This is a genomic window from Kocuria sp. HSID17590 (assembly GCF_003989485.1).
GTDB classification, from domain to species: domain Bacteria; phylum Actinomycetota; class Actinomycetes; order Actinomycetales; family Micrococcaceae; genus Kocuria; species Kocuria salsicia.
Window position 1 is genome coordinate 55,383 of record NZ_RBMB01000008.1, and the last position, 49,236, is coordinate 104,618.

The 49,236-nt window shown below is 71.1% G+C and carries 46 protein-coding genes (1 of these 46 cut by a window edge); 34 read left to right on the forward strand and 12 right to left on the reverse strand.

Annotated elements, in window-relative coordinates:
• The 3 genes from mobF to D8M39_RS04290 all read left to right on the forward strand — a co-directional run.
• Nucleotides 1-1,443 carry the 3' end of a MobF family relaxase gene (mobF, locus tag D8M39_RS04280; RefSeq protein ID WP_126874488.1) on the forward strand. It extends 2,037 nt beyond the left edge of the window, so only the last 1,443 of its 3,480 coding nucleotides appear in the window; its start codon lies beyond the left edge, outside the window; its stop codon occupies nucleotides 1,441-1,443.
• Nucleotides 1,444-1,551: 108 nt separating this feature from the next.
• Nucleotides 1,552-2,343 carry a chromosome condensation regulator gene (locus D8M39_RS04285; RefSeq protein WP_083482317.1) on the forward strand — a complete coding sequence of 264 codons (792 nt, stop codon included), beginning with the start codon at nucleotides 1,552-1,554 and terminating at the stop codon, nucleotides 2,341-2,343.
• Between the two features lie 88 nt (nucleotides 2,344-2,431).
• Nucleotides 2,432-3,355, forward strand: a complete 924-nt coding sequence (locus D8M39_RS04290) for an ABC transporter permease (protein WP_126874489.1) — start codon at nucleotides 2,432-2,434, stop codon at nucleotides 3,353-3,355.
• A gap of 138 nt (nucleotides 3,356-3,493) precedes the next feature.
• Here D8M39_RS04290 and D8M39_RS04295 read toward each other — a convergent pair whose 3' ends face one another.
• From D8M39_RS04295 to D8M39_RS04305, 3 genes are all read right to left on the reverse strand, one after another.
• Nucleotides 3,494-4,756 carry a hypothetical protein gene (locus D8M39_RS04295; protein WP_094395083.1) on the reverse strand — a complete coding sequence of 421 codons (1,263 nt, stop codon included), beginning with the start codon at nucleotides 4,754-4,756 and terminating at the stop codon, nucleotides 3,494-3,496.
• Nucleotides 4,757-4,820: 64 nt separating this feature from the next.
• Entirely contained in the window at nucleotides 4,821-6,677 is a 1,857-nt protein-coding gene (locus D8M39_RS04300) for a bifunctional 3'-5' exonuclease/DNA polymerase (RefSeq protein ID WP_126874490.1), read from the reverse strand.
• 45 nt (nucleotides 6,678-6,722) lie between these two features.
• Nucleotides 6,723-7,169, reverse strand: coding sequence for an HD domain-containing protein (locus D8M39_RS04305; protein WP_126874491.1), 447 nt, complete (start codon nucleotides 7,167-7,169; stop codon nucleotides 6,723-6,725).
• Nucleotides 7,170-7,439: 270 nt separating this feature from the next.
• On the opposite strand from D8M39_RS04305, the gene D8M39_RS04310 reads away from it, so the two are divergent.
• Nucleotides 7,440-8,114, forward strand: a complete 675-nt coding sequence (locus tag D8M39_RS04310) for a hypothetical protein (RefSeq protein WP_055084376.1) — start codon at nucleotides 7,440-7,442, stop codon at nucleotides 8,112-8,114.
• A 55-nt stretch (nucleotides 8,115-8,169) separates the two neighbouring features.
• Here the strand turns inward: D8M39_RS04310 and D8M39_RS04315 are convergent, their stop codons facing one another.
• Nucleotides 8,170-8,616: a hypothetical protein gene (locus tag D8M39_RS04315; protein WP_126874492.1), complete on the reverse strand. Its 447-nt coding sequence runs from the start codon at nucleotides 8,614-8,616 to the stop codon at nucleotides 8,170-8,172.
• Nucleotides 8,617-8,983: 367 nt separating this feature from the next.
• Between D8M39_RS04315 and ssd the strand changes: the two genes are divergently transcribed.
• The 7 genes from ssd to D8M39_RS04350 all read left to right on the forward strand — a co-directional run bounded on the left by ssd (nucleotide 8,984) and on the right by D8M39_RS04350 (nucleotide 14,715).
• Nucleotides 8,984-10,237 (forward strand): septum site-determining protein Ssd, encoded by a 1,254-nt coding sequence (ssd, locus tag D8M39_RS04320; RefSeq protein WP_126874493.1) that lies wholly within the window; start codon nucleotides 8,984-8,986, stop codon nucleotides 10,235-10,237.
• Nucleotides 10,234-11,418 carry a TadA family conjugal transfer-associated ATPase gene (locus D8M39_RS04325; RefSeq protein ID WP_126874494.1) on the forward strand — a complete coding sequence of 395 codons (1,185 nt, stop codon included), beginning with the start codon at nucleotides 10,234-10,236 and terminating at the stop codon, nucleotides 11,416-11,418. Before ssd ends, D8M39_RS04325 begins: the two co-directional genes overlap by 4 nt.
• Nucleotides 11,415-12,185 carry a type II secretion system F family protein gene (locus tag D8M39_RS04330; protein ID WP_055084382.1) on the forward strand — a complete coding sequence of 257 codons (771 nt, stop codon included), beginning with the start codon at nucleotides 11,415-11,417 and terminating at the stop codon, nucleotides 12,183-12,185. Before D8M39_RS04325 ends, D8M39_RS04330 begins: the two co-directional genes overlap by 4 nt.
• 320 nt (nucleotides 12,186-12,505) lie before the next feature.
• Entirely contained in the window at nucleotides 12,506-13,000 is a 495-nt protein-coding gene (locus D8M39_RS04335) for a type II secretion system F family protein (protein WP_083482431.1), read from the forward strand.
• A gap of 137 nt (nucleotides 13,001-13,137) precedes the next feature.
• Complete coding sequence (locus D8M39_RS12935) at nucleotides 13,138-13,536, forward strand: DUF4244 domain-containing protein (RefSeq protein WP_062628000.1); 399 nt, start codon at nucleotides 13,138-13,140, stop codon at nucleotides 13,534-13,536.
• A 197-nt stretch (nucleotides 13,537-13,733) separates the two neighbouring features.
• Nucleotides 13,734-14,237, forward strand: a complete 504-nt coding sequence (locus D8M39_RS04345; RefSeq protein ID WP_232300286.1) for a TadE family type IV pilus minor pilin — start codon at nucleotides 13,734-13,736, stop codon at nucleotides 14,235-14,237.
• Nucleotides 14,224-14,715, forward strand: a complete 492-nt coding sequence (locus tag D8M39_RS04350; RefSeq protein ID WP_256386110.1) for an Rv3654c family TadE-like protein — start codon at nucleotides 14,224-14,226, stop codon at nucleotides 14,713-14,715. Before D8M39_RS04345 ends, D8M39_RS04350 begins: the two co-directional genes overlap by 14 nt.
• 8 nt (nucleotides 14,716-14,723) lie before the next feature.
• Here D8M39_RS04350 and D8M39_RS04355 read toward each other — a convergent pair whose 3' ends face one another.
• Nucleotides 14,724-17,087 carry a DEAD/DEAH box helicase gene (locus tag D8M39_RS04355; RefSeq protein WP_055084387.1) on the reverse strand — a complete coding sequence of 788 codons (2,364 nt, stop codon included), beginning with the start codon at nucleotides 17,085-17,087 and terminating at the stop codon, nucleotides 14,724-14,726.
• 142 nt (nucleotides 17,088-17,229) lie between these two features.
• Here D8M39_RS04355 and D8M39_RS04360 point away from each other — a divergent pair, with 142 nt between their 5' ends.
• The 9 genes from D8M39_RS04360 to D8M39_RS04400 all read left to right on the forward strand — a co-directional run bounded on the left by D8M39_RS04360 (nucleotide 17,230) and on the right by D8M39_RS04400 (nucleotide 27,536).
• Nucleotides 17,230-17,682, forward strand: coding sequence for a pyridoxamine 5'-phosphate oxidase family protein (locus D8M39_RS04360; protein ID WP_238693950.1), 453 nt, complete (start codon nucleotides 17,230-17,232; stop codon nucleotides 17,680-17,682).
• A 2-nt stretch (nucleotides 17,683-17,684) separates the two neighbouring features.
• Nucleotides 17,685-19,580 carry a methyltransferase gene (locus tag D8M39_RS04365; protein WP_126874495.1) on the forward strand — a complete coding sequence of 632 codons (1,896 nt, stop codon included), beginning with the start codon at nucleotides 17,685-17,687 and terminating at the stop codon, nucleotides 19,578-19,580.
• A gap of 10 nt (nucleotides 19,581-19,590) precedes the next feature.
• Nucleotides 19,591-20,007, forward strand: coding sequence for a pyridoxamine 5'-phosphate oxidase family protein (locus D8M39_RS04370; protein WP_055084392.1), 417 nt, complete (start codon nucleotides 19,591-19,593; stop codon nucleotides 20,005-20,007).
• A gap of 139 nt (nucleotides 20,008-20,146) precedes the next feature.
• Nucleotides 20,147-23,017, forward strand: a complete 2,871-nt coding sequence (topA, locus tag D8M39_RS04375; RefSeq protein ID WP_126874496.1) for a type I DNA topoisomerase — start codon at nucleotides 20,147-20,149, stop codon at nucleotides 23,015-23,017.
• 93 nt (nucleotides 23,018-23,110) lie between these two features.
• Nucleotides 23,111-24,091, forward strand: coding sequence for a Ppx/GppA family phosphatase (locus D8M39_RS04380; protein WP_126874497.1), 981 nt, complete (start codon nucleotides 23,111-23,113; stop codon nucleotides 24,089-24,091).
• Nucleotides 24,088-24,903, forward strand: coding sequence for a sugar phosphate isomerase/epimerase (locus tag D8M39_RS04385; RefSeq protein ID WP_126874498.1), 816 nt, complete (start codon nucleotides 24,088-24,090; stop codon nucleotides 24,901-24,903). The genes D8M39_RS04380 and D8M39_RS04385 overlap by 4 nt, the downstream gene beginning before the upstream one ends.
• Nucleotides 24,900-25,424: a GNAT family N-acetyltransferase gene (locus tag D8M39_RS04390; protein ID WP_083482433.1), complete on the forward strand. Its 525-nt coding sequence runs from the start codon at nucleotides 24,900-24,902 to the stop codon at nucleotides 25,422-25,424. Before D8M39_RS04385 ends, D8M39_RS04390 begins: the two co-directional genes overlap by 4 nt.
• Nucleotides 25,425-25,567: 143 nt before the next feature.
• Nucleotides 25,568-26,407: a pyrroline-5-carboxylate reductase gene (proC, locus tag D8M39_RS04395; RefSeq protein WP_126874499.1), complete on the forward strand. Its 840-nt coding sequence runs from the start codon at nucleotides 25,568-25,570 to the stop codon at nucleotides 26,405-26,407.
• 43 nt (nucleotides 26,408-26,450) lie between these two features.
• On the forward strand, nucleotides 26,451-27,536 hold the full coding sequence (locus D8M39_RS04400) for a YbdK family carboxylate-amine ligase (RefSeq protein ID WP_164497799.1): 1,086 nt from the start codon (nucleotides 26,451-26,453) through the stop codon (nucleotides 27,534-27,536).
• Nucleotides 27,537-27,743: 207 nt separating this feature from the next.
• On the opposite strand, the gene D8M39_RS04405 is transcribed toward D8M39_RS04400, so the two are convergent.
• Both D8M39_RS04405 and D8M39_RS04410 read right to left on the reverse strand, forming a co-directional pair.
• Nucleotides 27,744-28,412 (reverse strand): TrkA family potassium uptake protein, encoded by a 669-nt coding sequence (locus tag D8M39_RS04405; RefSeq protein WP_055084405.1) that lies wholly within the window; start codon nucleotides 28,410-28,412, stop codon nucleotides 27,744-27,746.
• Nucleotides 28,405-29,850, reverse strand: coding sequence for a TrkH family potassium uptake protein (locus tag D8M39_RS04410; protein ID WP_055084407.1), 1,446 nt, complete (start codon nucleotides 29,848-29,850; stop codon nucleotides 28,405-28,407). The genes D8M39_RS04405 and D8M39_RS04410 overlap by 8 nt, the downstream gene beginning before the upstream one ends.
• A 145-nt stretch (nucleotides 29,851-29,995) precedes the next feature.
• On the opposite strand from D8M39_RS04410, the gene D8M39_RS04415 reads away from it, so the two are divergent.
• The 11 genes from D8M39_RS04415 (at nucleotide 29,996) to ccsB (ending at nucleotide 40,479) form a co-directional block, all read left to right on the forward strand.
• Nucleotides 29,996-31,207, forward strand: coding sequence for an acetoin utilization protein AcuC (locus D8M39_RS04415; RefSeq protein WP_055084408.1), 1,212 nt, complete (start codon nucleotides 29,996-29,998; stop codon nucleotides 31,205-31,207).
• Nucleotides 31,208-31,316: 109 nt separating this feature from the next.
• Nucleotides 31,317-32,342: a metalloregulator ArsR/SmtB family transcription factor gene (locus D8M39_RS12810; RefSeq protein ID WP_202975500.1), complete on the forward strand. Its 1,026-nt coding sequence runs from the start codon at nucleotides 31,317-31,319 to the stop codon at nucleotides 32,340-32,342.
• A gap of 39 nt (nucleotides 32,343-32,381) precedes the next feature.
• Nucleotides 32,382-33,722: an NADP-specific glutamate dehydrogenase gene (gene gdhA, locus D8M39_RS04425; protein WP_055084412.1), complete on the forward strand. Its 1,341-nt coding sequence runs from the start codon at nucleotides 32,382-32,384 to the stop codon at nucleotides 33,720-33,722.
• A gap of 88 nt (nucleotides 33,723-33,810) precedes the next feature.
• Entirely contained in the window at nucleotides 33,811-34,653 is an 843-nt protein-coding gene (locus tag D8M39_RS04430; RefSeq protein ID WP_232300287.1) for a FadR/GntR family transcriptional regulator, read from the forward strand.
• Between the two features lie 151 nt (nucleotides 34,654-34,804).
• On the forward strand, nucleotides 34,805-34,903 hold the full coding sequence (locus D8M39_RS04435) for a 30S ribosomal protein bS22 (protein ID WP_005504750.1): 99 nt from the start codon (nucleotides 34,805-34,807) through the stop codon (nucleotides 34,901-34,903).
• A gap of 223 nt (nucleotides 34,904-35,126) precedes the next feature.
• On the forward strand, nucleotides 35,127-35,447 hold the full coding sequence (locus tag D8M39_RS04440) for a glutaredoxin family protein (RefSeq protein WP_238693951.1): 321 nt from the start codon (nucleotides 35,127-35,129) through the stop codon (nucleotides 35,445-35,447).
• A gap of 57 nt (nucleotides 35,448-35,504) precedes the next feature.
• Entirely contained in the window at nucleotides 35,505-36,176 is a 672-nt protein-coding gene (locus tag D8M39_RS04445; protein WP_126874502.1) for a histidine phosphatase family protein, read from the forward strand.
• A gap of 41 nt (nucleotides 36,177-36,217) precedes the next feature.
• Entirely contained in the window at nucleotides 36,218-36,850 is a 633-nt protein-coding gene (locus tag D8M39_RS04450; RefSeq protein WP_238693952.1) for a TlpA disulfide reductase family protein, read from the forward strand.
• Nucleotides 36,847-37,605 (forward strand): cytochrome c biogenesis CcdA family protein, encoded by a 759-nt coding sequence (locus tag D8M39_RS04455; RefSeq protein ID WP_126874503.1) that lies wholly within the window; start codon nucleotides 36,847-36,849, stop codon nucleotides 37,603-37,605. Before D8M39_RS04450 ends, D8M39_RS04455 begins: the two co-directional genes overlap by 4 nt.
• Nucleotides 37,602-39,281, forward strand: a complete 1,680-nt coding sequence (locus D8M39_RS04460) for a cytochrome c biogenesis protein ResB (protein WP_126874504.1) — start codon at nucleotides 37,602-37,604, stop codon at nucleotides 39,279-39,281. Before D8M39_RS04455 ends, D8M39_RS04460 begins: the two co-directional genes overlap by 4 nt.
• A 4-nt stretch (nucleotides 39,282-39,285) precedes the next feature.
• Entirely contained in the window at nucleotides 39,286-40,479 is a 1,194-nt protein-coding gene (gene ccsB, locus D8M39_RS04465) for a c-type cytochrome biogenesis protein CcsB (protein ID WP_238693953.1), read from the forward strand.
• 142 nt (nucleotides 40,480-40,621) lie between these two features.
• On the opposite strand, the gene D8M39_RS13135 is transcribed toward ccsB, so the two are convergent.
• Complete coding sequence (locus D8M39_RS13135) at nucleotides 40,622-41,077, reverse strand: PLD nuclease N-terminal domain-containing protein (RefSeq protein ID WP_126874505.1); 456 nt, start codon at nucleotides 41,075-41,077, stop codon at nucleotides 40,622-40,624.
• A 100-nt stretch (nucleotides 41,078-41,177) separates the two neighbouring features.
• Here D8M39_RS13135 and D8M39_RS04475 point away from each other — a divergent pair, with 100 nt between their 5' ends.
• Nucleotides 41,178-41,456 carry a DUF4229 domain-containing protein gene (locus tag D8M39_RS04475; RefSeq protein ID WP_055084831.1) on the forward strand — a complete coding sequence of 93 codons (279 nt, stop codon included), beginning with the start codon at nucleotides 41,178-41,180 and terminating at the stop codon, nucleotides 41,454-41,456.
• A 108-nt stretch (nucleotides 41,457-41,564) separates the two neighbouring features.
• Here D8M39_RS04475 and D8M39_RS04480 read toward each other — a convergent pair whose 3' ends face one another.
• The 3 genes from D8M39_RS04480 to D8M39_RS04490 form a co-directional block, all read right to left on the reverse strand.
• Nucleotides 41,565-42,449: a 1,4-dihydroxy-2-naphthoate polyprenyltransferase gene (locus D8M39_RS04480; RefSeq protein ID WP_055084830.1), complete on the reverse strand. Its 885-nt coding sequence runs from the start codon at nucleotides 42,447-42,449 to the stop codon at nucleotides 41,565-41,567.
• Nucleotides 42,450-42,561: 112 nt separating this feature from the next.
• The gene (locus D8M39_RS04485) at nucleotides 42,562-43,890 is read right to left on the reverse strand and encodes an AMP-binding protein (protein WP_126874506.1); all 1,329 of its coding nucleotides are present in this window, start codon (nucleotides 43,888-43,890) and stop codon (nucleotides 42,562-42,564) included.
• A gap of 10 nt (nucleotides 43,891-43,900) precedes the next feature.
• Nucleotides 43,901-44,857, reverse strand: coding sequence for a 1,4-dihydroxy-2-naphthoyl-CoA synthase (locus D8M39_RS04490; RefSeq protein WP_126874507.1), 957 nt, complete (start codon nucleotides 44,855-44,857; stop codon nucleotides 43,901-43,903).
• A 157-nt stretch (nucleotides 44,858-45,014) separates the two neighbouring features.
• Here D8M39_RS04490 and D8M39_RS04495 point away from each other — a divergent pair, with 157 nt between their 5' ends.
• Nucleotides 45,015-45,896 carry a sulfite exporter TauE/SafE family protein gene (locus D8M39_RS04495; RefSeq protein WP_126874508.1) on the forward strand — a complete coding sequence of 294 codons (882 nt, stop codon included), beginning with the start codon at nucleotides 45,015-45,017 and terminating at the stop codon, nucleotides 45,894-45,896.
• A gap of 45 nt (nucleotides 45,897-45,941) precedes the next feature.
• On the opposite strand, the gene D8M39_RS04500 is transcribed toward D8M39_RS04495, so the two are convergent.
• Nucleotides 45,942-47,399, reverse strand: coding sequence for a sugar porter family MFS transporter (locus tag D8M39_RS04500; protein WP_126874509.1), 1,458 nt, complete (start codon nucleotides 47,397-47,399; stop codon nucleotides 45,942-45,944).
• Nucleotides 47,400-47,561: 162 nt separating this feature from the next.
• On the opposite strand from D8M39_RS04500, the gene D8M39_RS04505 reads away from it, so the two are divergent.
• Entirely contained in the window at nucleotides 47,562-49,157 is a 1,596-nt protein-coding gene (locus D8M39_RS04505) for a helicase-related protein (protein ID WP_371413758.1), read from the forward strand.
• Nucleotides 49,158-49,236 lie beyond the last annotated feature (79 nt).

Genomic DNA, 49,236 nt, shown 5'->3' on the forward strand with positions numbered 1-49,236 from the left:
GAGAACGCCCACGATGGCGAGGCGATCACCGTGGCGACCAACGACGAAGCGGCGGTGCTGAACGAGCGCATCCGCGCCGGGCGAGTCGAGGCGGGCGAGGTCAACGACACCATCACGACCACCGGTAGCGACGGCCTGAGCATCGGGGCCGGTGACCTCATCCAAACCCGCCGCAACGACAGCGACCTCGGGGTCGCCAACCGGCAGCAGTGGATCGTCCAGCAGGTCACCGATAATGGCACCGTGTACGCCCGCGAGGTCGGCAGCGGGCGCAAGAACCCCCGCACCGTTGCCCTACCTGCCGAGTATGTGGGTGAGCACGCGCACCTGTCCTACGCCGCGACTGCCTACGGCGTCCAAGGCGCAACCGTAGGCAGTTCCCACACGGTGCTGTCGGAGGCCACCAGCGCGGCAGGCGTCTATGTCGGCATGACCCGAGGCCGCGAGACGAACCGGCTCCATGTCGTCGCCACGGACATGGCCGACGTCAGGGCGCAGTTCATCGACGCGATGGAACGCGATCCGGCAGACCGCGGCCTCGACCACGCCACTGCCCAGGCCGCCGAAGCCGTGCGCGGCCTCATCGCAGACGGCCCAGTGCGGCTGGTCACCGAAGAACTCGCCCGGCTCGACCACGAGACCGAGCGTGCAGAACGGGCGGCGGAACGGTGGGAGCAGATCACCGCCAGATTCGACGCCCAACACGCTACCCACCAGGCTGAGGACAAGGACAGCGCCGCTGTGCTCCGACGAGCCGAGGACGCCGCCGAACAGGTGCGTGCCGAGGTCACCGGGCCGCTGACGGTGCAGGCGAAGACTGATGGTGCCGCCTACCTCGATGCCGTCGCAGAAGAGGCCGCCGCCAGTGGTCGCCTCGCCACGGTGGGCAGGTTCGGCAAGCGCAAGGCCCGTGCCGAGCAGCGCACAGCGACAGTGCGCATCCGGACGTTGCGCGGGCAGGTCAGCCAGGAGTGGGGCTCTACACCGGCGAACCCTGATCGTCTCCCCGAGTGGGCGGGTCAGGTCGCCAATAAACGCGCCGGGAGTGACCCCCGCGTGACCGAGGCCGCCCAGACTGTCGAAGCCGCCACCGCCGACCGCGACACGATGCGGAAGCGGCACCAGCAGGAGCGCACGGCGTTGCTCGTCAGCGAGTACGGGGCCGAGCACGCCCAGGCAGCCCGGTACGGGATGCGCCGCACTACCAACCCCCGCCGTCAAGCGCACGACGCCAAGAACCGAGCCGCGCTGCTGCGCTCAGAGGCCGATGAACTCCGCGTCCTCCCGATCACCGACGCCGCCCAGCGCATCGAGGCCAAGCGTGCCGAGCAGGAACACGCCCGACAACGAGCAGCGGAACGGGCACGGCAACTGCATAACCCGTTTGAGCACGACACCCACCGCCACGACCCACACAGCGAGGGGCCAACGCGCGGGCTGTAGTCCTGCTTTGGCACCTATCCTGATTGTGTGGAGACAGCAGTTCGAGGGGGCGGATCAGTGCTAGCGGCAGGCCGACGGCACTCGGTCGCGCTGCGACAGGATGGCACCATGGTCGCGATTGGTGATGGTCGAGCCGGTGAATGCGATGTCGACGGCTGGGAAGACGTGATCGCTGTAGCAGCGGGCAACGTCCACACCGCCACGAACACAGGCAAATCGCACACCATTGGTCTTCGCTCAGACGGCATAGTGCTGGCGACGGGATGGAACCACGACCAGCAGTGCGAAGTCGGAGACTGGCGAGACATCGCAGCAGTAGCAGCGGGCTGGCGACGCACCCTCGGCGTCTCCTCGGATGGCACGGTGCTGGCAACCGGGCGCACCGCCGAGGGCACCTGTGACGTGCAAGCCTGGCGCGACATCGTGGCAGTCTCGTGCGGTGACTGGCACTCGGTCGGATTACGCGAGGACGGAACAGCCGTCGCGGTCGGCAACAACCGACGAGGACAATGCGAGGTTGGAGATTGGCGGCACCTCACCGCCATCGCTGCCGGTTACCTCCACACGGTCGGACTGTGCCGCGACGGGCGCGTACTCACCACCGGAACCCCGGCCACAGGGACAGGCACAGTCAGCCAGTGGGAAGAGATCGTCGCGGTCGCCGCAGGGAGTCACCACACCGTAGGGGTCAACGCCTCTGGCCGGGTTCTGGCCGTTGGCGACAACAGCCACGGGCAGTGCGATGTCGAGCGCTGGGAGAACATCATCGCAGTCGCCGCAGGCTCCGCCCACACACTCGGCTTGCGCACTGACGGCACCCTCGTCAGTGCAGGAGACAGCGCTGACGGCAGGCGAGATGTCGCGTCCTTGGCAGACCTGCGCCGTCCTGAAGCAGGCTAGAAACCGCAAGATCAAGACCGGAGCCTGGACGATGCGGCCTGAGCAAGCGGTAGACTGGAACCGCGCTCAGGCGCACGATCACAGGTGAGTGCCTTTGCAGTACCTCGGCTACTCCATCGCCCCCAGGGGCGGGGTGCCGGCCACAGTGCGTCAACAGTTTGAGCAGCACACCGGCCTCTCGGACCCGGTGGAACTGCGCACCGTCCTGGCCTCCTCTGATCCCGGAGACGGGACGGAACCAGCCATGGACGGGCTCCCCACAGCAGTGGCGTCACCGGCCGCTCTGGAACGCGTCCTGGGCCGGGCGCTGACAGCTGACGAGCAGCAGGGTTTCACGGCCGGGAAGATCCTCACCACCAAACCCGTGACCGTGGACCGGGTGGAACTCAGCTCGAGACAAGGCACATCAGCCTCCTACACACTCGAGTCCCTGAGCCAGGTACCGCCGGAATACCGGGACACCACCGCAGGCTTCGTTGCCTCCCAGGCCGTGGCCAAGCTGCCGATGGAAGCGAGGTACTACGTGTATACCGGGGTGACTCCCCAGCAGATCGAACTCGCTCGTGCCGCACCCCTGGAACTGGGCTTCGACCCGTCCTGGGTTCGCACCCAGGAACCACCGGTGATGTTCGAGACACCTCCCGCTTGGGTCATCACCTCCTGGGTCATGGTCGTCCTCGTGGTCCTGATCGCAGCACTCCTGGCCCGGGCCCAGGCCCGGGCATTGCACCCCTACCTCGGTGGTCTCTACGCCGTGGGAGTGAAACCGTCGACGCTGCGTCGGGTGGTGCTCACCCAGATGGTGATCCTTCTCGGGCTTCCCGTGGCCGGCGGCATCCTCGCCGGGGTGGCCGCCACAGCCGCAGTGTGGGCCCTGTTCCCCCAACCCGCGGTCGCCACCGTGCCCTGGGCGGTCGTGGGGGCCGCCACAGTGGGAGCCGTCATGGCCCTGGTGATCGGCACAGTGGCCGGCACAGCGCGCCTGAGTGTCCGTGCCCGCTTCACCGACTGACGCGGCGAATCCCCCGGGCCAATACGAGCTGTGACACGACATGCCTCCGGTAACCCCGGTTCCTTCCACTTGCCCGAGATGGCCATCAAAAGGTGGCGGTGACAGTCGCGGTGCACAGTCCCCTGCGTGACGACGCGCTCAGGGGCCCTCAAGACGCATGGTGCGAACGGCCCGCGACGTCACCAGCAGCAGGACACCCACGAGTCCCAGGAGACAGACGCCCACGCCCAGGGCGGTGCTCAGCCCGGCCGACACGGCGGCGCCGGACAGCATTGGGGCCACCACGGAGGCCAGCCCGCCGACCAGCCCGAAGGTTGCGAGCACACGCCCCTGCATGCCGGATGCGGTGCGGGCGAACACGTAGCCAAACAGTCCACCATTGAGCGCGGGAGAGGGCAGCATGCACACCACCGCGACTGCGAACATGGGCGCAGGGCGGTGCGGCACAGCGAAGAACGTACCGAAGGCCACCACCATGAAGCCCAGTCCCACGATGGCGGTCCACCCGGCGGGGACGTGATCTGTGATGGCCGGCGTGATGGCACTGCCGAGGATCCCGCCCACCGCGAACCCGGCCATGACCAGGCCGATCTGGAACGCGGGTATCCCCTCGGCACGCAGGGAGAATACGGCCCATGTGGTGGCGGAGAACACCATGAGGTTCACCAGTGGGGCGCTGATCAGGACGCGGAGCAGTGCGGCTTCACTGGCCAGGTAGCGCAGACTCTCGCGGTACCCGCTGAGGATCTGACGGGGCAGCATGCGCCCTCGGGCGTCAGCGCCTGAGAGAAGAGGGGGACCCAGGTCCACAGTGATGGCGCGCAGGCACAGCAGGAATCCCCCATCGCACACGCAGCGCAACAGGAAGGGCAGGGCGGGGAGAACGCCGTAGAGCGCTCCTGATGCGGGTGAACCGACGATGGACAGCGTGGCGCTACGTGCGTGCCCCGCACTCATGGCACGCGGGTACTCGACGGGCGTGATCAATATTTTCAGAGATCCGTCCAGTGCCGGATCGGACAGCCCCGATGCGGCCGAAGCCACTGCGATGAGCGCAACGAGCATTGTCGCAAAGCCCCATGAAGGGCCGAGGTCCGCCAGTGTGATGGCCACGAGCAGAGCGGCCAGGGCGACATCGGCGGCGCACAGCACCAGAACGGCCCGGTTCAGGAGGGTGCGACGCGACCGCAGGTCCGCGAGTCCTCCGCCCACGATCCCTGCGACGAGTTCGAGTGCCGTGAGACAACCCGCCACCACGCCGGCAACGGCCACGTTCCCGGTGGCGTCGATGACGGTCAGCGAGACCGCCAGGTTGGTGCTGGACGTGATCGTCAGGAAGGTGGTGGCGCCGAACCACTTCCGGTAGGACTGGTGACGGAACGGGTTCCTGGGATTGACCACGGGAAGGTCATGGCCTTTCGACGTGCCGGAACGGAAAACCTCAGCATAGAGGGGCGGTCCGCCGCTACTTCGCGTCCGCGTAGGACGTGACCACGTTCGTCGCCACCGGGACCTCCACGGGGACCGTGCCGAACACCGTGCGCACCGCCTGCTCGGCTGCGGCGACCACCAGTTCCCGCACCTGTTCCGCGTGCTCCGCGGTGCAGTCGACCATGACCTCGTCGTGCAGGAAGAAGACCAGCTGGGCGTCCAGACCCGCCCGGTGCAGGCCCTGGCGGATGTGGCCGAGCCACGCGAGCGCCCACTCGGCGGCCGAGCCCTGCACCACGAAGTTCCGGGAGAACCTGCCGTGGCTGCGGGCCTCACGGGTGGCGCGGCGCTCGCCGGCCTCGGTGTCGGTCGCGCGCTGGACCTCGAACCACTCCGGCCCCGGGGCGGGTGACCAGCGGCCCAGGTACGTGCAGACCTGCTGACCGCGTTCGCCCACCCGCGCGGCGTGCTCCACGTAGCCCACCGCCCGGGGGAACAGCCTGGTCAGCTGGGGCATGAAACGCCCCGCCGCGCCGGACGTCGCCCCGTACATCGCACCCAGCAGCGCGATCTTCGCGTCCGCGCGCTCCGTCAGTTCCGTGCCGCGGGCCCGGCCCTGTTCGGCGATGGACGCGTAGAGGTCGCGGCCGCGCGAGGCCTCGGCCAGGGCGTCGTCGCGCGCGAGGATGGCGAGCACGCGCGGTTCCAACTGGGCGGCGTCCGCGACGACGAGCGCTCGGCCCGGCTCGGCCCGCACCGCGTCCCGGATGTACTTGGGGATCTGCAGCGCGCCCCCACCGCGGGCGGCCCAGCGCCCGGTGACGACGCCGCCCACCACGTACTCGGGGTGGAACCGGCCGTCCTGCACCCACGTCTGCAGCCAGTGCCAGCCGGTCGCGGAGAAGACGCGCGAGAGCTTCTTGTACTCCAGCACGGGCGCCACCACGGCCACGCGCTGCTCCTGCGGCTGGCCGTTGACGAGCGTCCAGTCCTTGAGCTTCCACGCGCGGGTGGTGTCCACGTCCACCCCAGCGTTGCGCAGGGCCTTGAGCAGCTCCACGGGGGAGTCGGGGTTCAGCGTGGGCGCGGCGAGCACCGTGCGCACCTGCTCGGCGAGCTCCTGCATCCGGGCGGGACGCTCCTCGCCCCTGGGCTCCGGACCCAGCAGGTCCTCGAGGATCGCGCGGTGGACCTCCGCGTTCCACGGGATGCCGCGGTGGCGCATCTCCTCCGCAACCAGCGCGCCCTGCGACTCGAGACCGAGCAGGCGCTCCATCCGTGCAGGGTTGCGCGCGCTCGCACAGGCCCTCGTCTGGGCGGCGAGTTCCGCGGTCAGTTCGTCGACGCCCGGGCCGGTCTCGGAGGCGACGGCGAACAGCGAGCCCTGGTTCGCGGCCACCGGCGCGCGGGAGCCGGGGACGTGGCGGGGGTCCGGGGGGTCGACGACGGGCTGGTAGTCGAGCGGGTGCGGCGCGTTCGACTCGGGATCCGTGGCGGTTGTGGTGCCCTGGCGCCCGTCGCCCGCCCGTGGACTCCCGGTGTTCGAGGTCGCACCGGGGCCCGTGCTGCCGGACGGCGCGGGGGCGGCCGTGGCGCCCGAGCCGGGAGCCGTGGACGCGGTCGTCAGGATGGTGGAGCACAGCCCGAGGTCCCTGCAGCGCATGACCCACACACCCGCTGTGTTCAGCAGGGCGGCGGGGGCGGAGGTGTCCAGCCACGTCCACACCGGCGGCGCGACGCCGGCTCGGTGGGCGGCCTCCTCTCGCTTGGCGACGAGACGGGGAAACTCTGCATCCGTGACCGCGAGGTCATCCCCTGCGCGCTCGCCGTCCGCGGAGACCGCCCGCAGCACCCAGGTCCCGGGCTCGGCGGCGGCCACCACGATGTGCATGGCCTTCATTATGCGGTCGGTGTCCGACAGCGAGTCTCGCAGACGTCACCCCGCGGCGAGGACCTCCCGGGCATGGGTGTACTTGCGTGCCAGTCGCTCGCGGGTCTCCTCGTCCAGCAGAGCGGTTCGGGCGGGGGCGGTGTTGTCATCCAGATCCGCCTGCTTCACGGCACGCGCCAGGGGGTGAGCAGCCACCCGGCCGTAGTAGACGTCTCCCTCCTCACCCGGCCGCCTGGTCATGGCGTCCACCCCGGTCACGATCTCCTCGGGAAAATCTGCGCGGAGATCGTCGAGCGTGACGGTGGTGTCTTCCACGACGTCGTGCAGCCACCCCACCACCTCCGCGGCGTCCTCCTGCCCCGCGGGGGCGTAGTGGCGTGCCCGGTTCGCTACGCGCCGGGGATGGTCGATGTAGTCCGCACCCGACTTGTCCGTCTGGCCCCGGTGCGCGCGGGTGGCAATGCTGCGGGCTTGCTCCGTGAGAGTGCTCATGGCTGCTCCTCGATGCTGGGCGGGAGCGGACAGCCACGGCGGATGACCGGGGAACCGGTCCTCGCTGATGGCCCGTGACCTGTCTGCTCCTCCTGTGCCTCCCGGTCTACCGGGATCTCCCGACACGCATAAGGGACCTCGCACCCTTGGGCGAAGCTATCGTCACGGAGCGTTGCGCGCGCAATGGGGCGTTGCCCGCGCACCGGGGCGCCGCGGCGTCGTCGTCAGGCGCCGGACGTCGGCGTCGGATGGCGGTGGGAGACTCGACGCATGACGAGCGAGCCGAACGACGAGCAGGACGTCCCCTGGGCCATGCAGCTGGTGGTGCACAGGGACCGCGCGAACCCCGCGCGCGAGGTGGACGTGGCGGAAGCGGCCGCGCGCGCCGTCGTGACCCTGCTGGCGGACGAGCGCAGCGCTCCCGGCGGGCCGTGGCACGAGGCCGTGCGGACGTGGCGGGACGTGCAGATCCGCAAACTCGTGCGGCGTGCTGACGGCAAACGGTGGGACGACGTCCAGCAGCTGCCCGGTGTGACCGCGCGGCAGGAGGGGGCGGGGGATCACGGGGATGCGATCGTGCGGGCGTTCGTGCCGGCGCCGGTGCAGCCGCTGCCGAAGGCCCTCCACAAGCTGCAGGTCTCGGGGACGAACTTCCCGGAGGACGGCGACTCGGTGTCCTCGGGTGCCGTGGTGACCGTGGAGGTGGCGCCGGGGCTCGGCATCTCGAGCGGGAAGCTCGCGGCGCAGTGCGGGCACGCCGCGCAGCTCGCCTGGGAGACCGTGCCTGCGGACGTGCGGGAGCGGTGGGCCGAGGACGACTACCGAGTGCGCGTGGTGTTCCCCTCGCGTGCGGAGTGGGACGCCGCACGGCGGCCGGTCACCGTGACGGACGCCGGACTCACCGAACTGGACGGGCCCACGGACACGACGCGGGCCTGGTGGTGACGGCACCGCCTCGTGCCTGTAGTGGGGCACGACGCCGTTCGCTCGCCTCGCGCTGCTACGCGCCCCGGTGGGTGGAGACGGCCTGGGCCGGGGTTTCATGGACGGCTCGGAGGAACGCGTAGAGGTTCTTTTCGCTGCGACCCCAGTTGGTGATGACCAGGGGAAACACCGGGCTGCAGGTGGCCGTCACCTCTGACTCGGTGGCCGACAACGGTTCCACGGAGAAGCGGATGCGCTCACCCCAGGAGGCGAAGGAGATGCCGGTGGTGATGCTCCCTCCCTCGGGGGTGTTTGACCGAAGTCCCAGCTCGGGGTTGTGGAGACACACGTCGTTGACCACTCGGGGGACGTCATCTGCGGGACGAGTGACGACGGTGCTGCCCTGACACCTGGCCCCGTAGACCGTCATCTCCACACCGTCCTCCCTCCGGTTCTTCGCCCGCAGGGCAACGACGGCTGCGATGGCGGTGGTGACCACGACGACCACGAGAACAACGGTCATGACGCCGTCGAACCGACCCAGGATCCGCCAGAGAATTAGCACCACCAGGACGACGTAGAGCGTTCACCATCCCAGTGCTTTCGCCACCGATGATCTGTTCACAGGTTTGATGTCCATCAACCCATGGTTGCGGTTCGTGGCGGTGGCCACAATGGCCGATCGGCCAGAGTTCTGCTGAGCGGCGCCGGGCACCCATCCTCTTCCGGACGGGGTTTGTCCTGGTCTGTTCACCGGCCGCTCCATCGCGGCCCGGCGTCCGCGGCAGTGTTCCTCCACAGGCCGTCGCTCCACCGCGGTGAGAGCTCAGGGCCCCACAATTCGGGAGTCACCGAGCCGTGTCACGTCCCACCACGGCCACCGTGGGGGCATGACCAGCGCACCCCTCACAGATCCCGGCATCCGGACCCGTCGGTCCCACCGTGCGGACACGTCCGAGCCCGTGTCGTCCGCCACTGCGGGGACCGGGGAGCTCTCCGTTCCGTCGCCGATCGCGGCGCGAAGTTCCTCGGCACAGAACCGGGCCGAGACCTCGGCGCACCGTTCACAGCCCACCGGGCGCGAGGCCGCGGCCCGTCGCCCCACCGTTCCCGGCCCCACCGCAGGAGCCGCACGCGGGGTCCATCTCCTCAGCACCTCCCCGCAGCTCGCGGAAGCAGTGGAGGCGGTGTGCATCGGCGTGGGCGTGCCGCTCTCGGTGACGTCGGGTGCCCAACAGGCGCGGGCGACGTCGTCGGGGCTGCTCCTCGTGGACGCCGCCCTGGGCGGTGACGAGGTGCCCCGCGGTGCCGTGATCGTGGCGCTCGCCGAGCAGGGCGACGCGTGGGAGACCGCCGCGCGTCGAGGCGCCTCGGCCGTGGTGGTGCTGCCCCACGCGGCGGCGTGGCTCGCCGAGCTGATCTCCCGTTCTACGGTGCCCGAGGTGCCGGTCGCGCTCGGGCGCGTGTACGGCGTCGTCGGCGCCACCGGGGGAGCGGGCGCCACCACCCTTGCGTGCTGGCTTGCCGGGCACTTCACCCGAGATGAGACGCGGACCGCACTGGTGGACGGCGATCCTCTCGGCGCTGGGTTGGACCTCGCGCTCGGGGAGGAGACCGCCGACGGGCTGCGGTGGCCGGAGCTCAACCAGTTCTCCGGCGCCGTCGCGGCGGATCAGCTGTGGGCCGCCATGCCGCGCGTGGACGCCCTGCGCTACCTCTCGTGGGACCGCCGGGCCACCCACGCGGACACGGTTCCCGCGGCCACGGTGGTTGCCGCGCTGCGGGGCACCGCCGACGTGCAGGTCGTGGACCTCTCACGCTCGGAACTGGAGGAGCAGGCACGGTGGTGTGACGCCGTCGTGGTCGTGACGCCGCGCACCGTCCGTGGCGCGCTCGCTGCGGACTACACCGTGCGACGCTGCGGCTCCGCCCCCGTCGTGACCGCGCTGGCGGGGCTCAACGTGGCGGATCTGGAGGCCCGCGTGCTCGCGGAGACCCCGGGTGTTCCGTGCGCGGCCACGATCGGCTTCGACCCCCGGATGCCGCAGCACCTGGGCGACGGCACCGTCCTGAGCCGCGGTCGGCGTGGCCGCCACGCAAAAGCGGTGTCGAGCATCGCGCGTGCCCTGGGAGACCTGTCGTGAACGCCGCCGGCACCCGGGGGGATGCCACCGAGCTCGACGACGCCTTCGTCGCCCAGGTCCGCGAACGCCTCCTCGCGGAAGGCGGCGCGATCACCGACACCCGGATCGCCCGGGCAGTCCGGGAGACCGGCCGTGTGCTCGGAGCCGTGGGATCGGTGCGGGCCGCCCAGCACGTGAAGGCCCAGCTGACGGGTCTCGGTCCCCTCGAACCGCTGCTGCCCACCACGGGCCTGAGCGACGTCTACGTCAACGGCCACGAGGACGTCTTCGTCGAGACCCACGACGGGATCCGCCGGGTGGACAGCCCGTTCACCTCCGAGGCGGAGGTGCGGGCGCTCGCGGTGCGGCTCGTGACGGCGGCGGGCCGACGGCTCGACGACGGCCACCCGTGCGTGGACGTCCAGACCGCCACCGGGCTGCGCGTGCACGCCGTCATCCCGCCGGTCTCCACCGGCGGGACCCTGCTGTCCATCAGGTTCCGGTCCCCGCAGCGGCTCTCGCTCGCGGACCTCGTCGCCTCCGGGACGGTGCACCCGTTCCTCGCGGACGTCCTCACGGATGCCATGGCCGCGCGGGCGAACCTCATGATCAGCGGCGCGACGGGGTCCGGGAAGACCACGGTGCTCTCCGCCCTGCTGTCCCACTGCCCGCCCGAGCAGCGGCTCGTGCTCGCGGAGGACGCCGCCGAGCTGGACCCCCGCCACCCGCACGTGGTGGGTCTGCAGTCCCGCCAGGAGAACGTGGAGGGCGCCGGAGCCGTGGACCTCACCGAGCTCGTTCGGCAGGCCCTGCGGATGCGACCGGACTGGCTCGTGGTGGGGGAGTGCCGCGGCGCCGAGGTCCGGGACCTGCTGACCGCCCTGAACACCGGTCACAGCGGCGCCGGGACGGTGCACGCCAACTCCGCCCGGGCGGTTCCGGCGCGTCTCGCCGCCCTCGGCTCCCTCGCGGGACTCGACCGCGCTGCGGTGGACCTGCAGGCAGCCAGTGCCCTGGACCTCGTGGCGCACGTCAGCCGCACTCCTGCCGGGCGGCGGCTGGACTCGGTGTGCACGCTGGCCCTCGACGACGGGGTGCTGAGCACCCTGCCCGCCCTCACCGTGGAGCACGGGCAGCCGGTCAAGGGCCCCGGGTGGAACCGGCTCGCCACGCTGCTGGCCCGAGGACGGGAGGGGTCATGACCCTCGCCGTCCTCATGGGCACACTCTTTTTCGCCGCGGCACTCGTGCTGACCGGTGCCGCGGACTCCCGACGCCGCGTGCGGGTCCTCGCCGGTGGTACCCAGGTTCCGTCGGACGCGTCCGAGCAGCCGTCCCTGTTCACCCGGTGGCGACGCCGCGACCGCGCGGGAGAGGCCATGCAGTGGGTCACCGCGGTGCGTCGTCTCGCGGCACTGCTGCAGGCCGGCCGGTCGCCGTCATCCGTGTTCCGGGATCTCGCGACGACCTCCCCGACAGCCGATCCCACGGGCCGTTGGATCGCGCGCCTGTGCCGCGACGTGCACGCCGCCGCCCGGGTGGGTGTTCCCGTCTCCACGGGCCTCGCCAGGTTCTCCCACGGCACCGTTGCCGTGGGGGACCGTCAGCTCGCCGGGACCGCCCGCTCGGTGTGCGCCCAGCTCGCGGCCTGCTGGGAGATCTCGGAACGCTCCGGGGCTCCCCTGGGACAGACACTCGCGGGGGTCGCCCGCTCCCTGGAGTCCCAGCTGGACGCGCAGGCCGCCCGGGACAGCGCCCTCGCCGGCCCGCGGGTCACCGTGCGGACCCTTTCCTGGCTGCCGGTCCTCGCCCTGGGCCTCGGGATGCTCATGGGCACCGATCCCGTGAGCACGCTGCTGACCACCACGTGGGGACGCCTCGCGCTCGCCGCCGGGGCTGCGCTGAGCATTGCGGGGCGGCTGTGGACCGGTGCCCTGCTGCACCGTGCCGAGTCGGTGACGGGACCGTGATCGCCGCGCTGCTCGCCGGCGCCCTGGGCGCGTGCGGGATGCTCCTGTGGCTCTCTCCCGGCCCACGGGTGCCGGGCCTCCGGGCACGACGACGCCCGGGCGGGTTCCTGCCGTTGCCGCGCCGCACTCACCTCGCACGATCCACGGAGAGGGCGGCGCGGGGGAGAGCTGTTCTGGGGGGATCCGTGCTGGAGGGCGCACGGCGCTCTGGGGCTGCGCCGTCACGTGAGTCGGCGTCGACCTCGGGACGGAGGCCGGAATTCGGTCACGGCAGCGCGTCCTCACCCACTGACGTCTCAAGGGGGAGCACCGGATCGGAGGTGCCCCTGCAGGGTGCCCCGGCGCTGCACGGAGCATCGGCACTGCACGGAGCACCGGCACTGCCCGCCGCGGCCCTTGTTGAGCTCACGGCCTGCCAGCTGGATGCCGGGCTGCCACTGTCGGAAGCGGTCGGAATCCTCTCCGAGAGCTGCGCTGGCACCGCCCATCCGGGACTCGCCCGGGCCGCCGCCGCGCTGCGTCTGGGTCTGCCCTGGGACAAGGCCTGGCCCGCGGACCGGGAACTCTCCCGGGACCTGCGGGACTTCCGGGACGCGCTGGAGTTCACGGCGTCGTCGGCCACGGCCTCAGCGTCCGTGCTGAGGGGGCAGGCCGAACTCGTGCGACGTGCCCAGTACCGCCGCGCGGAGCGGGCGGCCGAAGCGCTCGCGGTGAAGCTCGTCCTGCCGCTGGGCCTGTGCTTCCTGCCCGCGTTCATGTGCTGGGGCGTGGTGCCCGTGCTCATGAGCCTGCTGCCCCGGGTGTTCGGATCATGATCCGGCCGCAGAGGCACCCGACCGGGCTGGGGCGCGGACCGCCCCGGAGAGACCGCAGCGCACGGCCCCACCCACGATCCACCTCAGCGCACGCCCCACACGAACCGCACACCCCACACCACGCAAGGAGAACCACCATGTCAACGCTCACCCTTCCCCCCGTCCGCACCGACCGTCCCGCCCCCGCTGCAGGGACCGAGATCCCGATGGAGACCATCGACCTGCGGCTGCTCGACGCGGCCACGGGTACCGAGGTGCACACCGTCACCGCGCTCGCCGGGCCTGCCGCTGCGTCCGTCCCCGCACGCGGTGGAGCACCCGCCACCGCGGGCGGACCCGCATCTGGCGGCACCGCGCTGGCGCGTGTGCCGCGGGCCCTGTCTTCCGACGACCCGGACCTGGGCGCCTCCACCGCGGAGTACGCGGTCATCGTGCTGGCGGCCGCGGCGTTCGGCGGGGTCATGGCGGCCGTGCTGTCCTCCGACTCGGTCTCCGGAATGCTGCTCGGCATGATCCAGAAGGCGCTCTCGTTCTGAGGCCGACGACGTCGTTGCCCGGGTACCCGTCGCGCGGTCCCCACCCACGGGTGGCGGGCCCCGCGACGGTCCCGGGAATCCGTACACCTGGCGGCCGCCCCCGCAGAAGAAGGGCGTGACTGCCGTTCCACGGGAGGAAGACCATGGACCATCCACCATCGGCGCGACGGGGCAACCCACCGGGCAGTCGGGACCGCGTGTCCGAACGCCACCTCGGTCACAGCTGCAAGCCCCACCCGCACCACGGCTCCGACCGCACCCTCGACCGAAGCCTGGGCCACGGCGTCGACCACCATCCGGCCACCAACCTCGACCGTAACCATGACCGCGCCCCGGACCACGCTCCGGACCACGGGGCTGTGACGGTGGAGACCGCCGTCATCATGCCCGCGCTGATCCTGCTGCTTGCCGTCCTGCTCGCCGCCGCCGCGGCGGGTGCCACGACCGTCCGCTACGAGGAAGCCGCGCGAGCCTCCGCCCGGGCAGCCGCGCGCGGCGAGGACGCCGTCGTGGTCGAACGGGCGGCACACGACGTCGCCGGGGACGACGCCGCGGTGCGGGTCTCCGCCGCGGAGGACCGGGTCACGGTGTCCGTGAGCGGACCCGCCCCGGGCGTCCTGGGCCAGTGGAGCAGCTGGCGGCTGAGCGCGGAGGCGACGGCCGCCGTCGACGACACCGGAGGCGACAGTGCCGGGCCGTGAGGACGAGGCGGGCGGGGTCGGACGGGCGCTCCAGGGACAGGGAAGCCAATGCCGCAGCTGCGACGGAGAAGGTCCGCGCGGCTGGCGATCCGCGGCACGCGGACCACGGCCGGGCGATCCCGACGCCGGATCCGGCACGGTCCACGGCATGACCATTGCAGGGGCACTGTGCTTCCTGCTCATCGCGCTGCTGCTCGTGGCTCAGGCGGGAATCCTCACCCACCGGGCGGCGAAGGCCGCGGACCTCTCCGCGCTGGCGGCGGCCGACGTCGCCAGGGGCCTGAGCCCCGGCATCCCGTGCGACGTCGCCGCGCGGGTGGCGGAGGAGAACGGCGCCCAGCTCGGGGAGTGCTCGGTGGTGGCACCCGAGAACACCTCGGTGGACGTCACCGCGACGATCGAGCTGCCGCAGCCGCTCCCGGGTCTGGGGCCTGCCACGGGAGTCTCCCGCGCGGGTCCTCCGGCGGGCGAGCCGTGACGGCGTCCTCAGTCCGTCGGGCCCCGGCGGGGTGGCTCCTCGACGGGTGCAAAGCGCAGCACCCCGTTGAGCAGCTTCAACGCCCCGGCCTTGTCCAGCGGGTTGTTGCGGTTGCCGCACTTGGGCGACTGCACGCAGGAGGGGCACCCGGACTCGCACTCGCACTGCGCGATGGCGTCCCGTGTGGCGGTGATCCAGCGCCGGAACATGTCGTAGCCGCGCTCGGCGAAGCCCGCACCGCCGGGGTGGCCGTCGTGCACGAAGATCGTCGGCAGTTCGGTGTCCACGTGCAGGGCCGTGGAGAGGCCGCCCACGTCCCAGCGGTCGCACGAGGCGAGCAGCGGAAGGAGCCCGATCATCGCGTGCTCGGCGGCGTGCAGCGCCCCGGGGATGTCCGGCTCCTCGATGCCCATCGAGGCCATCTGGGCGCCGGAGACCGTGAACCACGTGGCCACGGTGGACAGCTGCCGCGGAGGGAGCTCGAGCGGCTCCTCCCCGGCCACCTCGTTGGAGGCGGTGAGCTTGCGCTGGTAGCTGACCACCTGCGTCGTCACGTCCACCTCTCCTCGGTGGATGGTCACAGGACCCCAGGACACCGTGTCCGCCACGGAGCGCACGCGCACCTCGGTGACGTCGCGGGCCACCGTGTAGAAGTCCGGGAACGCGCGCCGCACTGCGGCCACGTTCAGCTCCTCGTCCAGCTCGTCCACCAGGTACGTGCGGCCCTGGTGCACGTACACCGCGCCGGGGTGCGCCTGGTAGTGCGACTGTGGAGCACCCATGGTCCCCAGCACGGATCCGGTGTCCGTGTCGATGATCTGCACGGGCCCGCCGTCCCCGGAGCGGATGGAGACCATCGCGGCGGGTTGCTCGGAGCGGGTCCAGAACCAGCCGGAGGGCCGACGTCGCAGGTGACCGGCGTTCGTGAGGGAGTCCACGACGTCGTGCGCCGTGGGGCCGAAGTGCGCCAGCTCGTCCGGGCGCAGCGGGAGTTCGGCGGCCGCCGCGCACAGGTGCGGTGCGAGCACGTACGGGTTGGACGCCTCGAAGACGGTGGCCTCCACGGGGACGTCGAAGATCGCCTCCGGATGGTTGACCAGGTAGCCGTCCAGGGGGTCGTCCCCCGCGATCAGCGCCGCGAGGGCGTGCTGTCCGGAGCGCCCGGCGCGGCCGATCTGCTGCAGGAAGGAGGCCCGGGTGCCGGGCCACCCGGCGACCAGCACGGCGTCGAGCCCCGCGATGTCGATGCCGAGCTCCAGCGCGGAGGTGCTGGCCACCCCGAGCAGGCGCCCGTCCCGCAGCTGTTGCTCGAGCTCCCGTCGCTCTTCGGGCAGGAATCCCGAGCGGTAGGCCGCCACGCGGTGCCCGAGGGAGGCGTCCACCTCCTCGAGCTGCCGGTGGGCGTTCTGCGCGATGGTCTCCGCGCCGCGGCGGGAGCGGATGAACGCAATGGTGCGGATCTGGCGCAGCACCAGGTCGGTGAGCATGTCCGAGGCCTCGGCGGTGACCGTGCGACGTCGCGGGGCGCCGTTGTCCGAGCCGCCGGGGGACTGCTCCGGCTCCCACAGCACCACGGTGCGGGAACCGCGCGGGGAGGTGTCCCGCTCCACGGCGGTGACGTCTGCGGGATCCGCGCCGATCAGCTTGGCGAAGGACTCCTGTGGAGACGCGCTGGTGGCGGAGGCCCCGATGAACTGCGGAGACGCACCGTAGTGCGCGGCGATCCGCGTGAGCCGGCGCAGCAGCACCGCCACGTGGGAGCCGAAGACACCGCGGTAGGAGTGGGCCTCGTCCACGATCACGTACCGCAGCCGGCGGAAGAACCGGGACCAGCCCGCGTGGTGCGGCAGGACCGCATGGTGGAGCATGTCCGGGTTGCACAGGATCACGTCCGCGTGCTCCCGGATCCAGCGCCGCTCGGAGGGGTCCGTGTCCCCGTCGTAGGTGGCGCTGCGCACGTCTTCGAAGCGCAGCGAGCGCAGGGAGGAGAGCTGGTCCGCGGCGAGCGCCTTGGTGGGGGAGATGTACAGCGCGGTGGCCTCGTCCGGGTGGTGCAGCATCCCGGGGCGCTGCGCCAGGGCGAGCTTGCCGCGGTGGACGGCGTCGAGCACGAGGGACTGGTAGACCAGCGACTTGCCGGAGGCCGTTCCCGTGGCCACGATCGCGTGCCGGGGGGCCTCCAGCGCGGCGACCTGGTGCGCGTAGGGCTCGTGGATGCCGAGTCGTTCGTAGGCGGCGACGACGTCCGGGTGCAGCCACGCGGGCCACGGCGCGTGGGTGGGCTGCTGCTCCGGGATCTCGCGCACGTGGCGCACCTGCTCGGGGCGCGGACCGCGGCCGAGCAGGTCCACCATCTCCTGCGACGTCGTCATCCCCTCATTGTCACCCAGCGCGCCGCCCGGATCCTCGCCACCGGCTCCCGCGGTGCCCTCTTCCGCGGCGGGCGAAGAAGCGGGCGAAGAACGGGGTGCTGCGCGCCGCCCGCTCAGGGCCCGTGCGTGGAATCATGGAGACATGGACAACACCGAGCACCCCATGAACATCGCGCACGAGCGGGACGACTCCCGCCAGGCGCCGCCCGTGACCGAGCTGAGCGAGCAGGAGAGCTGGGAGCTGCTGAAGCAGTCCCGCTTCGCGCGCCTGGCCACCCGGGACGGGGACGAGATCGACATCACGCCCCTGAACATCGTCACGGACGGCGAGAAGCTGTTCTTCCGCTCCGCCAAGGGCACCAAGGTGCTGCACCTGCAGCTGAACCCGAACGTCACCGTGGAGATCGACCGTGCCGCCGGCTCGGAGGCGCACTCCGTGGTGGTCCGCGGCACCGCCGCCATGATCACGGACACGGAGCAGATCAAGCACGTGGAGGAGCTGGGGCTGCGGCCGTGGCTGGACACCGAGAAGATCGAGTTCGTGGAGATCACCCCCACGCGCATCACCGGCCGCAAGTTCCGCCTGGGTCACTGAGGGTGGCGGACACGCAGCACGGCAGCGCCCAGCGTGACGCGGGGCTCCCCGATCCCAGCGCGCTCTCCGAGGTTGGCACCGGCCCCAAGTCCAGGGCCCTCTCTGACGTCGGCGCGGGTCCCGAGCCCAGCGCTTTCCCCGGGTCCGGGTCTGCCCCCGATCCTGGCGCCGCACCCGAGTTCAACACCGTCCCCGGCGCTCCGCGTTCCGACGACGCCGCTGCACTGCGCCAACTCCACACGGACCTCACGGCCGCGGGGTTCACCGTGGACGGGGTCACCGAGCTGGTCGGGGAGCAGGCGATGTCCGCGTGGTCGCGGGACGAGGCCGTCCCCGCCCGGCGCGCGCTGGAGCGTCACGGCCACCGGGCCCCCGCACTGGCGACTCTCGCCTCCTTCTTCCTGCTGGGGGATCCCGTCCCGGCAACGGCGCTCGACGCCGCCCTGCCCACCGTGGGTGCGGCGGGCCTGCGCGCTCTGGGGTTGGTCGAGGGCGCTCCCTCCGGTGACGCGCTGCTGGCGACGATGGACCTGCGTCCCTACGCCACGGACGCCTCGGACGAGTGGTTCGTGGCGAGCGACCTCGGTGCGTTCCAGCGCCCGGGGGTGCTGCGCCACGACCACGTGCTGGGCATCGGCGGGGCCTCCACCACGCTCGTGCAGTCGACGCCGCGCCGTGCGGTGGACCGCGCCCTGGACCTTGGCACCGGCTGCGGGATCCAGACCTTCCACCTGCTCTCACACGCCCACCACGTGACGGCCACGGACATCTCCGACCGTGCCCTGGCCACCACGCGCTTCAACCTGCTCCTCAACGCGGAGGCCCTCGGCCTGGACCCGGAGGACCTCGATGCCCGTGTGAGCCTGCGGCGCGGCAGCCTGCTGGAGCCGGTGGCCGGGGAGCGCTTCGACATGGTGGTCTCCAACCCGCCGTTCGTCATCACGCCCCGCACTGCGGGCGACGACGCCGAGCGCTACACCTACCGCGACGGCGGCCTGCCCGGGGACCGCCTCGTCAGCGACCTGCTCGGCTCGCTGCCGGACGTGCTCAACCCGGGCGGCACGGCGCACATGCTCGCGAACTGGGAGATCCCCGCCGATCCGGACGCCGGCCCGGAGGAGACGTGGTCCCGCCGCCCGGCGTCCTGGATCGCCCCGGGAATCGGCGCGTGGTTCATCCAGCGCGAGCTGCAGGACCCGTGCGAGTACGCGGAGACGTGGCTGCGCGACGCCTCGCAGCAGCGGGACCTCGCCCAGTACGAGGCCGCCTACCGCGCCTACCTGGAGGACTTCCACTCCCGCGGCGTCACGGCGGTGGGCTTCGGCATGGTGTGGCTCTACCGCCCGACTCTCGAGGACGCTGCTCCCGCACCGCGCGTCTTCGAGAGCATCCCTCACCCCCTCCAGCAGCCGATCGCCCCGGCCCTGGCAGCCGAGTGGGACCGGATGCTGCGCCTCGCGGTCGATGACGACGCCGGGCACGAGGTCGCCGACCTCGGCGACGCCGCGGCCCACGCCAAGGGGACGGTCGACGACGGCGGGCACGGCAGGCAGCGTGAGTCGGGCGCGGCCGCCGGGCACGACCTCGTCGGGACCGCCCACGACGGCTGGCAGGACCGGCACTACACGGTCGCGCAGGACGTGACCGAGGAGCGCCACGGCGCGCCCGGCGCGGAGGACCCAGCCCTCATCCTGCTGCGCCAGGGCGCGGGGCTGCGGCGCACCGTGATCCTCTCGAGCGAGGCCGCCGGTTTCACCGGGGTGTGCGACGGGGAGCTCAGCGCCCGTCAAATCCTCACGGCGCTCGGCTCGCTGCTCGGCTGGGAGGTCGGCCCGGCGCCCCAGCTGCTGCGCGAAATCAAAGCCCTGATCGAGCACGGCTTCCTGGTGGAGGTGTAAGACTGATCCCATGAGTGAGAATGCGAATCCCGTTCAGACCATGGACTCCCAGCGCGTGTGGGAGCTGCTGAGCGAGTTGCCGTACGGCCGTCTGGCCGTGCAGGCGGCGGGATTGGTGGACATCTTCCCGGTCAACCACGTGGTCAGCCACCGCAGGTTGTTCTTCCGCACCGCGCAGGGCACCAAGCTCGCGAGCCTCGTGGTGAACAACCACGTGGCGTTCGAGGTGGACCGGGTGCGCGACGGCCACGTGGAGTCCGCGGTGGTCCACGGCCGGGCCCGCCGGCTGGAGACGCGCGCAGAGCTGGAGGCGGCCGAGCAGCTGCCCCTGCAGCAGTGGGCGCCCACCGAGAAGTTCCACTTCGTGGTCCTTGAGCCGGACGACGCCACGGGACGAGAGTTCACCCTGGGCTCTGACCCGGCGTGACGGTGCGTACCGTACGCTGACGGTTCGGGAGCGGCACGGCACCGGCCCCGGGAAGGACCCGGGCGCCGTCGTGGGGCACCGAGCGCGAGGAACAGGAACAGACCCGGCGAGGACGCGCGGGTCATGACGAGGAGCACTATTGGCATCCAAGGCCACCAAGAACGCCGGTACGGGCAAGAGCCTGCTGATCGTGGAGTCACCGTCCAAGGTGAAGACGATCGCGGGGTACCTCGGGGACGCCTACGAGGTGGAGTCCTCCATGGGCCACATCCGCGACCTGCCCCAGCCCTCGGAGCTGCCCACGGACATGAAGAAGGGTCCGTACGGCAAGTTCGCCGTGGATGTGGAGCACGAGTTCGACCCGTACTACGTGGTCAACCCGGACAAGAAGAAGAAGGTCACGGAACTCAAGCGCAAGCTCAAGGACGCGGACGCGCTCTACCTCGCCACGGATGGTGATCGCGAGGGCGAGGCCATCGCGTGGCACCTGCTCCAGGTGCTCAAGCCGAAGGTCCCGGTCTACCGGCTCACGTTCCCGGAGATCACCAAGGAGGCCATCGAGCGCGGCTTCGGCCAGCTGCGCGACATCGACCAGGACCTTGTGGACGCCCAGGAGACCCGGCGCATCCTGGACCGCCTCTACGGCTACGAGATCTCGCCGGTACTGTGGCGCAAGGTCTCCTCCGGGCTCTCCGCGGGACGCGTGCAGTCCGTGGCTACGCGACTCGTGGTCCAGCGCGAGCGGGAGCGGATCGCGTTCGTCCCCGCCGACTACTGGGACCTCACGGGCCAGTTCGCCCGCCGGGAGGGCCAGGACGCCTGGCGCCCGTTCAGCGCGCGCCTGAGCTCCCTCAACGCTCGCCGCGTGGCCACTGGCAAGGACTTCAACGACCGCGGAGAGCTGAAGTCCTCCGCCGCGGACGGGCCGGTCGCGCTCGACGAGACGGTGGCGACGGCGCTCGCGGCCGGGCTGCAGGACGCCGCCTTCGCGGTCCGCTCCCTGGAGACCAAGCCCTACACCCGCCGTCCGGCGGCCCCGTTCACCACCTCCACGCTGCAGCAGGAGGCGGCCCGCAAGCTGCGGTTCACCTCCCGCACCACCATGCGGGTGGCGCAGCGGCTGTACGAGAACGGCTACATCACCTACATGCGAACGGACTCGGTGGCGCTGTCCGACCAGGCCGTCAACGCAGCCCGGGCGCAGGCCAAGGAGCTCTACGGGGCCGAGTTCGTGCCCGCCTCGAAGCGCGTGTACGCCTCCAAGTCCAAGAACGCCCAGGAGGCCCACGAGGCCGTGCGCCCCGCCGGGGACCGCTTCCGCACGCCGTCGCAGGTGCGCTCGCAGCTGTCCGTGGACGAGTTCAAACTCTACGAGCTGATCTGGAAGCGCACCGTGGCCTCGCAGATGGAGGACGCCAAGGGCAGCACGGCCACCGTGCGCCTGGGGGCCGCGGCCACCGCGGCCGCGGGCGACCATGCCGGGGACGACGCCGAGTTCTCGGCCTCCGGAACCGTCATCACCTTCCGAGGATTCCTGGCCGCGTACGAGGAGGGCCGGGACGTGAACCCGGAGCTCGCGCAGGACTCCGGGAAGAAGTCGCAGAAGGACGAGGACAAGCGCCTGCCCGTGATGTCCGAGGGGGACGCGCTGGACGCCTCCGAGGTCACCGCGGACGGGCACACCACCACCCCTCCGGCGCGCTACACCGAGGCGTCCCTGGTGAAGACGCTGGACGAGCTGGGCATCGGACGTCCCTCCACGTACGCCGCCACGATCTCCACGATCATGGACCGCGGCTATGTGCAGGTGCGCGGCTCGGCCCTGATCCCGTCCTGGCTCGCGTTCTCGGTGGTGCGCCTGCTCGAGGACCACTTCTCGGACTACGTGGACTACGACTTCACGGCGGAGCTGGAGGACGACCTGGACCGGATCGCCTGCGGCGAGGCCGAACGGGTTGCGTGGCTCACCGGCTTCTACTTCGGGGACACCCCCGAGGAGCCCGGGCTCAAGCCGATCGTGGACGACCTCGGGGAGATCGACGCCCGCGCGGTGAACTCCATCCCGGTCACGGACGAGATCACCCTGCGCGTGGGAAAGTACGGCCCCTACCTGGAGTCCGGCGGCGCGGTGGACCCGGAGACGGGCGAGATCACCGACCCCGTGCGCGCGAACGTCCCCCTGGACCTCGCCCCGGACGAGCTGACGCCGGAGAAGGCGCGGGAGCTCATGGAGATCGGCAAGGCGGACGGCCGCGAGCTGGGCGTGAACCCGGAGAACGGCCGGATGGTCGTGGCCAAGGACGGCCGCTACGGTCCGTACGTCACCGAGATCGTGCCCGAGCCCACGCAGGAGGAGCTCGACGCGATCCCTACGGAGTACTACAAGAACGGCAAGCCCAAGCCCAAGAAGATCGAGAAGCCCAAGCCCAAGACGGCGTCGCTGTTCTCATCCATGAACCTGCAGGACATCACGCTCGACGACGCCCTGAAGCTGCTGTCCCTGCCGCGCGAACTCGGCGAGGACACGGACGGCGAGACGATCACCGTGCAGAACGGCCGCTACGGCCCGTACCTGAAGAAGGGCTCGGACTCGCGCTCCATCTCCTCCGAGGAGCAGATCTTCACGATCACCCTGGACGAGGCGAAGACCATCTACGCCCAGCCGAAGCAGCGGGGGCGCCAGGCCGCCAGGCCGCCGCTCGCGGACCTCGGCGCGGATCCGCTCACCGAGAAGCGGATGGTCATCAAGGAGGGCCGCTTCGGTGCGTACATCACCGACGGCGAGACCAACGTGACGGTCCCGCGCGCCGAGGCGATCGAGCAGATCACCGCGGCCCGTGCATCCCAGCTGCTCGCGGAGAAGCGGGCGAAGGGCCCGGCCCCGGCGAAGTCCGGCTCGCGGACCCGCGCGAAGAGCACGGCCACCAAGAGCGCGACGGCCAAGAAGCCGGCAGCCAAGAAACCTGCCGCCAAGAAGCCGGCCGCCAGCAAGGCCGCGGCAAAGAAGTAGCACCCTGCTCCATCGGGGCCCGTCGCCCAGCGGGCCCCGGCACGGCCGCTCACGGGAGCGTCCGCACGCCCTCGACCGAAGCGAAGGAACAGCATGAGGCTCTCCGTCCTGGACGTCGGCTCGAACACGGTGCACCTGCTCCTGCTGGACGTCTACCCCGGGTCCCGCCCGGAGCCGTACGCGTCCCACAAGGTGGCGCTGCGCCTGGTGGACCACCAGGACGAGTCGGGCCGGATCACGGACGAGGGCCGGGACCTGCTGACCGCGTTCGTGGTGGAGGCGCGGGACTTCGCCGTGGAGCACCGGGCGCAGGACCTGCTGGCGTTCGCCACGTCCGCGATCCGCGAGGCCGCCAACGGTGCGCAGGTGCTGGAGCACGTGCAGTCGGTCTCCGGTGTCACGCTCACGGAGTTGTCGGGGGACCAGGAGGCGGCCATCACGTTCTCCGCGGTGCGCCGCTGGTTCGGGTGGAGCGCGGGGCGGATCCTGGACCTGGACATCGGCGGCGGCTCCTTCGAGATGGCCATCGGCACGAACGCGCTGCCCACCGTGGCCACCTCTGTGCCCCTGGGCGCGGGGCGGCTGTACCGCGCCTACCTCGCGGGCGCGGACGTGGCCTCTCCCGCCCAGTTCAAGGCGCTGCGCAAGCACGTGCGGGCCACGCTGCGTCCGGCGGCGGACCGGATCGCGGCCGGGGGACACCCCAACCTGGTGGCGGGCACGTCCAAGACGTTCCGCTCCCTCGCCCGGATCTGTGGTGCGGCGCCGTCGGCCCAGGGCCCCTACGTGCAGCGCGTGATGCACCTGGAGGACCTGCGGCTGTGGACGCGGCGCATGGAGGCCATGTCCGTGGCCGAGCGCGCGGACCTGCCCGGGGTGTCCGTGCAGCGCGCCGCGCAGGTGGTCGCGGGCGCGATCGTGGCGGAGACCGCCATGGACGTGCTCAAGATCGAGACCGTGCAGATCTCCCCGTGGGCCCTGCGGGAGGGTCTGATCCTGCGCCGCATGGACCGGCTGGTGCGGGACTCCGCCAGCGAGACCGTCGACCCGAAGGACCTGGTGGCCAGCTCATGAGCGAGAAGAACGCCGAGTACCGCCCGCACGTGGCGCTGTCCACGAGCTCCCTGTACCCGCAGGGCGTGCCCGAGACCTTCGAGGCGGCCCAGCGGCTGGGCTATGACAGCGTGGAGGTGCTCGTGACGCACGAGCGCATGAGCCAGCTGACCCACCAGCTGCTGGACAGCGTCCAGAAGTACCAGATCCCCATCTCCACGATCCACGCGCCCACGCTGCTGTTCACCCAGCAGGTGTGGGGCAAGTCCTGGACCAAGGTGCAGATGGCCGCGAAGCTCACCCACCAGGTGGGCGCGGAGGTGGTGGTGGTGCACCCGCCGTTCCGGTGGCAGCGCAAGTACGCCCGCAACTTCGTGGCGGGCGTCCGGGAGGTCTCGCGCATGACGGACACCAAGATCTCCGTGGAGAACATGTACCCGTGGCGCGTGGCCGGGCGGGAGGCCGTGGTCTACTCGCCGCACTACAGCCCGCTGGGCCAGGACTACGAGTGGGTCACGTGGGACTTCTCCCACGCGGCCACCGCGAAGATGGACTCCCTCGCGGCGGTCAAGGAGCTCGGCACCCGGCTGGGCCACGTGCACCTCACGGACGGCTCCGGGGAGACGCTCGCGGACGAGCACCTGCTCCCGGGGCACGGTGTGCAGCCGGTCGCCGAGACGCTGGAGTTCCTGCGCGACCAGCGCTGGCAGGGCGTGGTGGGCGTGGAGGTCTCCACGCGCAAGTCCCGGGACGCCGACCAGCGCGACGAGTGGCTTGCGGAGTCCCTCGCCTTCGCGCGGCGGCACATGACGGTGGAAGGAACAGCATCATGACATCGGAATCCTCAGCGGCCGCGGCCTCCGAGCCCCCGGCCTCCGCTTCGCCGGGCGACGACGACGCCGCGTGCGGTTCCGCAGTTCGCCTGCGGCCCGTCACCGGACCGGGGGAGTACCCCGCGCTCGCGCGGATCTGGCGCAGCGCAGTGGATGCGACCCACGACTTCCTGGCGGACGCCGACCGGGACGAGATCGCGTCCCACCTCCAGGGGGACTACTTCCCGGCCGTGCAGCTCACGGTGGCTGAACGGGACGGTGCACCCGTGGGTTTCGCGGGCACCGTGGACGGCGGCCTGGAGATGCTCTTCGTGCACGCCTCCCAGCGGGGCAGCGGCGTGGGCAGCGCCCTGCTCGCGCACGTCGTCGCCACCCAGGGCGTGACCCGGGTGGACGTCAACGAGCAGAACCCCGGCGCGCGCGGCTTCTACGAGCACCACGGCTTCCGCACGGTGGGCCGCGACGAGACCGACGAGGCCGGGCGCCCCTACCCGATCGTGCACCTGGCGCTGGAGGCCTGAGAGGGCGAGGACCCCGGTCGCGGTGGGGCGCGCCGCGCGATAGCGTCGTGGACGAGACCGTGAGCATGACGGCCCCGGGCCCACCGGCCGGTCACGAAAGGTGGGGCCTGGAGCGCGCGTCGCGTACCGAGAGGACTGTTGAGATGAGCGAGACCACCCTGGCCTTCCTGGGAACAGGATCCATGAACGGCGCCATTCTGCGGGGCGTGCTGGCGGGCGGCACGGATGCCGCGGACGTGCGCGCGACGACCCGTTCGACGTCGTCGGCGCAGAAGCTGCGCGAGGAGACCGGCGTGACCGTCTTCGCGGGCGAGGAGAACGAAGACGCGAACACCCAGGCCGTGCAGGGCGCGGACATCGTGCTGCTCGGCGTGAAGCCGTACGCGATCCTGGATCTCGCCCGGGAGATCGCCCCCGCGCTGGACCCGGAGACCGTGGTGGTCTCCGTGGCCGCCGGCGTCACCCTGGAGGCCCTGCAGAAGGCGCTTCCCGAGGGGCAGCCGGTGGTGCGCTCGATGCCCAACACGCCGTCGAGCGCGGGGCGTGGCGCGCTGTCCGTCACCGCGGGGGAGCACACGTCCGACGAGCAGCTCGCGGGCGTCGAGGACGTCCTGTCCGCGGTGGGCACCGTGGTGGAGGTCCCCGAGCACCTGATCCGCGCGGTCACGGGCGTCTCCGGCTCCGGACCGGCGTACGTGTTCTACCTTGCCGAGGCCATGCAGCAGGCGGGCGAGGCCCTGGGGCTGGACCCGGAGACCGCGCGCGTGCTCGCCAAGGAGACGGTCTCCGGCGCCGGCGTGCTGCTGGAACCGCAGGACGCCGATCCCGCGGCGCTGTGCCAGGCGGTCACGAGTCCGGGCGGCACCACGGAACAGGCGATCACCACGTTCGACGAGAAGGGGCTGCGCGACATCATCCGGGCGGGGGCGGAGGCGTCGGCCGCCAAGGGGGATGATATGGAGAAGGAGTACGGCGGCGAGTGAGTCGGCTGCCACGGCCCATCCCACGAGAGAAGGCGGCAGCACCGTGAGCACGTTCGGCATCGAGGAGGAGTTCCTCCTCATGGACGGGCAGGACCACCTGCCCGCGCGGCCCACCCAGCAGCAGTCTGTGCAGCTGACCACGCTGGAGGCCGGAGGGGCGTCCGCGACCCCCGAGTGGCTCGCGTGCCAGGTCGAGGAGACCTCCCCGATCTTTCACGACTCGGCCACTGCCATGGACTCGCTGGTGGAGTTCCGCACGGCCCTGAAAGACGCCGCCGCACCCATGGGGATGGACGTCGTGGGCCTGGCCTCCGCCCCGCAGATCCGCGCCGAGCCCGCGGACCCCTCCTGGAACGAGCGCTACCAGCGCCACTCGCTCCAGACCCCGGCGATCGCCGCGGACCAGTACATCAGCGGTCTGCACGTGCACCTGGGCTTTCCTGACCTCGAGGTTGCGGTGCAGGCGCTCAACGGCCTGCGCGGCTGGCTGCCCGCGCTCGTGGCACTTGGCGCCAACTCGCCCCTGTGGCGCGGCGCGGAGTCCGGGTTCGAGAGCTGGCGCTCCATCCACTACCGCCGCTGGATGGCCAACGGTGTGCCCCCGCACTTCAAGGACCTCGAGGACCACGAGGTGCGCGTGGCCATGCTCAGCGCGTTCGACGTGATCGAGAACCCCTCGAGCCTCAGCTGGCTCGCCCGGCTCTCGCACCGACACGGCACCCTGGAGATCCGGGCGTGCGACGTCCAGCTCGAGGCCCGCGACTCGGTGTCGATCGCGGTGCTGATCCGCGCGCTCGGCAACTACGCGCTGGAGAACCCGCCGGAGATCCAGTTCACGCAGGAGTACCTGGACATCGCCCTGTGGCAGGCCGCCCGCTGGGGTCTGGGCGGGCGCGTCCTGGACCCGGAGTCCGCCGGTCCCGTGCCCGTGGACGCCCTCATCGAGTCCCTGCTGAAGCGGGTCCGCGGGTACTACACCAGCGAGGCGGACCGCGAGTTCGCCGAGGCGGGGATCCACCGCATCCTGAAGAACGGCAACGGTGCCATCCGCCAGCGCCGCGCCTTCTCCCAGGGCGGGCTGCCGGGCCTGATGACCATGGCCTCGGAGGCGATGACGGCACGCAGCTGAGCACAGCGGCGCGGTGTGGGGTGACGACGACGCCGCGCGGCCACTCCTCGTCGTGCGTCTCCCTTGCGCTCGGCCGCCAGTTGCCCGCGGCTTTCGCGCGAGCTGCCCCACCCGCCGCGCCCGCCGGTGACCTGTGCCCGAGTCTGGCGCGTTCGCGCTGACTGCCCGGACCCCGGGAAGGCGGCCGCGCGGCGTCGTCGTGCTGGGCTACGGGCGCGCCGCGAAGCGCTCGATGAGGTCCACGTGGCCCGACACGATCAGCAGGTCCCGGGAGCTCACGGTGGTGTCCGGGCGGGCGTAGGTGAAGTCCTCGCCCGGGGACTTCACGCCCACCACGGTCACGCCGTACTTGGAGCGGATGTCCGACTCACCCAGCGTGAAGCCCTGGGTCTCGCGGGGCGGGTACATCTTGACGATCGCGAAGTCGTCGTCGAACTCGATGTAGTCCAGCAGGCGCCCGGAGACCAGGTGCGCGGTGCGCCGCCCCGCGTCCGCCTCCGGGAAGATCACGTGGTGCGCGCCGATGCGCGAGAGGATCTTGCCGTGCGCCGGGGAGATGGCCTTGGCCCAGATCCGGTCGATGCCCAGGTCCACCAGGTTGGCGGTGATCAGCACCGAGGACTCGATGGACGTTCCCACGCCCACCACCGCGGAGGAGAACTCCGCCGCGCCGATCTGGCGCAGGGCGTCCATGTCCGTGGCCTCGGCCTCCACCACGTGGGTGAGCTGCCCGGACATCTTCTGCACCAGCCCGGCGTCCCGTTCCACGCCCAGCACCTCGCGGCCCTGCTGGATGAGCTGCAGGGCCGTGGCGGCGCCGAAGCGGCCGAGTCCCACGACCAGGACGGGCGCGGAGTGGGAGGAGTTCTTAGCCAATGATCGGCCTCTCTTCCGGGTAGGAGTACAGCCGACGCCGCGAGCGCAGCGCCAGGGCGGTGGCCACCGTGTTGGTGCCGATGCGCCCCACGAGCATGATGACGGACAGCACGATCTTGCCCGCGTCCGGGGACGCCGCCGAGACCCCTGTGCTCAGCCCACACGTGGCGTAGGCGGAGATCACCTCGAAGAGCACGTGGTCCAGCGGCAGGTGCGTCAGCGCCACCATCACGGCCGAGCCCAGCAGCACCACCGAGGCGCCCATCATGATCACGGAGATCGCGATGCGCAGCACCGAGTCGGGGATGGTGCGGAAGAAGGCGATCACGGACTGGTCGCCGCGCGCCTCGGCCAGGATGGCCAGGAAGACGACGGCGAGCGTGGTCACCTTGATCCCGCCGGCCGTGGACGCCGAGCCGCCCCCGGCGAACATCATGGCGTCCGAGAGCAGCAGCGTGACCTGCGAGGTGTCCGGCATGTCCACCAGGTTGAAGCCCCCCGAGCGCATCATCACGGAGGCGAAGAACCCCTGGAACAGGCGTTCCGGTGTGGACATCCCGCCCAGAGTGGCCGGATTGCTCCACTCTACGAGCGTGAACAGCAGCCACGCGAGCACCAGCAGGATGCTCGTGGTGACCACGGTGAGCTTGGCGTTGAGGTTCCACCGGTTGAAGCGGAACCCCACCTGCCGCAGCACGAGGATCACGGGGAAGCCCAGGGAGCCCACGACCACCCCGATGCACACGGGCAGCAGGATCAGCCAGGCGGTGGGCCCGGCGTGGTCGTAGGGCACCAGGCCGTCCGTGTGGGGGGTGAACCCCGCGTTGTTGAAGCTGGAGATCGCGTAGAAGACGCCGTGCCACAGGGCCGTGCCCAGGGGCTCACCCTCCGCGAGGAAGCCGATGGAGAGCACCGCGGCCAGTGCGGCCTCGATGCTGATGGAGGTGATCACGATGATCTGCAGTAGCGAGCCAACCTCTCCGAGGCGCCCGATGTTCAGGGCCTCCTGAGTGATGAGCTTGGACTTCAGCCCGAGTTTGCGCCCGATGGCGAGAGCCAGGATCGAGGTCAGCGTCAGGGTGCCCAGGCCACCCACCTGGATGGCCACGAGGATCACGACCTGGCCGAACACGGACCACTGCGCCGCGGTGGACACGGTCGTCAGCCCGGTGACGGTCACGGCGGAGGTCGCGGTGAAGACGGCGTCCACGAAGTCAGTGTCCTGCCCGTGCTTGGCGGCCACCGGGAGCCACAGCAGCAGTGCGAAACCGAGGTCCACGATGACGAAGACGATGACGGCGAGACGGGCTGGGGAGGAGTTCGCGATCTGGTCGACGAAGTCGCGGACACCGCGTGCGGCGCGCGTGGTGAAGGGTTCCGCATCGGGGGCCTGCGAGGAGGACTCGTCGACGGCGTGCGGCTGCTCGAGCTCGCTCACTGCACCTCCTCAGTGGAATCGTCACTGTGCTCCGGCCTCACTGGTCGTGCGGACCGGGAGGGTTGCGGGACGCAACATGTGCCAGTATCCCCCGATGTGGCGCGCTGCCACGACACCCCCGGTTCCCGAGTGTTCTAATGGGTTTGTGACCTCTGCAACATCTGGCAAAGACGCCGCCGTCCCCACCAGTGTCTACTGGGATCCCCAGCTGCTCAGCTACAACTTCGGGGACTACCACCCCATGAGCCCCACGCGTCTGGACGCCACCATGCGCCTGGTGCAGAGCCTGGGCCTGGACACCGCGGAGAACGTCAGGGTCACGGTGCCGGAGGTCCCGGACGACAGCGTCCTGGAGCTCGTGCACACCAAGAAGTACGTGCAGTCCGTGCGCGCGGTCTCGGAGGACCCCACGCGGCAGATCCCGGAGAGCGGTTTGGGAACCGAGGACACACCGGGCTACGAGGGCATCCACGAGTCCAGTGCCCGTCTGGTGGGCGGCAGCTACCAGGGCGCGATGGACCTGCTCAGCGGAAAGGCCGTGCACGCCGTGAACTTCAGCGGTGGCATGCACCACGCGGCCGCGGACAGGGCCTCCGGCTTCTGCGTGTACAACGACTGCGCGGTGGCCATCCAGTACCTGCTGGACAGCGGGGTGAACCGGGTGCTCTACGTGGACGTGGACGGCCACCACGGGGACGGCACCCAGTCGATCTTCTACGACGACCCCCGGGTCATGACCATCTCCCTGCACGAGACGGGTCTCGCCCTGTTCCCCGGCTCCGGCTTCGCCAACGAGATCGGCACGGGGGAGGCCGCCGGCACCTCGGTGAACGTGGCCATGCCCACGCGCTCGGACGACTCCCAGTGGCTGCGGGCGTTCGACGCCGTGGTGCCGCCGATCGCCCGGGAGTTCCGTCCGGAGGTGATCGTCTCCCAGCACGGTTGCGACTCCCACTTCCATGACGAGCTGACCCACCTGCGCGTGAGCGTGGACGGTCAGCGGCAGATTGCCCTGGCCATGTCGGAACTGGCCGCCGAGCTGTGCGAAGGGCGGTGGATCGCCACGGGCGGGGGCGGGTACGACTGCCACGACGCCGTTCCCCGGGGCTGGGCGCACCTCGTAGGCGTGGCCGCGGGTCACCCGGTGGCGGTCACCACACCCGTGCCGCAGGACTGGCGCAGCTACATGGTGGAGAAGTACGGCGGGAACCCTCCGGAAATCATGGGGGACGAGGTGGACCTGTGGTGGCGCTCGTGGGAGATCGGCTACGACCCCAACGACGAGACCGACCGCAGCATCATGGCCACCCGCAGGGAGGTCTTCCCGCACTGGGGACTGGACCCCTGGTACGACTGATTCCTGCCACGGCTGACCCCGGTGGGACCGAGCTCCGGAAGGACGGGCCCGAGGCCCGGGGCCGCCGCGGATTGGGGCCTGACCAGGCCACCCGTCTAAGGTGTTTCCTATGTCCCACGACGCATATTCCGCTCTGTCCGACGTCACGCGGCGGCGCATCCTCGAGGCCCTGCGCGGTGGTCCGCGACCCGTGGGCGAGCTGGTCACCGAGCTGCAGGTCTCCCAGCCCACGGTCTCCAAGCACCTGAAGGTGCTGCGCGACGCCGGGATGGTCGGAACGCGCCCGCAAGGGCAGAAGCGCTTCTACAGCCTGACGGCGCAGCCGCTCACCGAGGTCGTGGACTGGGTTGAGACCCTGATCGCCGCAGCCGCCACCGGGCCGGCGGAGCAGGACCCGCAGGTGGAGCAGGCTCAGCAGACGGAACCCGCAGCGCCGCGCCCCACCGCAGCTCCTGCCGCGGAGATGGATCCGGGGGCCCCGGAGGGCGACGACGACGCGGCCGGTGTCGAGGACGTCGCGCACGATCCGGAGGCGGATGGCTCCGCCCCCGAGACCGAGCCGGTGGCCGCCCAATCGGCCGAGAGCGACGACGACGCGGTCGCCGCCTCTGCCAACGAGGCCTCCCGTGCCGGGACCACCGACGCCGCCCCGCTCCGGGCGGAACCGGACGAGCGAGCGCTGCCCTGGTTCACCGCGCGGGTGACGGAAATCACGGAAAAGGACGAGGGCGACGTCGTCGAGCCTGACAGCGAGGAGGCCGCCGAGGATGCCGGGACGGGGGAAACCGCCCGGGATTCCGCGGCGGCGGACGAGGCGCGGGATGCCGTCGACGCGGCGGAGGCCGAGAGCGGAGAGGGCTCCCCGGGACCGGAGGAGGAGGTTGAGCAGGGAGAGTCGCAGGTCACAGGGGATACCCTGGACACTGATGTCCACGCCGCGCCGGCCGCCCAGCTCGAGGCTGCGGACGGTGCCGAACCCCGCGACGTCGCGCCCCGCACCACCTCCCCGGAGGTGTTCACGAGTGAGAACGCCGAGCAGCTTCGGCCGCGCGGGGGAGCGCACCGCCGTCAGAGCGGTCTGCTGTCCACCCTGACGGGACTCCGGCGCCGTGGTCGTGGCACACGCCGCGGCTGAGTGGTCATCCGCGAGAGATTCCAAGACGGCAGGAGAGACATGCACGAGAAACTGATCCCCATCCGACAGATCGTCACGGCGCGCAACCCGGGTGAGGCCGAGTTCCACCAGGCCGTGGACGAGGTCTTCGAGTCGCTGGGACCGGTGGTGGCCCGCTACCCGGACCTGCTGGACTCCGCCATCGTGGAGCGCATCTGCGAGCCCGAGCGCCAGATCATCTTCCGGGTGCCGTGGACGGACGACAAGGGCAAGGTGCACATCAACCGGGGCTTCCGCGTGGAGTTCAACTCCGCTCTGGGTCCGTACAAGGGCGGGTTGCGCTTCCACCCCTCCGTGTACCTGGGCATCGTGAAGTTCCTGGGCTTCGAGCAGATCTTCAAGAATGCCCTCACGGGCATGCCCATCGGCGGCGGCAAGGGCGGCTCGGACTTCGACCCGTCGGGCCGCAGCGACGCCGAGATCATGCGCTTCTGCCAGTCCTTCATGACGGAGCTGTACCGCCACATCGGCGAGTACACGGACGTCCCTGCCGGCGACATCGGCGTGGGCGGGCGTGAGATCGGCTACCTCTTCGGCCAGTACAAGCGGATCACCAACCGCTACGAGTCCGGTGTGCTCACCGGCAAGGGGCTGTCCTGGGGCGGTTCGCTCGTGCGCACCGAGGCCACCGGCTACGGCGCCGTGATGTTCGCCGAGGAGATGCTCAAGACCCGCGGTCTGGACCTTGAGGGCCGGGACGTGATCGTCTCCGGCTCCGGCAACGTGGCGATCTACGCGATCGAGCGCGCGCAGGCACTGGGCGCCAAGGCGCTGACCGCCTCGGACTCCAGCGGCTACGTGGTGGACTCCAAGGGCATCGACCTCGAGCTGCTCAAGCAGGTCAAGGAGGTGGAGCGCGCCCGCATCAGCGAGTACGCCGAGCGCCGGGGCCCCAGTGCCCGCCTGGTCACGGACGGCTCCGTGTGGGACGTCCCCGCAACGGTCGCGCTGCCGTGCGCCACCCAGAACGAACTCAACGGCCGCCAGGCCAAGCGGCTGCTGGAGAACGGTGTGGTGGCCGTGGCGGAGGGTGCCAACATGCCCAGCACCACGGAGGCCGTGCACCTGTTCCAGGAGTCTGACGTGCTCTTCGCGCCCGGCAAGGCCGCCAACGCCGGCGGTGTGGCCACCTCCGCGCTGGAGATGCAGCAGAACGCGTCCCGGGACTCGTGGAGCTTCGACTACACGCAGCAGCGGCTGCAGGAGATCATGCGCGGCATCCACGACCGCTGCGCCGGGACGGCCGACGAGTTCGGCATGCCCGGCAACTACGTGGCCGGTGCGAACATCTCGGGGTTCATCAAGGTTACCCGCGCCATGGTGGCGCAGGGGATCATCTGAGGAAACATTCGTCCCCACAGCGGGGCTCTACGGCGGTTCGGCGGCGCCATGACGCCGTCGGACCGCCCCCGAGTTTAGGGTAGGGATCATGGCAACGCATCGAGAGGTTCTGCAGTGGCTCGAGAACGAGCTGTTCGACGGACACCTGGTGCTGGGTCAGCGGCTGCCCACTGACAAGGACCTGGCCGCGATCTTCCGCGTCTCTCGCAGCTCCATGCGCGAGACGCTGAAGATCCTGGAGGCCCAGGGCATCGTCAAGCTCTTCGAGGGCCGGCACCGCAGTATCCTGCCCATCCTGGTGCGTGAACCGGCTGCCTCCGCGGGCCCGGCGCTGCAGCTGCACATGGCCACGTCCGAGCACCCGCTGCGGGACATCGTGCGCACGCGGGTGCTCCTGGAGACGGCGTCGCTGGAGAACGCCGAGCAGCGCAGCGTGCCCCGCGAGGAGCTGCTGGGGATCATGGAACAGATGGACCGGGAGGACCTCGGTCTCAAGCAGTTCCACGACCTCTACGTGAGCTTCCACATCGCACTCGTGAAGTCATCAGGCAACGCGGTGAACGTGGCCCTGTTCACAGCGCTACGGGACTCCATCTACGAGTACACGATGGCTCTGGTGGGCCACGTGCCGCTGTGGTCCACCACGTCCAGCCGCATCCGGGCGGAGCACCGCGCGATCGTGTGTGCGCTGGAGGCGGGGGACCGTACGCTCGCGGCGCGGCTCGTGGCGGAGCACATCGCCTACCAGTACGAGGAGGCGGGGGTGGATCCGGGGGACGCCCGGGCGACTCCGGCCGAGCCCCGCCCGCTCGAGCGCAAGGGCCGTTCGCGCCGCAGGCCTGCGACGATCCGCGGGACCAAGGCGACGGCCGAGCCCGGCGACCCGGACGACGTCGGCGGCCTTGACGACACCCACCGCGCCAGCGCCTGAGGTGCCCGTTTTCCAGCGGAACGGGGTCAGGCGGTAGGGTGGGGCGATAGTTTGCCGTTCATCGGAAGTTGCCCCTGAGTTCCAGGGGCGGTGCGGTGCTCCGGCGCCGCTCCACGCAAACACCACTGTCCAGACAACTGTGAGGGATCCTATGGGTTCGGTCATCAAGAAGCGCCGCAAGCGCATGTCCAAGAAGAAGCACCGCAAGCTGCTTCGCAAGACTCGTCACCAGCGCCGCAACAAGAAGTAGTCGCGCGCCTTGTGACAGGCCCCGTTTCCCCCTGGGAACGGGGCCTTCGTCGTGCACGGGCGCGCAGGGCGAGGGTCCGGGCACGACGTCGCCCGCGCCCTGCCCGGGGTGAGGGCCGGATCCGCGCCGGGCCGAGGGGGGCGTACCGTCCCGCTGCGGGAGGGTGCCCACCCACACCGCGCGGGGCGGTCCGGCCCCGGCGGCGGTGCGTAGCATGGGCGCCATGTCCTCAGAGCACCCCGCCCCCTCCGAGCCCGTGCGGCGAGCAGCACCGCTGCTGTCCGGCGTCGACTGGGCGCGGAAGCCGCCCGCGCACACCGTGACCCTGCTGGGCAGGCCCGGCTGCCACCTGTGCGAGGACGCGCGGGAGATCGTGGTGCCCGTGTGCGAGCAGACCGGCAGCACCTACGAGGAGCGGGACGTCACGGGAGACCCGGAGCTGCTGCGGGACTACGGCGAGCACGTGCCCGTGGTCTTCGTGGACGGTGTGGCGTGGGACCGCCTCCGGGTGGACGCGGACCGGTTGCGCGCCGTCCTCTCCTGAACCGTTCAGCGGTCTCACGGATTGGGGCGTTCCCGGGGGTTTTGAGACACTGGGGACATGCCTTCAGCGACCGTCCACCTCCTGCGCCACGGCGAGGTCCACAATCCCGAGCACGTGGTCTACGGACGCCTGCCGGACTACCACCTCTCCGAGAAGGGCGCGCGGATGGCCGAGGCCGCCGCGGCCGAGCTGGCCCGGCGCGTCCAGGGCGGGGAGAAGATCGCGCACCTCGCGGCGTCGCCCCTGACCCGCACCCGCGAGACCGCGGCCCCGGTGGCCCGCGAGCTCGGCCTGGACGTGCACACGGACGAGCGGCTGATCGAGCCGGCCAACCACTTCGAGGGTCTGCACGTGACCGGGCGCGAGCTGGCCAAGCCGCAGCACTGGCCGTTCATGCTCAACCCGTTGCGCCCCTCCTGGGGCGAGCCCTACCGCAGCCAGGTGCAGCGCATGGCCGAGGCCGTCTGCGAGATCGCACGGGAGGCCGTGCGCCGCGGGGGCGACGGCGCCCAGGCGGTGGCCGTCTCCCACCAGCTGCCGATCTGGCTCACCCGGCTCTCCGCGGAGGGCCGACCGCTGCCCCACGACCCGCGCCGCCGGGAATGCAACCTGGCCTCGCTGACGTCCCTGACCTTCGACGACGTCGACCGCCCCGGGGTGCCCGGCGTGTCCTACAGCGAGCCCGCAGCACATCTGTATCCAGGCGTCAATCAGCTTCCCGGCTCATAATCGGTGTCCCATCCCTCGACCTCTCCTCAGGTGCTGTCCCCGTGAATCCTCTGTTCCGCTCGCCCTCCCGCCCTGCCGCACGAGCCCGTGCGCGCACGGGGCTGGTGGCCGTGGTGGCCGCGCTGGGCCTCGCGCTCGCGGGCTGCTCCACGACCGACGACAACCTGGCGCAGCAGGCGAACGCCGGGGGCGACAAGGGCTACGTGGCCGGGGACGGCTCCGTGAGCGAGTACGCGCCCGCGGACCGCGGTGAGCCGGTGGCCTTCGACGCCGAGATGTTCGACGGCAGTTCGGTGACGGCCGAGAGCCTGCGGGGCAGGCCCGCCGTCGTGAACTTCTGGTACGCCGGGTGCGCGCCGTGCCGCGCTGAGGCCCCGGACCTCGTGGCCCTGCACGGCGAGTACAAGGACCAGGCACAGTTCCTGGGTGTGAACCTGCGCGACCAGCAGGCCACCGCGGAGGCGTTCGAGCGCAACTTCGGGGTGGACTACCCCTCCGCGAGCGACCTCAACGGGGCGGTGCTGCTCGCCCTGAGCGACTACGTCCCGCCGCAGGCCGTGCCCACCACGCTGGTGCTCGACTCCAAGGGCCGGGTAGCCGCCCGCGTGCTGGGCAAGGCGGACAAGTCCACGCTGGACGCGCTGATCAAGGACACGGTGGCCGAGACCGCATGAACGGCAATCCCTTCGCCGAGGTCATCCTCGACGGCTCCCTGATTGCCGCGTTGCCCGTGGCACTGCTCGCGGGCTTCGTCTCCTTCGCCTCACCGTGTGTGCTGCCCCTGGTTCCCGGCTACCTGGGCTACGTCACCGGTCTCACCGGCGCGGACCTGCGGGAGCAGCGGCGCGGGCGGGTGCTCACGGGCGTGGTGCTCTTCGTGCTGGGGTTCTCGCTGGTCTTCGTGGTGATGTCCGTCGTGCTCGCCCAACTCGGTGCGTTTGCATGGTTCCTGGGGCAGCGCTGGATCATGGTGGTGCTCGGGCTGCTCGTGGTGCTCATGGGCATCGTCTTCCTGGGCGGCCTCTCCTGGTTCCAGCGGGACCGCAAGATCGAGCGCCGCCCGCCGCCGGGACTGTGGGGTGCGCCCCTGCTGGGCATGACCTTCGGCCTCGGCTGGGCGCCGTGCATCGGCCCCACGTTCGCGGCCGTGCAGGCCCTGGCCTACGTGGACGGCGCCTCGACCGGCAAAGCTGTGGTCCTCACTGCCGCCTACTGCCTGGGTCTCGGAGTCCCCTTCGTGCTCATCGCCCTCGCGCTGCGCCACGGGATGGGCGCCATGTCCTTCTTCCGCCGCCACCGCCTCACCCTGCAGCGCATCGGTGGCGGGGTGCTCGTCCTCATCGGGCTGGCCATGGCCACGGGTGTGTGGTCGGCGCTGGTGTCCTGGGTCCAGTCCGAATTCGTAACCGATTGGGTGATGCCGATATGACCAAGGCGCCAACACCGCGTGAGCGGAAGGAGCATCGCGCGTCCGTGGAGGTTCCCGCACTGGGGCCCGTGGGCATGGCGCGCTGGGCGTGGCGGCAGCTGACCAAGATGTCCACGGCACTCGTGCTGCTGCTGCTGCTCGCGATCGCGGCGGTCCCGGGCTCCCTGTTCCCGCAGCGCGTGCAGGACCCGGACGCCGTGGCCGACTACATCAAGGCGAACCCCGTGATGGGGCCGTGGCTGGACCGGTTCCAGCTCTTCGACGTCTTCTCCTCCTACTGGTTCTCCGCGATCTACCTGCTGCTGTTCATCTCCCTGGTGGGCTGCGTGATCCCGCGGGCGCTGCAGCACTTCAAGGCGTGGCGCTCCAAGCCGCCGCGCACCCCGCGCCGGATCTCGCGGCTGCCCCAGTACCGCAAGGTCATGCTGGGCGGGCGCGACGGCGCCGAGGCACCCACCCCGGACGACGCCGTCGAGCAGGCCGCGGCCGCCCTGAAGAAGCGCGGCTACCGGGTGCAGGTGCAGGACCTCGGCACCGGGGCGCCGTCGGTCGCGGCCGAGCGCGGGATGCTCAAGGAAGTGGGCAACATCCTCTTCCACGTGGCGCTGCTGGGCGTGCTGATCTCCGTGGCCGCGGGCTCACTGTTCGGGTACAAGGGGCAGAAGGTGATCGTGGAGGGGGAGTCCTTCGTGAACACCCTCGTGGACTACGACTCCTTCAACCCGGGCACCAACTTCAACGCGGACTGGCTGAACCCGTTCTCGGTCACCCTGAACTCGTTCGAGGCCACCTTCAACCGGGACACCTCGGACCCGGACCACTACGGTCAGCCCACCGACTTCAACGCGGACCTCACCGTCCGGGACTCGCCCGGTGCGGACCCGCAGGACGTGCATCTAGCGGTGAACAAGCCGCTGAACGTGGACGGCACCAAGGTGTACCTGGTGGGCAACGGCTACGCCCCGGTGATCCGGGTGAAGGACGGCAAGGGCGACGTCGCCTACGAGGGTCCCGTGGTCACGGTCCCCTCCGACTCCGTCTACACGTCCTCCCTGACGCTGAAGGTCCCGGACGCGCGCCCAGACCAGCTCGGCTTCGTGGGGCTGCTGCTTCCCACCGCTGTGTCCCAGGACGGCTCGATCCCCAAGTCCGTGGACCCCGGTCTGAACAACCCCGCGCTGATCCTCTCCTCCTACACAGGGGACCTGGGACTGGACCGCGGCCAGCCGCAGAACGTCTACGTGCTGGACACCCAGGGGCTCACGGAGCTGAACTCGATGTCCAACTCCAACGGACCCATCCTGCTGGACGGCGAGCACCGGAAGGTGGACCTCCCGGACGGCAACGGCAGCATCGAGTTCCTGGACGTCAAGCGCTACGTGGGCCTGGACGTGCACAGCGACCCCGGGCGAATCCCCGCGTTCGTCTCCTTCCTGGTGGCGTTCGGCGGGCTCATCATGAGCCTGTTCATCGCCCGCCGCAGGGCCTGGGTGAGGGCCACGGAGACCGAGGACGCCCAGGGTGTCCGGTGTACTGTTCTGGAGTACGGACTCCTGGCGCGCGGCGAGGACCACCGCCTCGGCGCGGAGGCGGAGAAACTGACGGCTCTGTGGACGTCACTGTGGGAGGACCGCGGAGTGCGGGAGTACCACCTGAAATCGTCGGATAAGGCGTGAGGCAATGGGCAGCGACATCAATGTGACCTTGGGCAACTGGAGCGAGTGGTTCATGCTCCTGGCCGCGATGACCTACATGGTCGTCTTCGTGGCGTTCGTGTGGGACATGGCCTCCCACTCCAAGACCCTCGGGCTGAGGGAGGAGGAGCGCGCCCGGAAGCGGGCCGCCGCCGAGAACGACTCCCGCGAGCTCGTGGGGGTCGGCGCGTCGAGCGAGGCCAGCGCATCCGCCGACGCGCGCTCCACGGCAAGTGCCACCCACGCTCCCGGCGTCGACGGCGCGGGGACGGGCGGCACCGGGGCGAACGGCGTCGTCGGCAACGGCAGTGCTTCTCCCGCGAGCGCGGGGTCTGCGGCCCCGGGCGAGTTCCGCACCTCTGCGGAGAGCTCCACGAAGGGTGCGGGCGAGTTCGAGGCCCTGAACTACACGAAGGGCGCGCGTCGCCCGGCGGCCCGCGTGGCTGTGATGCTCATGGTCATCGCCTTCGCGCTGCACGTCTTCGCGGTGGTCTCCCGCGGCGTGGCCGCGGACCGGGTGCCGTGGGCCAACATGTACGAGTTCTGCAGCACCGGCGCCATGGTGGTCGCGGGCGTGTACCTGGTGACGCTGATCTTCAAGGACCTGCGCTTCGTGGGGCCCATGGTCTCCGGTCTCGTGCTCATCATGCTGTGCCTGGCGACGATCGCGTTCCCCACCCCGGTCTCCCCGTTGCAGCCGGCGCTGCAGTCCTACTGGCTCATCATCCACGTCTCCATCGCGGTGGCCGCCTCCGGCATCTTCACCATCACGTTCGCCATGGCCGTGCTGCAGCTGCTGCAGTCCCGCCGCGAGAAGCGCCTGGCCCTCGGACAGGAGTCCCGCATGGGCTTCCTGCGCGCGGTCCCCAGCTCCGTGACGCTCGAGAACTTCGCGTTCCGGCTGAACTCCGTGGGCTTCGTGTTCTGGACCTTCACCCTGGCGGCCGGTGCCATCTGGGCGGACCAGGCCTGGGGCCGGTTCTGGGGCTGGGACACCAAAGAGGTCTGGACCTTCGTGGTGTGGACCGTCTACGCGGCCTACATGCACGCGCGTGTGACCCGCGGCTGGAACGGCAACCGCTCCGCGTGGCTCGCGATCGCCGGGTACATGTGCGTGGTCTTCAACTTCACCGTGGTCAACACGCTGTTCCCGGGCCTGCACTCCTACTCGGGGCTGTGAGTCCTCGCGGCCTGTGACCGCCGGGCGCCCGGCGCGTCCTTGCGAGGACGACGCCGCCCGCGTCCCTCACACACACAGAGAGCCCGCTTCCGCACACTGTTGCGGAGGCGGGCTCTCCCACGTGGTGGGACGGTGCCGGGGACTACTTCTCCGGCGCTCCCGGGGCCGGGTCCTGCGGATCCGGAGGGGTGCCGTCTGTTCCTCCGTAGCGGGGGTCCGTGGGGTCCAGGGGCTCGTCCACCACGGGGCGGGCACCGGGGGCTCGGCCCGTGCGCTTGAGCTCGTTCTCCCAGTCCTGCAGTCTGCGGGCCTGCTCCTGCTGCTTGCGGCGCTCCTCGAGGTTGCGCAGGAACTGGGGGTCGTCGTCGGGCCCGCGGCCGCGCTGGGCCTCGCGGGCGGCGTCGTCCGCGCGGGGGCGGCCGAAGAGCAGCCACAGGATGGCCCCGATCACGGGCAGCAGGAGGATCACCAGCACCCACGCCCACTTGGGCAGCGCCCGCACGTCGTAGCGCTGCGACTGCGCGCACTCGATGAGTGCGTAGATGATGACGCCCACAGCCAGTGCGCCCGCTCCGATGATCATGATTGCCCTGCCCATGCGGATCATCCTAGGGGAGTCCCCGCTCACGCACTCGCCGGTGTCGCATGCGGGGACATGCGCCCGGGGAGCGTCCAGCGCGGCCGCCTAGAATGTCCCCGTGAACTTCTTGAAGTATTCCCTGCTGCGCCTGGGCATCCTGGTGGCGCTGTTCGTGCTGTGCCTCTACCTGGGCCTCGGGCTGGTCTTCTCCGGGATCGCGGCTGTGATTGCGGCGTTCGCGATCTGCTACATCTTCTTTCCCAAGCTGCACTACGCGGCGGGGCAGGACTTCCACCGGCTCATCTCGCGCTCGCCCAAGCCGCAGAACCGCGTGGCGCTGGAGGACCAGGAGTACGAGGACTCCTACACGGACGCCGAGGCCCGCAAGGACGTCTGAGGCGTCCGAGGGCCTGCAGCACCTCCCCAGTTCCACTGTGCCTCGACGCGCACGGCGCCGGGTCAGTGCGGAGACGAGCGGGCGACGTCGTCGTGAGCCCGCGGCGGCTCAGCCCACGTACTGGAAGACGAGCACCGCCACGGCGTACAGGACGGTGACGCCCAGGCTGATGAACCCGCACTGCTTGAGCACGGGGATCAGGCCGCGGCGCTCGGTGCTCTTGAGCACGGTGATCGCGGCACCCACGGCCAGCGGGCTCATGGCGTAGACCAGCAGCACCCACGGGTTGTGGGGGACGATCAGCAGGGGCAGGACCATGCCCACGAACAGCTCCGCGGTGAATGCGAGCCGCGCCTTGGGATCGCCGAGCCGCACGGCCAGGGTGCGCTTGCCCACCGCCTCGTCCCCGGGGATGTCCCGGATGTTGTTGGCCATCAGCAGGGCGCACGCGAAGAGGCCCGTGGAGATGGCGAGCACCCACGAGTCCAGGTTCAGACGACCCGCCTGCGTGATGGTGGTGCCGAGGGTGGCCACGAGACCGAAGAAGATGAAGACGAAGACGTCCCCCAGGCCCATGTACCCGTACGGCTTCTTGCCGCCCGTGTAACCCCACGCGGCCGCGATGGCCAGCACGCCGACGGCGCCGAGCCACCACTGCCCGGAGAGCGCCACCAGTGCCACGCCCGCCACGGCTGCGAGGCCGAAGCACGCGAACGCGGCGAGCTTGACCTGGCGTGGCGTGGCCGCGCCGGAGCCGGTGAGGCGGAGGGGACCCACACGCTCGTCGTCGGTGCCGCGCACGCCGTCCGAGTAGTCGTTCGCGTAGTTCACGCCGATCTGCAGCAGCAGGGCCACGAGCAGCGCCAGGACCGCGGGGACGAGGTGCGCCGCGTGCACCGCCTGTGCGGCGGCGGTCCCGGCGATGACCGGTGCGGCAGCCATGGGCAGCGTCCGCAGACGAGCCCCCTCGACCCACTGAGCTGGTGTGGCCACGGTGCAACAACCTTTCGAGGACGGAAGACGGGTTCCCCTCATTGTCCCACGCGCTGTGCACCCGCACACGCCAGCTGCACCCCGGGGTGGATGCCGTCGCGGCGTCGGGTGGCTACGTGCGATCGGGTGTCGAAGGAGCCGGTTCCTGGAACAGCGCGGCGGCCGCGGAGCGGTCCGGTTTGCCGGTGGGAAGCATCGGCAGCTGCGCCACGTGTCGCCACAGCTTGGGAACCGCCGGGGCGCCGAGCGACTTGCGCACCGCCTCGGAGAGCTCGCGTTCGAGCACCGCCGCGTCCGTTCCCGGCCGGGAGGCCAGTACGGCCGCCACGCTCTGCCCCCACTCCGGGTGCGGCACCGGGACCACCAGCGCCTGCCGGACCCGCTCGTCCGCTTGCAGGACGCCGGAGACCATTCCGGCAGAAACCTTCACGCCTCCGGTGTTGACGACGTCGTCCGTGCGGCCGAGCACCGACAGCGTCCCGCGCTCGTCCAGGGCCCCGAGGTCGTCCGTGCGGTACCAGCGGATGCCGTCCACCACGCGGAAGTGGGCGCCGGTCTGGCCCGGGTCGTCCAGGTACCCCGCTGCGACGACGGCTCCGCCCAGCCAGATCCGTCCCTCGCGGGAGGTGGCTGCCGGTGCGGTGGGCGCCGCTGAGGTGGGGGTGCACCCGCCGGAGGACGCGGCAGGGAAGGGGCTCTGTTCGGCGGCGTCCGGGGGCGAGCCCGCCGCAGTGGTGAGCTGCGCGCGCGAGGCTGCGGGAGCGGCGTCGTCGGACACCAGGCGGACGGCGACGGCGTCCAGGGGCGTGCCGTCGTACACGCACCCGCCGCACGTCTCGGACATTCCGTAGGTGCGAACCACGCGGACGCCGGCCGCCGCGGCGCGCGCGGCGAGGTCCGGGGAGAGCGCGGAGCCGCCCACGAGGACGGCGTCAAAGCGGGCGAGGGCGGCGACGGCGCGGGGGTCGGGGGAGCCGTCCGCGGGGTCCAGGATGCGCTGCAGCTGCGTGGGGACCACCGAGACGTAGCGGACCGGGTGGTCCATGCCTTCGGCGGCATCCGCGAACGCCTCGGGGGTGAAGTGCTCGGTGGCCATGACCACCGGACGCGTGCCCGCGAGCACCGAGCGCGCGAGCACCTGCAGACCGGCGACGTAGTGCGCGGGAAGGCACAGCAACCACTGCCCAGGCCCGGAGGTCGCCCGTTCTGTGGCACGGCCGGAGGCCGCAAGCGCCTCGGTGGTCAGGACCGTCTTCTTGGGACGGCCCGTGGACCCGGACGTCGCCACGACCACTGCGGGCCCGGGCCGGGAGAGCACCGTCTCCAGGCGGGGCAGCAGGTCGAGGGGGTCACCGGCCACGGGACCGTCGAGCAGGACGACGTCGCCGGGCAGGGACTCCCGCGTGGGCGCCGTCAGGGGTGTGCCGGGAAGCTGCGTCACGCGGTGCCCGTCAGAAGTAGTAGGGGAACGCGGACCAGTCCGGGTCCCGCTTCTGGAGGAAGGCGTCGCGGCCCTCGACGGCCTCGTCCGTCATGTAGCCCATGCGGGTAGCCTCGCCGGCGAAGACCTGCTGGCCCACCATGCCGTCGTCCGGGAGGTTGAACGCGTACTTGAGCATGCGCACGGCCTGCGGGGACTGCGAGGTGATCTTCCGGGCCCACTCCACGGACGTGGACTCGAGCTGCTCGTGCGGGACCACACGGTTCACGGCGCCCATCCGGTGCATGTCCGCGGCGGAATACTCGTCCGCGAGGAAGAAGATCTCCCGGGCGAACTTCTGGCCCACCTGGCGCGCAAGCAGCGCTGAGCCGTAACCGGCGTCGAACGAACCCACGGTGGCGTCCGTCTGCTTGAACTTGCCGTGCTCCGCGGAGGCGATCGTGAGGTCGCACACCACGTGCAGGGAGTGCCCGCCGCCGGCGGCCCACCCGGACACCGCAGCGATGACCACCTTGGGCATCGTGCGGATCAGCCGCTGCACCTCCAGGATGTGCAGCCGGCCGGCGCGGGCGGGGTCGATCGAGTCCGCCGTCTCACCCCCGGCGTAGTGGTAGCCGTCCCGGCCGCGGATGCGCTGGTCGCCACCGGAGCAGAAGGCCCAGCCGCCGTCCTTCGAGGACGGCCCGTTGCCCGTGAGGATCACCGCGCCCACGTCCGAGGACATGCGGGCGTGGTCCAGTGTGCGGTACAGCTCGTCCACGGTGCCGGGGCGGAACGCGTTGCGCACCTGCGGGCGGTCGAACGCGATGCGGACCCAGGGCAGGTCCCGCACCACGGAGCCGTCCGCGGCGCGCTCCACGCCGCGGTGGTAGGTGATGTCCTCGAGCTCGGCGAAGCCCTCCACGGGACGCCACTGCTGGGGGTCGAAGATCTCGGACGCCCGGTCCGGAAGTTGCGCGTTGGTCATGGGTACCACTGTAGGACGGGCGCCGGGGGCCGCGCGCCGCACCCGGACGGTGGGGTCCTGCGAGTGCATGGTCGTGCGCCGCCGTGCTCTGGAGCGGCGCCGTCACGGCTGGGCGGAACACTGGACGCGCCGTCCGCTTTCGGCGGATGATGCGTCGATGCTCCCTGAACTGACGACGATCGCGTGGGCCGGGCTGGTCTGCGGGGCCCTGCTCGTGGGGTTCTCCAAGACCGCCCTGCCCGGCATCAACACCCTCGCGGTGGCGCTGTTCGCCGCGGTCCTCCCCGCCAAGGCGTCGACGGGCGCGCTGCTCGTGCTGCTGCTCGTGGGCGACTGCTTCGCGCTGTGGAACTACCGCCGCCACGCGCACTGGCCCACGCTGGTGCGGATGATGCCCGCGGTGGTCGTGGGCCTCGCCGTGGGCGGCGTGTTCCTCGCGTTCGCGGGAGACTCGCTCGTGCGCAGGGTCATCGGCATCCTGCTGATCCTGCTCATGGGGATCACGCTGTGGCAGCGCCGTGCGCGGCGTCGAGCAGAGGAGGCGGCGGCCGGTGACGCTGCGGGGGGCGACGTCGGAGCGCCCGGTTTCGGGGCGGCGTCTGGTTCGGGCGGGGCGTCCGGGGCGACGACCGGTTCGGGGGCCGGGGGCGGCGACGTCGCCGCGTCGTCCGAGGAGCCCCACGGCGCGACTCGCCTCGCTGCGGCAGGCTACGGGACCCTGGGCGGGTTCACCACGATGGTCGCCAACGCGGGCGGGCCGGTGATGTCCATGTACTTCCTGGCCGCGCGGTTCCCCAAGCACGCGTTTCTGGGGACGGCAGCGTGGTTCTTCGTGACCATGAACCTGCTCAAGGTCCCGGTCTCGGTGGGCCTGGGGCTCATCACCACCCACACCCTCGTGATGGACGCGGTCCTCGTGCCCGGGGTGGTGGTCGGCGCACTGGTGGGCAAGTGGGCGCTCGCCAGGATCGCGCAGCACGTCTTTGACACCGCCGTGATCGCGGTGACCCTGCTGGGGGCGCTCTACCTGCTGGTGTGAGGGGGACGCCCTCGGAAGGAGAGCCCCGGCGACGTCGTGGAGAAGCTACTTGTTGTTCACGGTGAAGATCGCGCCGGTGGTCACGTCCTTCTCCACCGCCTCCAGTGAGCGCCCGCGGGTCTCCGGCAGGAACTTCCACATCACCAGCGCGGCCACCGCGTTCACAGCCGCGAAGCTGAAGAACGACCCGTTGATCCCGATGCCCGCGATCAGGGAGGGGAACGCCCAGCTGAGGAGGGCGTTCGCGGTCCACATGCAGAACACGGACACGCCCACGCCCACTGCGCGCATGTGCAGGGGGAAGATCTCCGAGAGCAGCACCCACGTGGCCACGTTCAGGAACGTCTGCATGGACCCCACGAAGCACACGATCAGCACCAGGATCACGAAGGGCCGGGCGGTGCTGCCCTCCGGGAAGTACATCGCGGACAGGCCGATCAGCACGTGGAAGATGGTGACGAGGCTGTAGCCGGTGATGACGGTCGTGCGGCGGTTGATCTTCTCCATCATCCACAGGGCGATGAACCCGCCGACGACCGCAATCACGCCCGGGGCGATGTTCGCGATCAGGGCGGCGTCGGCCCCGAAACCGGCATCCCGCAGGATGATCTGGCCGTAGTACATCACCGAGTTGATGCCGGTGAGCTGCTGGAAGACGGCGAGCGCGATGCCCACGAGCAGGATCCGGACCAGCCACTTGTTGGTGAGCACCGAGGAGATGCCGGTCTTGTGCTCCGTGGCCTCGAGCCTGCTGACGCGCTCCACCTCGTCCATCTCGGCCTCCGCGCGCTCCTCAGAGCGGACGGTCTTGAGCACCTCGAGGGCCTCGTCGTAGCGGCCCTTGGAGATCAGCCAGCGGGGGGACTCGGGCACGCGCAGCATGCCGAAGAAGAGGAAGATCGCGGGAATGGCGCACACCGCGAGCATGATTCGCCACACGCCGTCGAGGTGTCCCAGGGTGTTGCCCAGGATGGCGTTCACGATGAACGCGGCGAGCTGGCCGATCACGATCATCAGTTCGTTGCGCCCGGACAGCGAACCCCGGATCTCGTACGGGGCGAGCTCCGCGAGGAACACGGGAACCACCGTGGAGGCGCCGCCCACCGCGAGGCCCAGGAGGAAACGGCCCACCAGCAGCACCGCCAGCCCGGGGGCGAAGACGCACGCCAGGGTTCCGACGAGGAACAGGACAGCCAGGAGCAGGATGGTCTTGCGGCGACCCCAGCCATCTGAGAGACGTCCGATCGAGACGGCGCCGAACGCCGCACCGATGAGCAGCGTGCTCGTCACCGTGCCCTCGGACTTCTCGTCCAGCCCCAGCTCCTCGGACATCGGCAGCAGCGCACCGTTGATCACGCCGGTGTCGTAGCCGAAGAGCAGCCCGCCGAACGTGGCCACGAGGGCCACCATGCCGAGGCGTCTGGAGTGGGGGCCGGAGGTCAGAGGTGGGAGTTCCGCGGCCCCGGATCTCTCGGCCGCGGGGGTGGCCGGTGCGTTCGACATGGTGACTCCTTCGTCCTGGTGAGCGGCTCAGCGCGCGCTGTGGGCCTGGTAGATCTTCTCCCGTACGGCCCCCGAGCGGTAGCGGAGAAACCTCGGAGGCGTTCCTCGCGGACACGGTGACGCCACACGAGCGCGTCGGGCCCCTCCGCGATACTGGGGACCATGCCCTTCTTCGACCTGGACCGGATCGGCCGGGACCTCCCCTTCGCACGCGCCGTCCCGCAGCTGCGCGAGGCCCTGCGCGGCGGGGTGGCGGTGGTGCAGGCCCCGCCGGGCACGGGCAAGACCACGGTGGTCCCGCCGGTCGTGACGGAGTTCGTGGCGGGTGACGACGACGCCGCCCCCGGCCGCGTCGTCGTCGTCCAGCCCCGGCGCGTGGCCGCCCGGGCCGCCGCTCGCCGACTGGCCACGCTCACGGACTCCCGGCCCGGCGACGTCGTCGGCTGGAGCGTGCGCGGCGAGCGCCAGGTGGGTCCGCGGACCCGCGTGGAGTTCGTGACGCCCGGCATCATGCTGCGCCGCCTGCTGGCGGACCCCGAGCTTCCGGGCACCGCCGCCGTGGTGCTGGACGAGGTGCACGAGCGCGGCGTGGAGTCGGACCTGCTGGTGGGCATGCTCGCGGAGCTGCGGCAGCTGCGCGAGGACCTCACGGTGGTGGCGATGTCCGCGACCGTGGACGCCGCCCGCTTCGCCGCACTGCTCGGCGGGGATGACCCCGCTCCGGTGGTGGACTGCCCGTCTGCCCTGCACCCGCTCGACGTCGTGTGGCGGCCCGGCCCTCAGCGTCTCGACGAGCGCGGGGTCACGCCCGCGTTCCTCTCCCACGTGGCCCGCACTGCGGCCGACGCCCACCGACGCGCCCTGGCCGGGGACCCCTCCGTGGACGCCCTCGTCTTCCTCCCCGGTGCGCGCGAGGTCTCCCGGGTGGCCGCCGAGCTGCGCGGCCCCGGCGTCGAGGTCCTCGAGCTGCACGGCCAGCTCACCCCGCGCGAGCAGGACCGCGCGGTCGCGGGCCGTGCCCCGGGGGACCCGCCGCGGATCGTGGTGAGCACGTCCCTCGCGGAGTCCTCGCTCACGGTCTCCGGTGTGCGCCTCGTGGTGGACTCCGGCCTCGCGCGCCAGCCCCGCAGGGACGCCGGGCGCGGAATCTCCGGGCTCGTGACCGTCTCGGCGTCCAAGGCCTCCGCGGAGCAGCGCGCCGGCCGCGCCGCCCGCCAGGGACCGGGCACGGTGGTGCGCTGCTACGACGACGCTGCCTGGGGCGCCATGCCCGCCCACACCGTTCCCGAGGTGCGCACCGCTGACCTGACCTTCGCGTGCCTCGCGCTCGCCGTGTGGGGCGCACCCGGGGGAGACGGGCTCGCCCTGCCGGACCCGCTGCCGCCCCGCGCCCGGGCAGATGCCGAGGAGGTGCTCCGGGGGCTCGGCGCCGTGGACGAGGGCGGACGAGCGACGGAGCTCGGCCGGCTGCTCGTGACCCTGCCCGTGGAGCCGCGCTGGGGCCGCGCCCTGATCGACGGCGCCGAACTCGTGGGCCCGCGCCTCACCGCCGAGGTGCTCACGGCACTTTCGGACGCCCCCAGGATCCAGTCCGCGGACATTCACTCTCATCTGCGGGGGCTGCGCTCGGGCCGGGGGAGCGAGGCGCAGCGGTGGGGGCGCGACGTCGCCCGGCTGGAACGCATTGCCCCCGCCCCCAACGGCGCACCGCCCACCGTGCAGGATGAGTCACATGCCGACCCGGTACCGGGCTGGTGACTCAAGCGAAAGGAATCAGATCATGCCTGATCTCGGAGGACTCGCGGACAAGGCCAAGGACATGGCCGGAGACCACCAG

Coding starts and splice junctions, on each gene's coding strand:
- D8M39_RS04445 (WP_126874502.1), top strand. CDS start 35,505: ATGCCTTCAGCGACCGTCCACCTCCTGCGCCACGGCGAGGTCCACAAT.
- D8M39_RS04490 (WP_126874507.1), bottom strand. CDS start 44,857: ATGACCAACGCGCAACTTCCGGACCGGGCGTCCGAGATCTTCGACCCC.
- D8M39_RS04385 (WP_126874498.1), top strand. CDS start 24,088: ATGAGCGAGAAGAACGCCGAGTACCGCCCGCACGTGGCGCTGTCCACG.
- D8M39_RS04455 (WP_126874503.1), top strand. CDS start 36,847: ATGAACGGCAATCCCTTCGCCGAGGTCATCCTCGACGGCTCCCTGATT.
- D8M39_RS04300 (WP_126874490.1), bottom strand. CDS start 6,677: ATGCACATCGTGGTGGCCGCCGCCGAGCCCGGGACCTGGGTGCTGCGG.
- D8M39_RS04315 (WP_126874492.1), bottom strand. CDS start 8,616: ATGACCGTTGTTCTCGTGGTCGTCGTGGTCACCACCGCCATCGCAGCC.
- D8M39_RS12935 (WP_062628000.1), top strand. CDS start 13,138: ATGTCAACGCTCACCCTTCCCCCCGTCCGCACCGACCGTCCCGCCCCC.
- D8M39_RS04505 (WP_371413758.1), top strand. CDS start 47,562: ATGCCCTTCTTCGACCTGGACCGGATCGGCCGGGACCTCCCCTTCGCA.
- D8M39_RS12810 (WP_202975500.1), top strand. CDS start 31,317: ATGTCCCACGACGCATATTCCGCTCTGTCCGACGTCACGCGGCGGCGC.
- D8M39_RS04310 (WP_055084376.1), top strand. CDS start 7,440: ATGACGAGCGAGCCGAACGACGAGCAGGACGTCCCCTGGGCCATGCAG.
- D8M39_RS04380 (WP_126874497.1), top strand. CDS start 23,111: ATGAGGCTCTCCGTCCTGGACGTCGGCTCGAACACGGTGCACCTGCTC.
- ssd (WP_126874493.1), top strand. CDS start 8,984: ATGACCAGCGCACCCCTCACAGATCCCGGCATCCGGACCCGTCGGTCC.
- D8M39_RS04285 (WP_083482317.1), top strand. CDS start 1,552: ATGGTCGCGATTGGTGATGGTCGAGCCGGTGAATGCGATGTCGACGGC.
- D8M39_RS04435 (WP_005504750.1), top strand. CDS start 34,805: ATGGGTTCGGTCATCAAGAAGCGCCGCAAGCGCATGTCCAAGAAGAAG.
- D8M39_RS04440 (WP_238693951.1), top strand. CDS start 35,127: ATGTCCTCAGAGCACCCCGCCCCCTCCGAGCCCGTGCGGCGAGCAGCA.
- D8M39_RS04360 (WP_238693950.1), top strand. CDS start 17,230: ATGGACAACACCGAGCACCCCATGAACATCGCGCACGAGCGGGACGAC.
- D8M39_RS04390 (WP_083482433.1), top strand. CDS start 24,900: ATGACATCGGAATCCTCAGCGGCCGCGGCCTCCGAGCCCCCGGCCTCC.
- proC (WP_126874499.1), top strand. CDS start 25,568: ATGAGCGAGACCACCCTGGCCTTCCTGGGAACAGGATCCATGAACGGC.
- gdhA (WP_055084412.1), top strand. CDS start 32,382: ATGCACGAGAAACTGATCCCCATCCGACAGATCGTCACGGCGCGCAAC.
- D8M39_RS04330 (WP_055084382.1), top strand. CDS start 11,415: ATGACCCTCGCCGTCCTCATGGGCACACTCTTTTTCGCCGCGGCACTC.
- D8M39_RS04305 (WP_126874491.1), bottom strand. CDS start 7,169: ATGAGCACTCTCACGGAGCAAGCCCGCAGCATTGCCACCCGCGCGCAC.
- D8M39_RS04500 (WP_126874509.1), bottom strand. CDS start 47,399: ATGTCGAACGCACCGGCCACCCCCGCGGCCGAGAGATCCGGGGCCGCG.
- D8M39_RS04355 (WP_055084387.1), bottom strand. CDS start 17,087: ATGACGACGTCGCAGGAGATGGTGGACCTGCTCGGCCGCGGTCCGCGC.
- ccsB (WP_238693953.1), top strand. CDS start 39,286: ATGGGCAGCGACATCAATGTGACCTTGGGCAACTGGAGCGAGTGGTTC.
- D8M39_RS04495 (WP_126874508.1), top strand. CDS start 45,015: ATGCTCCCTGAACTGACGACGATCGCGTGGGCCGGGCTGGTCTGCGGG.
- D8M39_RS04460 (WP_126874504.1), top strand. CDS start 37,602: ATGACCAAGGCGCCAACACCGCGTGAGCGGAAGGAGCATCGCGCGTCC.
- D8M39_RS04430 (WP_232300287.1), top strand. CDS start 33,811: ATGGCAACGCATCGAGAGGTTCTGCAGTGGCTCGAGAACGAGCTGTTC.
- D8M39_RS13135 (WP_126874505.1), bottom strand. CDS start 41,077: ATGGGCAGGGCAATCATGATCATCGGAGCGGGCGCACTGGCTGTGGGC.
- D8M39_RS04370 (WP_055084392.1), top strand. CDS start 19,591: ATGAGTGAGAATGCGAATCCCGTTCAGACCATGGACTCCCAGCGCGTG.